This window comes from Lunatimonas sp. (assembly GCF_020832325.1).
Lineage (GTDB): Bacteria > Bacteroidota > Bacteroidia > Cytophagales > Cyclobacteriaceae > Lunatimonas.
In genome coordinates this window covers 115,343-173,013 of record NZ_JAFIEU010000047.1, presented here as the reverse complement: position 1 = coordinate 173,013, position 57,671 = coordinate 115,343, and the positions used below count along the sequence as shown (strand labels likewise).

General features: G+C 44.8%; 46 protein-coding genes and 1 tRNA gene (1 of these 47 cut by a window edge). 10 read left to right on the top strand and 37 right to left on the bottom strand.

The window, feature by feature from the left end:
• Positions 1 to 83 precede the first annotated feature (83 nt).
• Complete coding sequence (locus JJU34_RS18590) at positions 84 to 887, top strand: PhzF family phenazine biosynthesis isomerase (protein WP_228693921.1); 804 nt, start codon at positions 84 to 86, stop codon at positions 885 to 887.
• Between the two features lie 58 nt (positions 888 to 945).
• On the top strand, positions 946 to 2,301 hold the full coding sequence (locus JJU34_RS18585) for a Gfo/Idh/MocA family oxidoreductase (protein WP_228693920.1): 1,356 nt from the start codon (positions 946 to 948) through the stop codon (positions 2,299 to 2,301).
• Positions 2,302 to 2,408: 107 nt separating this feature from the next.
• Here JJU34_RS18585 and creD read toward each other — a convergent pair whose 3' ends face one another.
• On the bottom strand, positions 2,409 to 3,737 hold the full coding sequence (creD, locus tag JJU34_RS18580) for a cell envelope integrity protein CreD (protein WP_228693919.1): 1,329 nt from the start codon (positions 3,735 to 3,737) through the stop codon (positions 2,409 to 2,411).
• A gap of 52 nt (positions 3,738 to 3,789) precedes the next feature.
• Positions 3,790 to 3,966: a transcriptional regulator gene (locus JJU34_RS18575; protein WP_228693918.1), complete on the bottom strand. Its 177-nt coding sequence runs from the start codon at positions 3,964 to 3,966 to the stop codon at positions 3,790 to 3,792.
• A gap of 525 nt (positions 3,967 to 4,491) precedes the next feature.
• Between JJU34_RS18575 and JJU34_RS18570 the strand changes: the two genes are divergently transcribed.
• The 5 genes from JJU34_RS18570 (at position 4,492) to JJU34_RS18550 (ending at position 8,618) form a co-directional block, all read left to right on the top strand.
• Complete coding sequence (locus tag JJU34_RS18570) at positions 4,492 to 5,100, top strand: Uma2 family endonuclease (RefSeq protein ID WP_228693917.1); 609 nt, start codon at positions 4,492 to 4,494, stop codon at positions 5,098 to 5,100.
• Between the two features lie 225 nt (positions 5,101 to 5,325).
• Positions 5,326 to 5,937 carry a Uma2 family endonuclease gene (locus JJU34_RS18565; protein WP_228693916.1) on the top strand — a complete coding sequence of 204 codons (612 nt, stop codon included), beginning with the start codon at positions 5,326 to 5,328 and terminating at the stop codon, positions 5,935 to 5,937.
• Positions 5,938 to 5,961: 24 nt separating this feature from the next.
• The gene (locus JJU34_RS18560) at positions 5,962 to 6,993 is read left to right on the top strand and encodes a ThuA domain-containing protein (protein WP_228693915.1); all 1,032 of its coding nucleotides are present in this window, start codon (positions 5,962 to 5,964) and stop codon (positions 6,991 to 6,993) included.
• A 310-nt stretch (positions 6,994 to 7,303) separates the two neighbouring features.
• Positions 7,304 to 8,131 carry a LytTR family DNA-binding domain-containing protein gene (locus JJU34_RS18555; RefSeq protein ID WP_228693914.1) on the top strand — a complete coding sequence of 276 codons (828 nt, stop codon included), beginning with the start codon at positions 7,304 to 7,306 and terminating at the stop codon, positions 8,129 to 8,131.
• A gap of 106 nt (positions 8,132 to 8,237) precedes the next feature.
• Entirely contained in the window at positions 8,238 to 8,618 is a 381-nt protein-coding gene (locus JJU34_RS18550) for a hypothetical protein (protein ID WP_228693913.1), read from the top strand.
• Positions 8,619 to 8,757: 139 nt separating this feature from the next.
• On the opposite strand, the gene JJU34_RS18545 is transcribed toward JJU34_RS18550, so the two are convergent.
• From JJU34_RS18545 to JJU34_RS18530, 4 genes are all read right to left on the bottom strand, one after another.
• Complete coding sequence (locus JJU34_RS18545) at positions 8,758 to 9,369, bottom strand: Uma2 family endonuclease (RefSeq protein WP_228693912.1); 612 nt, start codon at positions 9,367 to 9,369, stop codon at positions 8,758 to 8,760.
• 118 nt (positions 9,370 to 9,487) lie between these two features.
• Positions 9,488 to 10,885 (bottom strand): aldehyde dehydrogenase family protein, encoded by a 1,398-nt coding sequence (locus JJU34_RS18540; RefSeq protein WP_228693911.1) that lies wholly within the window; start codon positions 10,883 to 10,885, stop codon positions 9,488 to 9,490.
• Positions 10,882 to 12,522 (bottom strand): acetolactate synthase large subunit, encoded by a 1,641-nt coding sequence (locus tag JJU34_RS18535; protein WP_228693910.1) that lies wholly within the window; start codon positions 12,520 to 12,522, stop codon positions 10,882 to 10,884. The genes JJU34_RS18540 and JJU34_RS18535 overlap by 4 nt, the downstream gene beginning before the upstream one ends.
• Positions 12,523 to 12,875: 353 nt before the next feature.
• Positions 12,876 to 13,595: an acyl-ACP thioesterase domain-containing protein gene (locus JJU34_RS18530; RefSeq protein ID WP_228693909.1), complete on the bottom strand. Its 720-nt coding sequence runs from the start codon at positions 13,593 to 13,595 to the stop codon at positions 12,876 to 12,878.
• 118 nt (positions 13,596 to 13,713) lie between these two features.
• Here JJU34_RS18530 and JJU34_RS18525 point away from each other — a divergent pair, with 118 nt between their 5' ends.
• On the top strand, positions 13,714 to 14,322 hold the full coding sequence (locus JJU34_RS18525) for an alpha-ketoglutarate-dependent dioxygenase AlkB (RefSeq protein ID WP_228693908.1): 609 nt from the start codon (positions 13,714 to 13,716) through the stop codon (positions 14,320 to 14,322).
• Here JJU34_RS18525 and JJU34_RS18520 read toward each other — a convergent pair.
• From JJU34_RS18520 to JJU34_RS18510, 3 genes are all read right to left on the bottom strand, one after another.
• Entirely contained in the window at positions 14,304 to 15,260 is a 957-nt protein-coding gene (locus JJU34_RS18520; protein ID WP_228693907.1) for a DUF6807 family protein, read from the bottom strand. The genes JJU34_RS18525 and JJU34_RS18520 overlap by 19 nt on opposite strands.
• A 269-nt stretch (positions 15,261 to 15,529) precedes the next feature.
• A complete protein-coding gene (locus JJU34_RS18515) occupies positions 15,530 to 15,673 on the bottom strand; it encodes a hypothetical protein (RefSeq protein WP_228693906.1) in 144 nt (47 codons plus the stop codon).
• Positions 15,674 to 15,735: 62 nt separating this feature from the next.
• Positions 15,736 to 16,161: a hypothetical protein gene (locus JJU34_RS18510; protein WP_228693905.1), complete on the bottom strand. Its 426-nt coding sequence runs from the start codon at positions 16,159 to 16,161 to the stop codon at positions 15,736 to 15,738.
• A 99-nt stretch (positions 16,162 to 16,260) separates the two neighbouring features.
• Here JJU34_RS18510 and JJU34_RS18505 point away from each other — a divergent pair, with 99 nt between their 5' ends.
• Positions 16,261 to 16,533, top strand: coding sequence for a helix-turn-helix transcriptional regulator (locus JJU34_RS18505; protein ID WP_228693904.1), 273 nt, complete (start codon positions 16,261 to 16,263; stop codon positions 16,531 to 16,533).
• A 54-nt stretch (positions 16,534 to 16,587) separates the two neighbouring features.
• Here JJU34_RS18505 and JJU34_RS18500 read toward each other — a convergent pair whose 3' ends face one another.
• From JJU34_RS18500 to JJU34_RS18365, 28 genes are all read right to left on the bottom strand, one after another.
• Positions 16,588 to 16,875: an Imm27 family immunity protein gene (locus JJU34_RS18500; protein WP_228693903.1), complete on the bottom strand. Its 288-nt coding sequence runs from the start codon at positions 16,873 to 16,875 to the stop codon at positions 16,588 to 16,590.
• The gene (locus JJU34_RS21880) at positions 16,872 to 18,680 is read right to left on the bottom strand and encodes a polymorphic toxin type 10 domain-containing protein (protein ID WP_228693902.1); all 1,809 of its coding nucleotides are present in this window, start codon (positions 18,678 to 18,680) and stop codon (positions 16,872 to 16,874) included. Before JJU34_RS21880 ends, JJU34_RS18500 begins: the two co-directional genes overlap by 4 nt.
• Positions 18,681 to 18,760: 80 nt before the next feature.
• Positions 18,761 to 19,522: a hypothetical protein gene (locus tag JJU34_RS18490; RefSeq protein ID WP_228693901.1), complete on the bottom strand. Its 762-nt coding sequence runs from the start codon at positions 19,520 to 19,522 to the stop codon at positions 18,761 to 18,763.
• An 809-nt stretch (positions 19,523 to 20,331) separates the two neighbouring features.
• The gene (locus tag JJU34_RS18485) at positions 20,332 to 20,778 is read right to left on the bottom strand and encodes a hypothetical protein (protein WP_228693900.1); all 447 of its coding nucleotides are present in this window, start codon (positions 20,776 to 20,778) and stop codon (positions 20,332 to 20,334) included.
• Between the two features lies 1 nt (position 20,779).
• Positions 20,780 to 22,165, bottom strand: a complete 1,386-nt coding sequence (locus JJU34_RS18480) for an RHS repeat-associated core domain-containing protein (protein ID WP_228693899.1) — start codon at positions 22,163 to 22,165, stop codon at positions 20,780 to 20,782.
• Positions 22,166 to 22,403: 238 nt separating this feature from the next.
• Positions 22,404 to 22,892 carry a hypothetical protein gene (locus JJU34_RS18475; RefSeq protein WP_228693898.1) on the bottom strand — a complete coding sequence of 163 codons (489 nt, stop codon included), beginning with the start codon at positions 22,890 to 22,892 and terminating at the stop codon, positions 22,404 to 22,406.
• Positions 22,893 to 22,894: 2 nt separating this feature from the next.
• On the bottom strand, positions 22,895 to 27,343 hold the full coding sequence (locus JJU34_RS18470) for a DUF6443 domain-containing protein (RefSeq protein ID WP_228693897.1): 4,449 nt from the start codon (positions 27,341 to 27,343) through the stop codon (positions 22,895 to 22,897).
• 11 nt (positions 27,344 to 27,354) lie between these two features.
• Positions 27,355 to 30,681, bottom strand: a complete 3,327-nt coding sequence (locus JJU34_RS18465) for a hypothetical protein (protein ID WP_228693896.1) — start codon at positions 30,679 to 30,681, stop codon at positions 27,355 to 27,357.
• A gap of 9 nt (positions 30,682 to 30,690) precedes the next feature.
• Positions 30,691 to 31,644, bottom strand: coding sequence for a hypothetical protein (locus JJU34_RS18460; RefSeq protein WP_228693895.1), 954 nt, complete (start codon positions 31,642 to 31,644; stop codon positions 30,691 to 30,693).
• 341 nt (positions 31,645 to 31,985) lie between these two features.
• Positions 31,986 to 32,822, bottom strand: coding sequence for a hypothetical protein (locus JJU34_RS18455; RefSeq protein ID WP_228693894.1), 837 nt, complete (start codon positions 32,820 to 32,822; stop codon positions 31,986 to 31,988).
• A 52-nt stretch (positions 32,823 to 32,874) separates the two neighbouring features.
• On the bottom strand, positions 32,875 to 33,831 hold the full coding sequence (locus tag JJU34_RS18450) for a hypothetical protein (RefSeq protein WP_228693893.1): 957 nt from the start codon (positions 33,829 to 33,831) through the stop codon (positions 32,875 to 32,877).
• An 845-nt stretch (positions 33,832 to 34,676) separates the two neighbouring features.
• Positions 34,677 to 34,865: a hypothetical protein gene (locus tag JJU34_RS18445; RefSeq protein WP_228693892.1), complete on the bottom strand. Its 189-nt coding sequence runs from the start codon at positions 34,863 to 34,865 to the stop codon at positions 34,677 to 34,679.
• 16 nt (positions 34,866 to 34,881) lie between these two features.
• A complete protein-coding gene (locus JJU34_RS18440) occupies positions 34,882 to 35,502 on the bottom strand; it encodes an Imm26 family immunity protein (protein ID WP_228693891.1) in 621 nt (206 codons plus the stop codon).
• A gap of 1 nt (position 35,503) precedes the next feature.
• The gene (locus tag JJU34_RS18435) at positions 35,504 to 36,322 is read right to left on the bottom strand and encodes a hypothetical protein (protein WP_228693890.1); all 819 of its coding nucleotides are present in this window, start codon (positions 36,320 to 36,322) and stop codon (positions 35,504 to 35,506) included.
• A gap of 567 nt (positions 36,323 to 36,889) precedes the next feature.
• Positions 36,890 to 37,858: a hypothetical protein gene (locus JJU34_RS18430; RefSeq protein ID WP_228693889.1), complete on the bottom strand. Its 969-nt coding sequence runs from the start codon at positions 37,856 to 37,858 to the stop codon at positions 36,890 to 36,892.
• A gap of 222 nt (positions 37,859 to 38,080) precedes the next feature.
• The gene (locus JJU34_RS18425) at positions 38,081 to 38,581 is read right to left on the bottom strand and encodes a hypothetical protein (protein WP_228693888.1); all 501 of its coding nucleotides are present in this window, start codon (positions 38,579 to 38,581) and stop codon (positions 38,081 to 38,083) included.
• Entirely contained in the window at positions 38,578 to 43,215 is a 4,638-nt protein-coding gene (locus JJU34_RS18420; protein ID WP_228693887.1) for a DUF6443 domain-containing protein, read from the bottom strand. Before JJU34_RS18420 ends, JJU34_RS18425 begins: the two co-directional genes overlap by 4 nt.
• Positions 43,216 to 43,342: 127 nt before the next feature.
• Positions 43,343 to 46,606, bottom strand: a complete 3,264-nt coding sequence (locus JJU34_RS18415) for a hypothetical protein (RefSeq protein WP_228693886.1) — start codon at positions 46,604 to 46,606, stop codon at positions 43,343 to 43,345.
• Between the two features lie 38 nt (positions 46,607 to 46,644).
• Complete coding sequence (locus JJU34_RS18410) at positions 46,645 to 47,877, bottom strand: hypothetical protein (RefSeq protein WP_228693885.1); 1,233 nt, start codon at positions 47,875 to 47,877, stop codon at positions 46,645 to 46,647.
• Positions 47,878 to 48,155: 278 nt separating this feature from the next.
• Positions 48,156 to 49,037 (bottom strand): hypothetical protein, encoded by an 882-nt coding sequence (locus JJU34_RS18405; protein ID WP_228693884.1) that lies wholly within the window; start codon positions 49,035 to 49,037, stop codon positions 48,156 to 48,158.
• A 1-nt stretch (position 49,038) separates the two neighbouring features.
• Positions 49,039 to 49,998: a hypothetical protein gene (locus tag JJU34_RS18400; protein ID WP_228693883.1), complete on the bottom strand. Its 960-nt coding sequence runs from the start codon at positions 49,996 to 49,998 to the stop codon at positions 49,039 to 49,041.
• Positions 49,999 to 51,232: 1,234 nt separating this feature from the next.
• Entirely contained in the window at positions 51,233 to 52,162 is a 930-nt protein-coding gene (locus tag JJU34_RS18395) for a LuxR C-terminal-related transcriptional regulator (protein ID WP_228693882.1), read from the bottom strand.
• A 5-nt stretch (positions 52,163 to 52,167) separates the two neighbouring features.
• Positions 52,168 to 52,731, bottom strand: a complete 564-nt coding sequence (locus JJU34_RS18390) for a GNAT family N-acetyltransferase (RefSeq protein ID WP_228693881.1) — start codon at positions 52,729 to 52,731, stop codon at positions 52,168 to 52,170.
• Positions 52,732 to 53,313: 582 nt separating this feature from the next.
• Entirely contained in the window at positions 53,314 to 54,189 is an 876-nt protein-coding gene (locus tag JJU34_RS18385; RefSeq protein ID WP_228693880.1) for a toprim domain-containing protein, read from the bottom strand.
• A gap of 194 nt (positions 54,190 to 54,383) precedes the next feature.
• Positions 54,384 to 55,604 carry a virulence-associated E family protein gene (locus JJU34_RS18380; protein ID WP_228693879.1) on the bottom strand — a complete coding sequence of 407 codons (1,221 nt, stop codon included), beginning with the start codon at positions 55,602 to 55,604 and terminating at the stop codon, positions 54,384 to 54,386.
• Positions 55,605 to 55,717: 113 nt separating this feature from the next.
• The gene (locus tag JJU34_RS18375; protein WP_228693878.1) at positions 55,718 to 55,999 is read right to left on the bottom strand and encodes a helix-turn-helix domain-containing protein; all 282 of its coding nucleotides are present in this window, start codon (positions 55,997 to 55,999) and stop codon (positions 55,718 to 55,720) included.
• A gap of 433 nt (positions 56,000 to 56,432) precedes the next feature.
• A complete protein-coding gene (locus JJU34_RS18370; RefSeq protein ID WP_228693877.1) occupies positions 56,433 to 56,663 on the bottom strand; it encodes a hypothetical protein in 231 nt (76 codons plus the stop codon).
• A gap of 417 nt (positions 56,664 to 57,080) precedes the next feature.
• A tRNA-Asp gene (locus JJU34_RS18365) sits at positions 57,081 to 57,154 on the bottom strand.
• A gap of 342 nt (positions 57,155 to 57,496) precedes the next feature.
• Here JJU34_RS18365 and JJU34_RS18360 point away from each other — a divergent pair.
• A protein-coding gene (locus JJU34_RS18360; RefSeq protein ID WP_228693876.1) for an acetyl-CoA carboxylase carboxyltransferase subunit alpha crosses the window boundary here: on the top strand, positions 57,497 to 57,671 show its 5' end (the start). Its footprint extends 773 nt past the window's final position; only the first 175 of its 948 coding nucleotides appear in the window; its start codon is at positions 57,497 to 57,499; its stop codon lies off the right edge, out of view.

Below are 57,671 nucleotides of genomic sequence, written 5' to 3'. Positions count from 1 at the left end.
TCTGGCATAGGATTTTTGAAGAAAATTGACCAACTTAGGCTGATCAGCAGCGAAATCTTGCCCCCATTAACCTGTTTTGCCTCATGGAACTTCCGCTTGTTACCGTAGACGCATTCACCGATCAGCCATTTAGTGGTAATCCCGCCGGCATCTGTTTGCTGCCGGGTTCTCTTTCGCCGGAATGGATGCAGCGTATTGCTTCCGAAGTAAATCTGAGCGAAACGGCTTTTTTGGAGACCATCGACGAACAAAATTACCGTATCCGCTGGTTCACGCCTGAGAAGGAGGTGGATTTATGCGGGCACGCTACCTTGGCCTCAGCATTTCTGTTATATACCGCAGAGTTGGTCGATAAAGACAAGGAAATCGTATTTTCTTCTAAGAGTGGGCCCTTAAAGGCCTCTTGGCAGCAGGGAGATTTTGCCATCGTGCTGGACTTTCCCCTGATAGGTACCGAAGACGCCCTGCACCCTTACTTTTCGGAAATGTTTTTTGGACAGCAGGTTGTTGGAGCAGCCAGATTAAAGCGAAATTGGATTTTGGAGCTCGAAAGCCCTAGGGCAGTGGAGTATGTCACACCGGTTTGGTCTGAGCTTACCCATCATAGCGAGGAGGGGATTATCGTGACAGCCGCATCGTATGGAGACTACGACGTGGTTTCCAGGTATTTTGCCCCCAATCTGGGTATACCCGAAGACCCGGTGACCGGGTTTGCCCACTGTGCGCTGGTAGACTACTGGCACCGGAAAACTGGCAAGGAGCATTTTACGGCCTTCCAAGCCAGTAGCCGGGGCGGGGTACTTGGGCTTTCCCGAATCGACAATCGGGTACTTCTAAAAGGAAATGCGGTGAAAATGTTTGAAGGGTTTTTCACCTTGGAGATGTAGAAAAAAACGCTGCGGGAAGTTGCACCCCTTTTTGCCAGGTTGGTAGACGGGGTGCCGAATGAACACGGAAAAGCAGCCTAATCAATGGCATAAAATGGGATTTACGAGAAGATCTTTTTTAAAGGCTTCCAGTCTGGGTTACCTGGCCCTGGAAGCAGGCGGTAGCTTAGCCTGGGCTAAGACCGGCAAGTCATCCAATGAACTGGTTCGGGTTGGCGTAATCGGCTGCCGAAACAAGGGCTACAACGTGCTGCGGGAAATCCTGCGAACGGGTAGGGCGCTTTGTGTAGCCATGTGCGATGTGGACGATGAAGTGCTGCAACGTCGTGCCGCCGAGTTGAAGAAGGAAACGGGCCAATCACCCAAACTGTACGTTGATTTCCGGAAAATGCTGGAAAACCCAGAAATCGATGCGGTGATAGTAGGCAGTCCCGACCACTGGCATTGCCTGCATGCGGTGTATGCGATGGAAGCCGGTAAAGATGTCTATGTGGAAAAGCCCCTTGCCAATTCGATCCATGAGTGCAATCTCATAGCGGCCGCTGCACAGCGGTATGGACGGGTAGTTCAAGTAGGTCAACAACAGCGAAGCGGTGACGTTTGGAACGGCTTGATGGATTACTTAAAATCGGGGGCACTGGGTGGCCTTCGCAGGGTCAATTGCTGGGCGAATTTTGCCTATGGGGCAGGAGCACCGAAGGTTCCCGATACAGCCGTTCCGGAGGGGGTGGACTTTAGGCTTTGGCTAGGTCCCGCACCGGAGCGAACGTTCAATGCTTCCCGTTTTCATGGCAACTGGAGGCATTTTTGGGATTACGGAGGGGGACTGATGACCGACTGGGGCGTGCACCTCTTGGACATGGCGTTGTGGGCCAAGGATATTACGGAGGAGCCGACCAAGGTGAGCGGATTTGGCATGAACCTTAGCGGACTGGACCGCGCCAGGGAGACCTACGATACCCAGTCAGTTTTGTACCAAATGGATGACTTCCTTATCCAATGGCAGCAGAATGGAGGGATTGAGCGGGGTCCCTATGAGAAGTCCTATGGCGTAGAATATGTATGTGATGGAGGCACCATAGTCGCGGACCGGGAAGATTGGACCCTGTACCCGGAGGGAAAAGAAACGGATACTGAGCAAGCCGAGGCGTTTAAGTTGCGAAGTGGGCGCAGTGACATGGACCTACATGCGAACAATTTCTTGGACTGTGTACTCAGTAGAAAACTGCCAAACTGTTCGGTTGAGATCGGTAGGAATGTAGCTTTATACGCCCATTTCGGAAATGTACTCGCGCGAACAGGGGCCGGTTCCTTGGACTGGGATGCCACTCAGCAGCAATTTGTGGGCCATGCCCCTGCAAACGGGCTGATCGTACCTGACTACCATCACGGATGGAAACTTCCGGCGGTGTAGCTTTTTGTAAAAAAAACAGTACCAGGCAACAATGAAAAGGCTCAATCCTTAACGTCTTAGATAGGGGAGCAGTGCGGGAACTGGGTTTCAACTACTCCCCACAGTTTTTACGTTTTATCGGCTACGGAGTACCAGTTTACATTTTTGGTAAGTATCATGGTAACGATCAGGGCAATGAGAAGCCCCAAGCTTCCTATGAGCAGGGCATAGTCTTGGGATTGTAGCGTAAGGAATACAAATCCGTAACTCAGTGCCAGTATAGATCCCAGAACAGCTGTCAGGAGGCGACTTTGAAATAGGGGGATGGAGTATGCGGTGACGGTCAGTATAACCGAAAGTGCTGCAATAAAGTAGGCAATATTGAAAGCGGTATGTTCCGAAATCGACACCAATAGCAGGTAAAACAGGCAAATGGCAAAGCCTACCATGCCGTATTGGATGGGGTGGATGGGTTTGTTGCCTACTGTTTCCACCAGAAAGAGCATGAGAAAGGTCAGCCCAATGGTGAGGATGGCGTACTTGGCCGATCGGATGGCCTTTCGGTAGTGGTCCATGGGACTGAGAAAGTCCACGCCAAACTCGGCGTCGAATGGGGCTACCTGGAGATCCCCGCTGATCCAGGACTTGGGCAGATTTCGGTTCAGTTCAGCTATTTGCCAAATTGCTTCAAATCCTCCTTCCCCGATTTCACGCTCGATCGGTAAGAAATTTCCGCTGAATTTTGGATCTTTCCAAGTGGACTCCAAAGTGACAGCGGTGGATGCGCCCATTGGCAACACCCCCACACGTTCACTGCCGCGAAGACGAAAAGAGATGGTAAAGGGGATCTCCTTTGTCTGGGAAATATCTAACTGATTTAGCTGTACGTGAAAGCCACTTTCGTGTAGTTCGGGCACCAGGGAGCCCGGATGCACCTCGTAAATTTTGCCAGCCACCTGAACCATTACCGGGTCCTCAATACCTCTTAGGTCACTGATTCCGAAGGAGAGGAATGGGTGTAGACCCTCTAAAAAGGCGCGGCCGCTGCCAGCCAGATCCGGCTGTGGAATTATGCCTGTTAGCTCCCATTGAGAGGTGTATACGGCGGCTTCGTAGATGCCTCGTTTGAGGGTTTGGGGTTCTATGGAGCCTTTGATGAGTAGATTTTTTGGTGTGAGGTGTAAGTACTTTTTTGAGCCCTCTTTTTGGGTGGTAAGTTCGGTGTCAGTAGCTGACACTGGTATAGACCAAATCGGACCGGAAAGGGTTTGTCGGTTGGCCCACTGACGGTGGATTTCTTGCATTACCTCTTCGCTATAGCGCTGCCGTTCGTGGATGATTTCCTGGATAAAGGCAGTGGGAATAAGCAGTGCCAGGCCGAGAAAGCCGATTACCATGAGCTTAATCATCACCGAAAACCGGGAGATGAAGGATGTTTTTACCTGAATGGTTTCCATGATTAGTTTTGTTTAAAGTACTTTGAAATGCAAAGTCAATGGTTAAATTTTTTTACTTCAGTAGAGACTCAAGGGCAGCGAGATGTCGTTGAAATGCTTGTCGGCCGGCATCGGTTGCCCGGTATTGTGTCAGTGGTTTTCGGTCTTGAAAGGTTTTGGTATAAGAAACATAGTCGTTTTTTTCCAGTTGTTTGAGGTGGCTGGCGAGGTTGCCATCCGTTGCATGCAAGGACCTTTATGGACTTATCCCTTTTAGTCTGGCAGGCTAACGCTGCTGATGAAGCACTCATTTTTCATTAGGATCGGATAAGGTCGGCTTCGCTTGTACTGATTTTCCAAAGCGGCGGGGTGTTCGGTTGATGCCTCAGGCTATTGATTCCGCGCCTTTGGCGCTCCGATGGTGAACTTCCATTCTTCCTTGGGCGTTGCCCAAGGCTACTGATTTTGCACCTTTGGTGATGTTAATTAACTGAGTACCAAAGGAGCGACAATTAATGCCACCAATACCGCTCGGCATTTTCAACCTTATGCTTTTTTTGGCTCCAAATTTTAACAGGTTGGAAATCTGAATTCTTACAGATCCCTCCAATGTATTGAATCAATTTCTCATCAGTAACTTCATCAATGAACGGATACCCGTCCTCTGTACTAAAGGTATTATCAATGATTAGGGCGTTTGGTTTTTGGCTGAATCCGAGTAGCATAGCGCGTTTTTTGATTTTTTTAAAGGGAGCAAAATCAGTATATTTACCCTATGGATGATCATAAGCCCGAAGTCGTCAAAGAGCCAGATATGGCGTACGGCCTCTATTCCTATGCCGACTACCTCTCTTGGAATATGGACGAGGTGGTCGAGCTGATCAAGGGTAGAATTTTTAAAAAGGCCGCAGCAGCACCCAGAAGGATTCACCAAAAGGTTTCTATCGAATTGTCGCTTAGAATAGCTGGATTTCTAAAGGGTATGACCTGTGAGGTGTATAATGCCCCTTTCGATGTCCGATTCCCGAAAACATCCAGGGAAGATAAGCAAATTTTCGACGTGGTGCAGCCGGATATCTGCGTAATATGCGATCCCGCAAAACTGGATGATCGTGGCTGCTTAGGTGCACCGGACCTGATCGTAGAGATCCTTTCGCCCGGCAACAGTAAAACAGAACTGAAGCACAAGTACGAGCTTTACGAGTCGCATGGGGTTCGGGAATATTGGATTATTCACGCAGAAACCCACGACCTGCTAATCTACACGCTGGAAAATGGCCGCTACGTGCCTTCTAGGCTATTTACTTCCGGGGATGTGGTAGAATCACATGTGCTTCCTGGGTTTAAACTGGATTTGGAAGAGTTTTTTTCGTATATTAAGTAATTGACGCACTTAGGAAATAAACCATTTGAGTCCAAAAAACGTCCCTTATCCATTCTTAAACGATGGTTTATTTATACGAGATACTCTAGAGAGCAACATTGCTATCAGGGAGCTAATAAAATCGATAATTGGCTATGTAGTTGGTGTTTAATTTTTGGCTGAATCCGAGTAGCATAGCGCGTTTTTTGATTTTTTTAAAGGGAGCAAAATCAGTATATTTACCCTATGGATGATCATAAGCCCGAAGTCGTCAAAGAACCAGATATGGCGTACGGCCGGTATTCTTATGCCGACTACCTCACTTGGAATATGGACGAGGTGGTCGAGCTGATCAAGGGTAGAATTTTTAAAAAGGCTGCAGCAGCACCCAGAAGGATTCACCAAAAGGTATCGGGAGAGCTTTTTTTACGGTTGGGTGTTTTTCTGAAAGGAAAAGAGAAGTGCCAAGTATATTCCGCTCCGTTTGATGTTCGATTTCCAAAGGCATCCAAAGATGATAAGCAAATTTTCGACGTAGTGCAGCCGGATATCTGCGTGATATGCGATCCTGCAAAACTGGATGATCGTGGCTGCCTGGGGGCACCGGACCTTATCGTGGAAATCCTTTCGCCCGGCAACAGTAAAACAGAACTGAAGCACAAGTACGAGCTTTACGAGTCGCATGGGGTTCGGGAATATTGGATTATCCATGCAGAAACGCAGGATTTGCTCATTTACACGCTGGAAAATAGTCGCTATGTCCCTTCCCGGCTGCTAACTTCCGGGGACGTGGTGGAGTCATGTGTGCTTCTTGGGTTTAAACTGGATTTGGAAGAGTTTTTTAGTGATATTAAATAATACAGGCATCTTTGAAATAAAAAAATGAAAACGCTCTCCTTTATTGTACTGGTATTGGTGTCCCTGGGATTGGCTGGATGCCAGGGCACTCAAACCGACCGTCAAGATAACCTAAGTGCATCTGACCCAAACGACGGTTCTCTATCTGCGCGTAGGTCGCCACTAAGGGCGTTGATTGTGGATGGGCAAAACAACCACGAGGTATGGCCCAAATCTACCATCATGATGAAGCAGTACCTGGAGGAGACCGGGTTTTTTGAAGTAGACATCCAGAGAACCCAGTATACCTGGAATGCAAAGAGGGAATCCGACTACCTGCCCTTGGCGGGAGTAGGCGAAACAACCGACTTGGAGAACCCCCAAGCGGATCCGGATTTTTCCCCTGCCTTCGAGAATTACGATGTGGTGATTTCAAATTTTGGATGGAAGGCTGCAAACTGGCCCGAAAGCACCCAGCGAGCATTTGAAGCATACATTGCTGCGGGTGGAGGCTTTGTTTCCGTACATGCCGCAGACAATTCATTTCCCGACTGGCCAGCATACAACAAGATGATTGGTCTGGGTGGTTGGGGCGATCGTTCCGAAAAGGATGGGCCCTATGTCTATTATACCAACGAAGGGGAACTCGTACGGGACCACTCTCCGGGAAATAGTGGTGCCCATGGGCCCAGCCATATTTTTCCCATTACCGTGCGTGTCCAGGATCATCCCATCACGAGCGGAATGCCTGAGGTGTGGTTGACCACCAAGGATGAATGCTATGCCAAATTGCGGGGGCCGGCCGATAATATGACCATTTTGGCCACTGGAAAGGACATTTCGAGCAATCCGCCCACCGATCGGCACGAACCTATGTTGATGGTGGTAGACTACGGAGAAGGTCGAATTTTTCATACAACGCTTGCGCACGATGATTACTCCATCGAAAGTGTGGGATTTATCGTTTCTTTTGTAAGGGGTGCTGAATGGGCCGCGACCGGGAAGGTTACCATTCCCATACCTGCTGATTTTCCTAGCGCCGAAAAATCTACCAGTAGGGATTTTAAGCTGGAGTAGACTGGATTTGGGACGGATAGTTTGAGGTACCCCTGTTTCTGTGTACGAATGAATAGGATGTTTTAAACCATTGGTTTTAAGAAGAATGCGTACCTTCAATAGCCAAGCATGAGTCTTCATGCCTTTTTGATTTTGGGGCCTTCAAGGCTTTCCGTTTAAAAAATGGTTGAATTATTAGCGGCAAGCCAACAGCGGCAGAGATTTGGAGTTCATTGATTAATTTAGCAAAAAAATACAGTCTGGAGACTACAGACAGAGTTAGGCAGTGTGTATGCCAGCTTCTAATTCGTATTTTCTTAATTTTAGGTTTATGTATCAAATCAGTAAATTCCTGTCCTTGCCTTTTGATTTGCTTCAGAATACCCGGGAAAAGGTGCTTTTAATTGGTGCGTGTGCGGCTTTTACCATACTTTTTATTAACCTGTATACCCCATTTAACATCGACCAGTGGGAGCCAGATCAGGGGTTTAGCCAGTTTTTGCGTCTGTCTGGTTTTGGGGTAATCGGAGGTGTTTTTCTAGCATTTTCACAGTTACTTATTCAACCGTTGCTGGTAAAAGGCAATACTAGAATTATCCATTTTGTGTATTGGGTGCTTTGCGAGGTGACCTTGTTGGCGCTCCTTTTCCATGTACTATATGGTAGCGGTGATTCTGGTTTTTTGCGGGAGTATATTATAAGTTTTAAATATACTTTTCTGGGATTGCTGATTCCTTACACGTTGGCCTTATGTTTTATTTGGATTTTCAGAAAGCAAGAAGAGGAACAAAACGAACCAAAATCTCCGGTTTTCTCAAGTAGTCTAATACATTTTAAGGATGAGTATGGAAACAACAGGTTGGCATTGAAGCTTTCCAGTATTTTGTTTATCGAAGCGGCGGACAATTATTCCACGATACATTATGCAGACAACGGTACCGTCAAAAAGGAAATATTGCGCAATTCCTTAAAAGGACTCTCAGAGCAATTGAGGGATTTGCCGATAAAACGGTGCCACAGATCTTACTTGGTTAACATGCAAAATGTAAAGATGGTGAAAAAAACGTCAGGTAAAGTAAGCCTAATTCTGGAGTGTACTACCGCCGTTGTCCCTGTATCACGCAAGTTTATCCCTGAGTTTGGCCAACTATTCTCCTAGCTGGGGTTATTCGGCCCTAATTAAGGGAATTCACCCCTTTTTTTACCATATTTGGTTTTTAGGCTATACTTTCGAAATATCATGTTTAACCTAAAAACGTAATGTTATGAAAAAATTGAGCTTGGTTTTCTTTCTTTTATTCACTGTCCCACTATATATCATCCCCGCAATTGCGGTTGATTTTGCTTCGGAATTTGATGGAAGTTGGACGTATGAATGCTATGATGCTCCCTATCCATACCATGAGGGAGCGGTACTTATCGTTAGCAAGGAAAAGGAGACGCTAGTAACAATAACACTTAAAAATGGGCAGTCGGTTTCGGGAAAAAATGTAGCCATTAAGGATGGGAAGTTATCGTTTGATATCTATGTGGAGGGAAGTGTGGTCAAGACTGTCTTGGAGCAAAAAGGGTCCCAGTTGACCGGAAAGGTTAATACCCCCGAGGGTATTATGAACTTGGTAATTAAGAAAAAAGATAACGCGTAACGCCAAGCAATTATCAATTCCTTATAAACTAAACAAGCCCTAAGTTTACGCTTTGGGCTTGTTCAGTTTATACCGGTGCCTGAGGCATGCCTTATTGCTGTGATAGTTGCAACGAGTCGCCATTTAGGTTGCTGCGTATTTATTTGATATCAGCAAAAAATGTTGTTAAGTCCAGTTCGAAGCCTACTACTGCGGTAGACTTAGCCATATCTCCAGAAGTCATTAATCGGGAACTTTGATACCGCCCTTCAACCAGCGTGTAAATCAAAAGGGTCTGTCCCAGGGCATCCATCAGCCAATACTCTTTCACGCCGGATTCCTCATACACTTCGTATTTGTGTTGTAGTTCCAGCTGCTTATTCCCGGGGGAGAGTACCTCTATTACCAGATCAGGTGCACCGAGGCAACCCCTGTCGTCGAGCTTTTCGAGGTCGCACACGACACAGATGTCGGGTTGCACGACCGTATGGATTTTTTCGTTTTTGGTGGACTTGACCGGTAGCCGCACATCAAAAGGAGCTATATAAGCTTGGCATCGTTTTCCTTTTAGGAACAGATTTAGTTCGGTGTGTAGGTTGCCTGCCAGTCTTTGATGGATGCGACTCGGAGCGGCTGCGGCACGTTTGAATATTTTACCTTTTATCAACTCCACCACCTCTTCCATTTCCCAAGCGAGGTAATCGGCGTAGGAATAATGCCCGTAACTCAGATCGGGTTCATTTACAATGGCTTTGGTTTTTTCGTTTTCCACAGTTAAATTTAATCAATCCCTCGTAAAATATTCCGGACTTAATAGGATTTTTTTCCGTTTAAACACGACTAAAAAAAATTCCCGGCCATTACCTTTGGCCGGGAAGTAGTAGCTTGGTCTAAGGCAGCAGTTTACTTTTGATCACCATGAGTTTGTCCCTCGTCATCTCATGCATGGAATAGGGTATGCCTCCGAGGCCTTCTCCGGACGCATCCCGGCCTCCAAAGGGCATCCAATCTACGCGGAATGCGGTGTGGTCGTTCACCATAACAGCGGTTGCGTTTAGTTTCCGAACGGTATCCATGGCAATATCGATATCTTTCGTAAATACCGCTGCTTGAAAATGGTAGTCCAGGCTATTAGCCAGTCGAATGGCTTCTTCCCGATCGGTGTAGGAATAGATACACACCACGGGTCCAAATATTTCCTCGGTAGACACTTTGGCATCGTGGGGTGGGTTGAACAAAACAGTAGGTTCGTAGCAGGTATCGCCGATTTTTTTGCCTCCGCAGAGCAATTTGGCACCTTTGCCTACTGCCTCCTGTACCCATTCCTGTACCCGGTCGACTTCGGAAGCCTTGATCAGAGGGCCCACTTCCGTATCCTTGTCCAGAGGATCGCCTACCTTCAGCTTTTGGGCTTGTTCCGCCATTTTTTCGGCGAGGCTCTTGGCCAGTGATTCCCGAACAAATACTTTCTGTACAGACACGCAGACCTGACCCGCGTGATAGAACCCTCCTTTTACCAGCGGAGGCACGATGGCTTCTACGTCCACATCGTCTTCAACAATAACCGGGGCGGCACCGCCGTGTTCGAGTGCGCAGCGTGTTCCGGGTGCCAATTTCGATTTCAGGTACCAGCCAACCTTTGCGGATCCGATAAAGGAAAGGTAGTTGATCCGTTTGTCGGTGGCGAGTTTTTCGGCGAGCTCATTATCGCAGATCACGGATTGAACCCAGCCTTTGGGAATGCCGGCTTCTTCCAGGATTTCCATCATGGCCAGACAGGAGAGGGGAGTGGTTCCGGCGGGTTTAACAATCACCGGACAGCCGGCTGCAAATGCCGTAATGGTTTGATGTATAATTAGGTTGAGGGGGTGGTTGAATGCGGAGATCGAAGCCACTACACCAATAGGTTCCCGCATGGTAAATGCTATTCGGTTAGCCGATGCTTCCGTTAGGCCCATGGGAATTTGTTTACCGGCCAGTTGGCCAATCTCTTCGGTGGCGATCTTTACCCCGTTAATTGCCCGCATGACTTCCACTTTGGAATCCTGATAGGGTTTGCCACCTTCTTCAGCGGCTAGTTTGGTCAGTTCCTCCACGCGTGATTCCATGAGTTCACGTACTTTTTCGAGCAGGGCAATTCGCCGGTGCGCCGGAATCCAAGAGGAGGGATCCGCAAATAAAGAATATGCGGTGTGAATTTTGGCTTCCAGCTCTTTGGCATCGATCATTGGGAGTTCCCGAATGAGGTGATGGTCATAGGGTGAAGTTACTTTCAACACATTACTCATAGTTCCGAGGTTTTTTGTTTCAGTTTTACATTTAAAATAGGATGGTTTAGGGAGTAATCCACCGGCAGGTCAATTACATGCACGCCGTCTGTTTGAAGGGTGTGTGTGAGAATTTCCCTAAAGTCCGCATCGCTTTCCGGCCTGTATCCATGTGCACCGTAGCTTTCGGCATATTTCACAAAGTTGGGGTTTTGGTAATCCAGGCCAAAATCGCGGAAGCCCATATCTTCCTGTTTCCATTTGATCATGCCGTAGGCCGAGTCGTTGAGGATGATGACAGTCAGGTTAAGTTTTAGGCGTACAGCCGTCTCCAGTTCCTGGGAGTTCATCATGAAGCCCCCATCTCCACAGACAGCTACCACTTTTCTGTCGGGATAGAGCAGGTTTACAGCCATCGCTGAGGGCAGTCCGGCACCCATGGAGGCCAATGCATTGTCCAGCAAGAGGGTATTGGGTTGATAGCAAGTGTAGTTGCGGGCAAACCAGATTTTATAGATGCCATTATCCAGTGTGATTACATCTTTGTCGCCCAGATTTTCCCGTAGAATATGTACCAATCGCTGCGGAAGCATGGGGAAGCGCTCATCCTTAAAGTAGGTGCTTAGATGGCCACGTACTTCTTCGCGCACTTTGGCATAAAAGGAAAAATCCCAATGAGACTGGGGTTTAAGCTCATCGGCCAGAAGGTTGACCGAACTGGTAATATCTCCCACTACATTTAGCTGAGGGAAATATACCGGATCCACCTCGGCAGGAGCAAAGTTTACGTGGATAACCTTTTTCCCTCCTTTTTTCATGAAAAAGGGAGGCTTTTCGATCACATCGTGGCCCACGTTGATGATCAGATCGGCCTCGTCTATAGCGGCATGCACAAAGTCATTGCTGGAAAGCGCGGCAGTGCCTAGGTACCTTTCGTGGCGTTCGTCGATGACACCCTTGCCCATTTGGGTGGTGAAAAAATAGATGCCGGTCTCGTCCACGAAGCGGGCAAGCGCCTGGCAGGTAATTTTGCGATTGGCACCTGCCCCGATCAGTAGGAGGGGGTTTTTGGCTTCCTCGATTAGTTTCACTGCTGCATCGATGGCTTTGCTGTCTGCTTTGGGCATGATATAATCTACCACATCAAAGAGCTCTTCAGCGCAATCTTCTTGAGCTATGTCCTCGGGAAATTCCAAATGTACCGCCCCCGGACGTTCTTCCGTGGCCAAGCGAAAAGCTTCCCGGATCTGGGATGCGATTACGTTGCTGTTTACGATCTGCTTGGTATATTTGGTCAGCGGACGCATCATGTCGACTACATCGATGATCTGAAAGCGGGCCTGTTTGCTCTTTTTGATGGGCTTCTGTCCGGTTATCATCATCATGGGCATCGCGCCCAGTTGGGCATACGCTGCGGGTGTGACCAGATTGGTGGCTCCGGGCCCCAGCGTGGAGAGGCATACGCCAGGTTTGCCCGTAAGGCGTCCGTAGGTGGCCGCCATAAATCCTGCTCCTTGTTCGTGGCGGGTGACGATTAACGTAATGGTAGATTCACTCAACGATTCCAGGAAGTCAAGGTTTTCTTCTCCCGGTACACCAAAAATGTATTCCACGCCCTCGTTTTCCAGGGCTTTGATAAATAGGTCGGATGCTTTCATCTGTTTATAATTTGTTCTTTAGCGGTCAGATGGAATCTCGCACGTATTACAATCGTCCCTCCGTGTGTCGCTTGCGTCGTGCTCGATTTCATGTGTCTATAATTGATTTATTAAGGTTCACCTGCCAGACGGTTCCAAACCGTCTGGCAGGTTTTACATCGCTAGGGCGATGCATTGTTGTTCAAAAAAGGCGGTGGTATTTCTACCTTTCCCTTACAAGTAACAAAATGTATACTAAACTTTCCCTCCCCAATCATAAATATTAGCCGATTCCTCGGTAAATCCGGCTTACTTGGGGTTTATCGGGACCATTTGCAGGTCTCGGGCCGCCGATTTGGATGGTCAACCGTGGATTATACACTTAACCGGGCGACAAAAATGGGAACGTTGTTTACCGCACCCACTAACATTCGTCCTTCTCCGAAGCTTTGGGCAGCAACTTGCACATTCTGGTGCAGAATAGCCTCAGCTAAAAAATTGATCTCCAGCGTTTCAAAAGGTAAATTATTCGACAGGCAGTAGTCTTCGATCCAACGAATGTAGGTGACATTGTTCACGTGGTTGTTCATATCCAGATCGGAGGGTTGTACTGTAAAAATCTTGGCGATTTCAGTTTCCTCCGGTAATGGCAGCTTGGCAGGAAGTACGGTTCCTTTGGCGACTTCCGGAAATAGGTCTTCCGGTAGAAACTGATTGGGTCGCTTTGGCCGTTTGCTTTGGCTATCCAACAAGAGCCAGGAGGATATCCCGATTGCCAACACCTCGCCGGATGAGTTTACCATTTCGAATTCGCGTAATGCAAAAAGCCCGTCTATGCCCCTTGAAGCTGTTTTTAGTTGAATGATGTCGCCCCAGTGCGGAAGCTGTTGAACCTCAATCTGGAGTCGGGACAATACCCAGTGGTAGCCCATTTCAAACAATTTTTGGCCGAAGTCACCACTATCCGCATGTTGCCAAGCTACTTCCTGAAAGAGATCACCGAGCGCACTCCAGCGGAGCTTTCCATGGGGGTCGACCTGGAATGACAGGATCTCAAACGTTTTCACAAAATGGAAGTCTCGGGAGGAACGCATGCTGCTTTTTGACAAAAATAAGGATAGAATGGCAAAGCAACGCCTCGGTAGCGATAGAAATCATCATTTTTTAAACCCGACTCGCTTCGGTCGTGTTATTTCAGCAAAACGATGGATCGTGCAAAACAACCTAATGAACAAAAACCTGCTTCCCTATCAGGGAGAGGCATACTATTTCCCCTCATTTTTAACGGATGAGGAAAGTCAGTATCTTTTTTTAGCATTGGAATCTGAGATCAATTGGAATCAGGAAGAAATCTGGATGTTTGGCAAGCGGGTTATGCAGCCCCGTTTAACGGCTCTTTGCGGGGATCCGGAGATCCCTTATGGGTATTCCGGCATATCTATGCAAGCTTCGCCCTTCACCTCCAGTCTACGTAGACTCAAGCAGCGGCTAGATGACCTTGCACAAACCACCTTTACCCACGTGTTGCTAAACTATTATCGGAACGGTGCGGACAGCATGGGCTGGCACCGGGACAACGAGAAGGTGCTGGGCAGTGCCCCTGTTATTGCCTCGGTAAGCTTGGGGGCCGAGCGAACATTTCAATTTCGCCATTACGAGCACAAATCCACCAAGATGGATTTGATGCTTGGCTCAGGAAGCCTTTTGCTGATGAAGGGGGAAAGCCAGCGTTTTTGGGAACATCAGCTTCCAAAAGCGAAGGGTGTTTTGCTCCCTCGCATCAATCTTACCTTTCGGGTGATTCAGTCGACCAAGGCTTGACCGGAGGGATTTCTTTCCCTTACAAAATCTTGGTGGAACAGATCTATTTCTGCTGTTTGGAGTCCTAGGTGAACCAACAGCTGGTTTCTGAAGTGTAGATAAGGTTCCTTTTCGGGTAAGGTCAAGGGTTCCCTCCCTGGAAAGGCCATGTTCTGCATACTGTTCTTCTTACGCAATATCCAGCCCTGGTAGGAGGGCAATTTTTCCGGTTCTCCCAGAATGACCACACCGGGATCTTCCGGTCCTTGCCGGGTAATGTTCATCCATGGGCCCGCTGCTACAGGCAATTCATTTGGAACTACCGCTCCATGTTGGTCGTAAAACCCAGTGGTCTCGCTAAGTTTAATTCGCGGTGAAAATCCGCCATACCCTTTTGGGTCCTCTGACCCACCGATTTGTACATTTTTAGCCAAGGGCTTTAGTTGGATGTCGATGGTAAGTTTGTATAGTTCCGGATCTACCCGCTCATAGTGCATGTGGAGCAATTCCTCTACGACTTCCTGACCGTTTACTTGCCAAGTGATGACAGCTTCCAATAGAGCCTGTTCTTCGTCAATGACCTGAGGCGTCACCTGCTGCACGTTCCAGGAAATTCCTTCACTTACCCATGGGTCGGCGACCCGTTTGCCGTCCACGTATAATTGGTGCCAAGTCCAAAAAATTCCGCGGTGGTGCAAATGGTCATCTGGAAAGTCTTCGGTGATCACCTCTCCATTTAGATCATATAACGGGTGGATGTAGTTAGCGCGTGGGTATTTGCCGTCTTTGTCTTTGGTGGCGGTTTGATAGAAAAGGCGTGTTTTACCTGCTTCGATTAATTCGAAGCCTTGGTCATTGGACTTCCAGCTTAGTTGTTGGGCAGAGGAAACGGTAGCGGCAATTAGAAATAGCGACAAGGTCAGTTGCCAAGTACCATAACGGTGGGGAAATTCAAACATGGGTATCTGTTACAGGTTTGATGATGGGAGTGCGCAGCCAATTTATAGACCGAATGGCCAAAGGATAGTTTAATGGCTTTGTTGATAATCACTACTAATAAACAGAAAATTTCTTAAAAAATTGTTTTTCTTAAACAACTTGTTTGAAAATTCACTTGTGTTCCACCAAAGTACACCTTGTTGCCAGAGAATAAGGTGTCTTTTTTACCTAAATAACAGTATTTTTTGCTGGTATTTTTGAAGCTATCTGATAAAAAAAAGAGCCTTGGTTAGCTAGGGCTATTCCTTTTGTAAATTCCCACACGGCCGGAGAACTCATCCAGAAACTTTACCTCCCCGTTATTGAGCCGGAAAGTGATTTTGTGGGTTCTGTTTTCTTGTAGTTCCTGTGTCATCTGGATATCTGCTGGCATGCGCCTACATTGGTATGACCCAAAGAGAAGGAAAAAAAGTGGGATAGAATACGCAAAAAGGTCTATTTTAGCTGAATACGTAGGTATACCAATATGGGGGTAGGGTTGGTTTGCAGAAGAAATGGAGGGAACGTTTTTGCAATCTGTTGTCCCAGATCATTGTAGGTATAGGATACCAACGTCACGGGGAGCTGCGCACCAATTTTGTGGGAGATGGACGCCAGCTGTCCGGCTACGTTGTAACTGTAGATACGCAGTATATCCGGAACTGCCGGAGATGTTCTGGAAGTGAGTGAACGTTCGGGCTGGTCCTCAAAGTTGTAGACCGTCGAGATCCTCTCCGTACCGCCAAGCTGGTGCTGGGAAAGCGTTTGTATTACCCGGGCTTTTTCGTCGTAGAAGATGGCGGTGGTTTGGAAATTTAAGCCAGATTGTGTTTCAAATTTTTTTACTTGTTTACTAAGATGGTGTTTATTAAGCCATTGCAAATGGCAATAAAAGGGATTACGAATATAAATGAGATTAGGAATAGGAGGTGTAGCCGAATCTACACCCAGGGGAAACAGAAAAAAATGACTTAGGGAGCATTGGGCAAGGCGAAGGGAACCTCCGGTGACATCATCGGAAAGTATGAGCGGGACGAGATCAAGCCATCAATTGATACGGCAGCTAAGATTGCTGAAGCGCTAACCGTTACGCTGGATTACCTGGTGAAGGATGCAGAATACCAGAACATCGACAACGATGCCCTCAAAAGGCTACAGCAGCTCGAAAAGCTTGCCCCAAAGGAAAAAGACCACCTCTATGCCCTTATGGACGCCTTCTTCGCAAAACATAAAATGGACAGCCTATTGCTGTAAATGAAAAAGTCCGGCCAGTGCCGGACTCCAAAATAAATTGATTACTTACTACTTCTAGGAGCTTATTTTGTAGCGCTCTTTCACCTTAGCTTCAGGAATATACTTTAACGAAGGAGGGCCACCACCATGGGAATCGCTATCTTCGTATAACAGCTCCCAATATCTTTCATCATCCGGATCCTGATAAAGGTTTAACCAACCGCTGGCATCCTTGGACACCCATTTAAGATGGTGTTGAATAAGCCATTCTATTCTTAAAGAATCTCCGTCTTTTTTCATCTCTCCGCCTTCAAACACCCATTTCCCTTTTATCAATATCTCTTCTTTACTTATCTTTTTCATTGCACAACTCGTCTAACAGCATCTTTAGGGATTGCCTGATTAGGAATTACAAATTCTCTTGCGCCCCCTGCGGTTCTCCCTCCTCCAACAAACCCGGGATTAGTCCTGTTTATTGGGCTAGCGATACCAGTCGGAGTGTTAAATTCAAATATCTGAAATCCGCTTGGGCTATTTGGTATTGTTAGTTTCTTTGCTATCTCTTTTGCGCCTAAACCCTGAATATCTTGAGCCGCTGTAACAAAAACATCGCTTGCAGAAGGAGCTCCTAATGTTTTAATACCTGAAACATCGCCAGGAACAACACGAGCCACCCTACTTGGTACTGCATTTGAAATTTTCCCCGCCTTGGTCAATAACCCCGCTCCCTTACTTCCCGCCAAAGCTTCCACGCCTGCCCAGGCCGCTCCTCCTGCCACTTCCCCGATAGCACCCGGATCCCCGCTTGCCACCTTGTCAACTGCGTTATCAATAGCGGCCGAAACCCCGCCGACCGCATCCACGGTATTTGTGCCCAACGCCGCATCAACTGCATACAGATTGCTCGTATTGCCCGTAGGTCCCAAAGCAGCAGCACCCAAAAGCAGGTTGCCGGTTGCTTTCCATGTATCGGCCTTCCAGGCATCATTGGTCACAAAGTTCCAAGTTCCTTGTGCGCCGGATCCCACACCACGTCCAAATCCTTTTAAAAATTCCCAACAATCAGGACACTCCCCATTAGGATCATTGTACCTGATCGGGTTGTTCCAACTGAACTGGTACGGGGACATCCCGATTTGCCTTGGGTGGTCGGCCAGCACGTCGATGCTTATAAACCGTCCTATTGCAGGATCGTAAAACCTTGATTTAAAATCGTATAGATTCAGGTTCAGGTCACTCAGTATCTCGTTCCCGTTATAAAGATACTTATTCGCCTTTATCCCCCCATACTGAAACCCAATCCCCGTCAGTTCTAACCCCCACGGGTCATAATGCGTCTCCTGCATAATGGGAGAGGTGGTGCTCATGACCATAAAGTCATCGAACCATACGTCCTCCGGGGTTTCGTTGACGACAAAGGTTTCCAGGTATCCGTCTTCCGAAATGTACAGGTTTTCTTGCAAAACTTCGTGTTGGTTGGCTGCGTTTTTGGTTAAAACCTGCTTGCCTACCTCGTATCTATTACTGTCTTGATCGTACAATGCATAAATCAGATAGGCTTCGGGAGCTTCCTTGTTCTGTAAGTCACTGGCTAGGATATTGGCTAGGTTTAGGATGGCGATGGGGTTGCCGGAACCGGAGCGTTGGAGGCTTCCGGCCAGTTCGCTTAGGCCATCCACCATCCGGTCTTTTGCGGATTGGGTGAGGTAGCTGCCTGTATTTAGCTTGGCGACTGTCGGCTCGGCGTACTTTCCGTGTACACGCAGCGTTACGCTGTCACCTGCATAGACGGGCTGCGTCCTGCCGGGGCCCACCACGCGGCCCCGGTCGGCGTTTAGCCAAGCCACCTGGTTACCACCTTCCGTTACATTATGCTCGGGCCCGAGCTGCCGGGATTCGGAAAGCTGGGTGAAGGCAGCCTCTTCCTCATCCGCAAGGCCGGTCTCCATCGTTGCCATAAAGCCCTGTGAGGAAGGATCCCGGAGTACCTGCCGGACATTGCCAAGGTGGTCTTTGATGTTGTACTCGTACTGGTAAGCTGTTCCCTCGTAGACCACTCGGCCACACCCCGCAGCCCGGCCCAAACCTAAAACAGTCCCCCGGACTGTTTCTTTACGGTTTGTCCTGCATAAGGTAGTCCAGCGCCCCATTTTCATATACTGCCTCACCGATATAGGTTTGGGTTTTGGTAAGCGTTGTGTTGGTGTATATTTTCTGGGTTAGTCCAGCGCTGCAACCCGGCCCGTCGCTAGATTAGTCCAAAGGGACTAATCCTTAACGCTCCGTCCTCCTCTGCATCGTATCCGAACACTATCTTACCCAAGGTACCAGTAAAGGTAACGGTATCTGGGAGATTCAGATGGTTATAGCTGATGGAGGTGATCTGTTTGTCCAGGTTACCGGATAGATTACCGTTTACATCGTAGGAATAGGCTGTGGCACTCCGTTCTTTGAAGTCTTTGGATGTATATGAAAGTGCGTCATTCGAATCTTCAACTTGTGCCAGACGGTTGCTGTTCGTCTGATAGGTGTAGGTCAGGTTATCCACTTCGCCGTAAGTGGACGCAGTCATTTGATTGCGCCTAACCAACTTGGTGATGTTTCCATTGGCATCGTACAGCATTCCGTTTACGGTGAACCAGTTGGTTTCCGATGAAGCTGTATAGTTGGCCGTAGTTAACCTGTGCGCATTGTCATAGGTATAGTTGTAGGTACGAGTTTTTCCTGCACCGGTCATCCCGCTCCAGTCGATTCGGGAGATGTTTCCGTTCCAGCGGTTGGTTGTGGCGCCGCTTTCATAGTAGAGGGTCTGCTTGAAAACCTCGGTATGGGCACTGCCAAGGGTTTTCAGCCAGCCCCGGATATTGTAGGCATAGGTTTGGTTTGCAGAAGCAATGGTAGGGAAGGTTTTGGCAATCTGCTGTCCCAGATCATTGTAGGTATAGGATACCAACGTCACGGGGAGCTGCGCACCAATTTTGTGGGAGATGGAAGCCAGCTGTCCGGCCACGTTGTAACTGTAGATACGCAGTATATCCGGAACTGCCGGAGATGTCCTGGAAGTGAGTGAACGTTCGGGCTGGTCCTCAAAGTTGTAGACCGTCGAGATCCTCTCCGTACCGCCAAGCTGGTGCTGGGAAAGCGTTTGTATTACCCGGGCTTTTTCGTCGTAGAAGATGGCGGTTGTGTAGGACTCTATGTTAGGTACCGCCTAGAAAAACAAGGTGTTAGATTTCTAAGACGTTCTTTAGCAAGCCATTGTAAATGGCATTGAACGGATTGAGACTGCAAAGGAGCTTAGGAATATCAGGGTGTAGAGGATTCTACACCCAGTTGGGGAGTCGAATTATCAGACTATTTTTTCTAAGAGGGTCTTTAATAAGCCATTGCGAATGGCATAATAGGGATAACGAATTCAATGGAGCTTATTAAAAAGGAGGGGGTAAAGGATTCTACAACCATGTCGGGGAAATGTTATAACAGGGTCGCACCCCGCAACACTCGCAAAAATTAATACTATTAATAGTAGTGCTTTCATCTTCCAAACCATCTGAAATAATAGGCTAAATTTTCATAGTAGTTAGGTTCTAATACTGCATTGGTAAAATTACATGGTTTGCCCAGCATTAGTCCTAACAAACCTTGACCCGCATAATGTGCTAAGTAAGCATCACCCAAAACCCTAGATTGCCACACATGATGTAGTTCATGCACTATTAGGTCGTTATCATACTGATCCGTCCTATAAAGGATCGAGTGAGATCACCATGTTCCTCCGAAATATTTGTCTATAAAGGTATTTATTGACTAAATAAAATTTCAGAAATCTAATAATATATCATTTGAAATCAAGGGAATATTGTTACATTTTATATATCCTCTTGCATTAATAACAAGTACACCTGAATTTTCAAAAATTGGTTTGTCAAATAATACATACGTTCTAATCAATTGGTTATCCGTGATTTTTTTAAATTTTTCAGTTATTAAACCATTCTGATCATAAAATCTTAAAGTGTCGATTTTTATGGCATCCTCAGTAATTAATTGCACAGATAATGAATCAAAGTAATAGTTAAATTCGCCAGAATTAATATTCTGATAAATTACTATCCAATTTGAAAACTTTGATCCCTTTAAGGAAATCTCACCACACATCATATTGAATTTATACTCCTTTTTCCCATTAAATTCAAGAGGAAAAGATTTATCACAGCCTAATAAGGCTTGAAATATTAAAATATAAATAATTATTAATTTTTTCATATCACCACCAAGGAAAAAAGTCGGGAATTGTCTCAAAGAAATTTCGGGTCGGAGAAATGAAGGCAGGATATCTATTCCCTCCGTAACTTGTAAAATACTTAAATTTATTAAGTATTAAACCAAAAACTCCATTGGTTGCATAATTTGGTAAAAATGCATCTCCCATAGATCTAGATTGCCAAAGGTGATGAAGTTCATGGGGATAGATTTCTCCATTAACATTGCTATTTCCTATAACTGAAAACGCACCAAATCCGGAATCATATTCAGTGGGATCTGCAAATCTATCTATGATGCCCCCACTATAAACAAAAGTTAAATTATTAAAATCTGGTTTGATGTTACCCCCAAAAGCCAAATTGCCAAGTCCAAATGCGTTTGTAGCGATATTTCCGATGTTGTTTTGCCACTGAAGAAGTCTCTGCCCTTTGCCAAAGGTCAGGTTGACAGGCCCGGCACCAACTGTGACCCTTGAAAAAGGATCTCGACCCATCGCCCAGTTATTACCGATCGATCTTCCTGCAGTTCCGATACCCTGGTAGAGCTGGCGACCAGCAAATTGCATACCTTTACTTTTAGAGCCCCAAGCACTCACCATGCCAAAACCACCGCTGGCCGTAAAAGCTCCTGATGCTGCTCCAACTAACCCACTTTTATAGACATTGTCCAAGTTCCCGCCACCGAGGGCGGTAATGGCCATATTTACATTGGCACTTTGTATTGCGGTTGAGGTTATTCCCCAAGCTTTGGTTAAGGGTGCAGTAGAAGAGACGCTATTACCAACAGTAATTCCGGTGATACCTCCTTTAGCTCCGACGGCTGCGGAAACTCCAGTTCCGACAGCCGCTCCAATTAATCCACCAACAATTGCCCCTTTCCACCAATCTTGACCATTATTATGCGCAATAACACCCCCTGCTGTCCCTCCAACCACAGCCCCAATAATAATTGGAACAAACCAAGCCAACTCCCCATCAGGATCCACCATCATCACCGGATTGTTCCCCATCGCCAGATAAGGCGAGGCAAACTGATCCTGCGGATCCACCCCAAACCACCTTCCCAATGCCGCATCGTATTGACGTGCATGAAAGTCATACCATCCCGTCAGCTCCTCATAGGCCTTGCCTTGGAACAGTTCCTTGGTCTCTTTCTCCCCGGCCCGTACAAAGTTTCTCGCTATTAATCCATACGGATAAAAATCCGTCTGTTGTACTATGTAGCTTTCTAAGGTGAGAATGGTAAAGTCATCGAAGTAGGCTTCTCCTCCTTCGGTTCCATCATTGGAGAGATAAATATAGAAATATCCCGGCTCATCCGCTACTACTTCGCTGTATAATCTCTCATGTTCCCGGTTGGTGCCGTCCTCGTAGGCTGCCTCGGTCATCTCGAACGAGTTCGGGACAAGTTATGTACATAACCGCCGTATTTGTAGTTCATCTCCTTGTCGAAGAAGAGGTAGTTCAGGTAGGGCGTCGTTGTTTTGCTTTTTTCCTGTCAGCAAGCCCGCAAGGCCTGTGTTTTCTGTCGTAATCCGTTGAGTCTGGGGGAGTAATTTTCCCTCTACCCCCCTATGAAAGCTAAATTTGGTTAACTAACCAATGGATGGGGTTCTAGTTAAATTATTAGCGTAACTCAAAATCAATCATCCCAAAATCTAATATTTCACCGCCAACTATGATCGGAGGTAATTTTAACCCAATTTTCTTATTTGCTCCGCTCTCACTGATGTTTTTTTGATTGATCCTTGCAGAAATTCGGAATTTGCTTTTTTTATTAATCGGCATTGGCTCCTCATTAAGTTCGTTGCCGATTATTGCTAATTTGTAATACGCGGAGGAATCATGTTCATAAATGTATACCGAAACATCGCCAGATTTGAACCGAATATTTGGATCTTTCGATACAATATAAACATTGAAAATTACTTTACTTGGCCTATAACCAATTTTTGAATCCAATAATTCACCGATAATTCTTAAATATGATTTACGGTCGCCCAAATCAATTTGGGTTCTTCGATCCATACCTCTGTTGACTAGAGTTACAGACTTAATTACCGAACAAAAAGAAACCGTTGTCATTAGTAAAATAAATATTATTCCCTTTAACATACTTATTTTATTTTAAATGGTAGAAAATGTTTAAATAATAGTTCAAGTTGCATTGCTTGATTCTCTAAGTGACCTGGTGTAAAATAGCTGAAATACCATTTGCCCGACCCTTTTCCTGATTGATAATACTCACTTAGAATTCTACTGTAGAAATTGCCGGATCCGTATGTTCTTTGCTGTATAAAATGTACATATTCATGGAATCGGAGTCCAGCATCATCAATAAAATCCCCTGATTCCTTTACTACGAGATTCCGGCCAATAGTAATTCCATCGCCTTTTGCTAAATGTAAAGTAAAAAGTCCTCCGCTTCTAAATACTGGCGTGTTTCTTCCCATTGGACCAGAATATAAACTAGGCCCCATAGCTGCGATGTTTAGAGCACCCATAGTTGCCCCTCCAACAGCACCCGCAAGTGCCCCCTGCTTTATTCCATCTCCAATATTTTGTTTGTCAATTGCGGATCCAATCCCTCCAGTAACTGCACCTGTTGCAGCGCCTTTTACAGCCCCATATCCGATTTCAGCTCCAATGTTTGCTAAAGCACCTCCTTTGACTCCTGAAAATTGGGGAAGTCCTGCTCCGGCAAATCCGCCTGCAATCCCACCAATCACTGTACCGAGGGAAATTTCGTTACCTAAAATAAGATTCCCTGCTACGGTGCTTGAGGTGCTATTTAGCAAATTATATCCAAGTGTTTGCGAAAATGCGCTATTCGCGAAAGCACCGCCTATACCGCCTCCAATTGCGCCCGTTACGGCACCCATAGCTACCGCATTTCCAAAGCCATTCCAAAACTGTCCGCTACCACTCATTCCTGATGCAAGGTACGTTGCAGAATACACCGCAGCCGAAGTTGCTGTCCCGATCAACGCCCCTTTCAACATGGCTAAACCAAGTACAGCTAATGTAATCGGTTCATTCCCATCTGGATCCAAAAACATTACCGGGTTGTTGGCCATTGCGTTGAAAGGCGAAACACCCGGCATCCTATGGGTATAAGCATCGACCCCAAACCATCTCCCCAGCGCAGCGTCATACTGTCTGGCATGAAAATCATACCACCCCGTTAGCTCATCGTAGGTCTTGCCCTGAAATAGCTCCCTAGTCTCCTTCTCATTTTCACGTACAAAGTTTCTTGCTATCAGCCCATACGGGTAATAATCCGTCTGCTGTACGATATAGCTTTCTAAGGTGAGAATGGAGAAATCATCGAAGTAGGCTTCTCCTCCTTCGGTTCCGTCATTGGATAAGTAAATGTAGAAATATCCCGGCTCATCCGCTACTACCTCCTGATATAATCGTTCATGCTCCCTGTTAGTCCCATCCTCATACGCCGCCTCGGTCATCTGGGTATAGCCTCCGTATTTGTAGTTCATCTCCTTATCGAAGAAGAGGTAGTTCAGGTAGGCGGGTGGGGCGTCGCTTCGGCTTTCCTTACCTACAAGTAGCCCGGCCAGCCCCTGATCTGTAACTGCTATGCGGCTTGAGGGGGTGGATAAGTTCCCGTCTATACCTAGGCTGCCTGGATTGGCGGCTTCTATCGCCAGTGAAAGCATCATCAGGGCAGGATCTAATTTTTTGTTATTGAGATCCAGGTATTTTGCAAATACTTCCATTCTCACTGTATCTCCCGGAAGTACCGCCACGGATCTCGATGGCCCGGTCTCCCCATTGGTAAGCCGCAGGGCATAGCCAGTTTCCGACGTCCCGGTATGGTCAAAAAGCGAGGAGGCGATATGGGGTGCCTCCCCATAGTCCATAAACTGCATGGATTCCGTCTCCAGGTTGTCCGGCTCAAAGGTCGCCAGCACGGTGAAGTTTGCAGGATCTTCCTGAAGTACCACCCGGGTGTTGCCTAGATGGTCGGTAAGGTAATATTGGTAGCGGTAGCCCGCATCCGCCAGCACCCGGCCGTATTCGTGGCGGATTTCCTTCAGAACGGTGCCCTCAAAGACCAGCTCGCCCACGTAGTGTTGCGTCCTGTCTGCGAAGGCTCCCGTGCCTGAATATTCAACCGTCATCAGACCGCCTCCTGCACTGTAGGTGTACTTGATGCGGTTGGTGGAGCCAAAGTTGATCTGGGCAGGCAGGTTCTGCCGGGTATAGGTTATTCCCGTGACGCCTTTGTTCGCATCGGTCAATAGGAATCCGTTCTGATTGTAGGTATAATCGGTGCCGGTATTCCCGTCGTTGAATCCGCCCGCTTTGTGTGCCGCCGGGGCTGCATCGGCCACGGCCGTCAGCTGGTTGCCGGTGTAGGTATAGGTCAGCTGGTCCATCTGTACGACCGTACCGCCATTGTCGCGGTTTCTTCTCAGTGCGGTAATATTCCCGTTGGCACTGTAGCTTATATGGCTCTCGTTAAAGTTGCCGTCGGTATTCCAGGTGGATCCGATCTTTTGCCTGTAGATGGATCCGGTCAGCCGCTTTGGGGTGTCGAAGGTGTAGTTGTACGCCCTTTCCGGTTCGGTGCCGTAGTGTTTCCATTGGTTGGAGGTAATGATCCCGTCCAGCCTGGGGCTGTTTGCTGTACCGCTGGCTTTGTGGTAATCCAGTTTTTGGCGGAACACTGGGTCGCCGTTTGAATAGGTGTAGAGGATCTCGTCGGTCCACCCTTGGATCGTGGACTTCAGGCCGGTCCTGTACAGCCATGTATTGCCGTTGTTGCGGCTGTGGTGGATGATCTCGGTGGCCTCGCCCAGCTCATTGTACTGGAAGTGGCCGAGCATCACCTCGGCGTTGCCGTTGATCTTGTGGTAAACCTTTAGCGGCCGTCCGGCATGGTCGTAGGTAAACCTTCTTTCCACCCGTGTGGTGCCTCCCGAGTACGAATAGGTATTCACCGTCTTCTCCACTTCTCCGGAGAAGGCGTATAGGGTGGATGTCTTTACGGTGCCCGTCAGCTGATGGGTGGAGATGGTCTGTATGGGCTGGTAATAGGTATCATAATAGGTCACGCTGTTGATCCACTCGGTACTGTTGCCCTGCCTCCGTGATTTGGATCCCGTGGCCAGGCCTTTCACGGCCATATTCTGCTGCTGAAGGGTAAAATACCCCGACTCGGCGGCAAAGGCATACAGGCCGTTGGAGTTTCCCGTACCGGAGGCCCAGCTGTTGTGGTTCATGAAGGTGTAATCGTCATAGTAGGTGATCGACAGGATGCCCGCATCCACCGCGGTGGTAGGGTAGGAGGAGCCAATGGTATACCCCAATGCCGAGTTATTCCTTGTTTCAAACCTGGATGCCGTAGAAGCGGCCACCTGCGTCCTGAGCGTGGCCAATGCCGTCCCGTTGGCTATGGTTCCTATGACTACAGGCCTGTTGTGGATATCGTATTTGACATAGGACCATTCCGGTGTAGCTTTTGCGCGTTGTTCCCCGTCCTGGGTCAGGACCGGTCGGTCCCATTTGTCGTAGATGGTGTATACCCATCCCGCCCCCGGCGCCTTGGTACCTGTTTGCCTGCTAAACTCATCGTAGGCATATTGGAAATGCCATAGATCAACATGAGCCTGGGAAGGTGCAAGTGTAGTGGAGGATTGGGGAGGTATGACAAAGATCAGCTCACTGTAGTCGTTGTATACATAATAGGTGTCGAGCCAAGTGGACGCACCTGCCTGGGTACGTACAAGTACGGTTCGGCCGGCAAAATCCGAAAAGGTACGGGTGATGTGCAGTTCCGCATCAACTGTTTCCGCCACTGAAAGACTGTTTATCGGGTAGGTGGAAGAGGAGTTTGGCCTGCCGTTTACGATCGCCCATCGGCGGACCGCATCGGTGGATATGTTGACTTTAACTTTAGATGAGGTATAGGCCGTTTGAAGGTCGTTCCCCAGCTGGCTGACTCCCACGACCCGGTCCAAGGGAGAGTCCTCATAGGTGGCATTGCTATAGGGTTTTGTGTCACCGGTAACGCCGGGAGGAGGGCTGTCGTAAAAACCTAACTGCTCCGAAAGAGCACTAGGTCGGAACGCCCCGGTAGAAGCAGCGGCCCGGTAGGGGAGATAGGATATTGATGCCCGCTGTTTTGCATCGTAAGCTACAGGCTGGACCAGATCTTGTTTTCCAGGGCTGCCCTGCACCTGGAGCGATTGGATTGGCCTGCCCATTCCGTCAAAATAGGAATAGGCCACACGTTTGCTACCTATGGGCAGTGAAATAACCCCCTCATCATTTGTAATTCCTTCCACCCTCACATGCTCCGACCTTACAAAGGCTTTGCCCTCGGAAGGGGCCTTGGTAGGGCTTGTGTTGTGGGTACGGGCAAAAAACGTGCCCTGGGTGGCAGAATTGAACTGAAATCCGGGTTTGAGAACCAGCGATTCCACTACCAGGTAGGAGGTGTTCTCATATTGGGATCTCTCGCCATTTTGTACAATGGTGGCCTGCTGCGCAGCTAGTGGGGCAATACCAAGGGCTGCTACCAGCACTAGGCTTAAAAATTTCATGGGGCAGTTGGTCAATAGCATAGCTGGTTGCTTTTATAAAAACTGACATAGGTATTTCGGACCACGGTGCTGTTGCAGCCGTCGGTGTAGGTACATCGTATATCATAATACCCGGGTACAAAGGCCTGATGGGGCAGTACAGCGGTAGTACCCAGGCTGTTGATGACGTTCCAGTTGGATTCCCCCGGCCTTCTGTACTCCCATAGAAAGGTGTTGACATTGGGACATCCCTCAGAACTGAAATTTACTTTGAGAAGGATGGGGCTTGTGGGCTGATTGTTCTGCTGTGTACAGGAACCGAATATCACCGGATCCTGGTAGCAGAGATCAATAAACTGTGGGCCATCAATACAGAGGGAGAAACTCAGCGGCTGCCACACAAATACTTCCTTGGAGGCCGTATAGGGCTCAAACTCGTTGGTGAACATAACCGCCTTTACGTTATATGAACCGGGGGTGGCATAGCTTACGGAGGTTGTCAGGCGGCTGTCGTCGTATACCGTTCCGTTAGCCATGTCCCAGGCAAATTCAGGCGAACCGCCGCCCGGTGACACGATATCGTCCAAACTAAACTGGATCTGTTGGTTTGTAAGCGCATCGATTCGATCCGATTTGATCCGCATGCCCGCACGTTCGTTAGGGTAATGGTACCGCGTCCTCACCAAAATCGTGTTGTCTTTGTCCTTCGTCAGTCTCACCCTCCCGAACTCATCGTATTCGGTAATTCCAACGTTTCCGTTTGTATCGGTTTCTTTTACGACTCCGACAAGCGGCCGGTACTCAAATGACTTCGTAAACTGGGCCGCACCCGGATTCATTGTTTGGGCTTCCAAAAGCATCCCGTTATAGGTCCATGCCATTTGGGATACCGTGCCGTCCCTACCCGTGGACTTGGTCAGCTTTGCTGTGCTCAGATCGTATTCATCGAATGTGTCCGCCTGCACAAAAGATGCGGGAAGGACAAAATTTGTACCGGATATATGGGACCCGGTATAGGTTCCCGTGACTTTCCTGCTGGACCATGTACTTGCGGGCACAATCTTACCAGATGAGGGGGCTGTACGCTTAAAGGCCGTTAATCCAGCTCCAAGAAATACCAGGCTTCCCCCCTTGTCCAGCCAGCTCTGTTCCTCCACCACTACATTGTGTGCATGCATCTTTCGCAGGGCCTGTATGGCTACCACACGCTCGTCGCTTGAGGCCATATTCATGCAGGCATTGAAATTCTCCTGGCAGGTGTTCCAACAGGTATAATTGTTTACCCCACAGGATTGTCCACACTGGTAGAACGTGTTTTCACAAGTCTGCGCCTGACTGCTGGCCAGGTTGTAATCGGCATGTGTGACATACCGGTATCTGCTGATATATTTTTCAGTTGGGATGGCGCTATTATACGTTTTTTTCTCTGTAAGTTGGATGGTAACCGGGTCGTAGGAATATTCCTCGATATTGGTCATTTTTCTCGTAGGCACTTCCTGGTCATGGATCTCTGTAGTTTTTTTGATCAGCGTAAACGGCTTGGAGATTATCCGATATTGGGTGGTCAGAGAGGGTGTGAAACAACTGAATACAAAGGGAACGGATCTGTTGGCAGTGACCATTGCTTTGTCAGGAATGGTATAGTTGTATTCGTATGTCTCCCTGTAAAGGATATCGACATTGTTCAGCTTCTTGGCAGTGACCGTCTTGAGGTTTCCGCGCTCCCAAAACCTAGATGTGGTGGAAACAACGGGATCCTCGTTGTTTACCGGATTGCCGTTGAAATCCTGGTCGGGAAATTCATCATAATTGCTGAATGTATACACCATGAATCCCTTGCCTACCGTTTCTTCCTCCACCCTCGAGTATCCAACATGGGTTCCGTTTACGTCGAACATCTCCAGGTAGGTATGGGAGAAACGTTTTACCCGGTTAATCCCCGGCGCAACATTATAGTACCTGAATACAGGTTTTCTAAAAACTACCCCACTTGATTCCGAGGGTGCGTTCTCCTTAACGTATTTATAATTTTTGGTCTGTAAAAGATTACCATCCCCATAGGAGGCAATGCTTTTGATCCGGTTGCCGCTTAAGACCGCATTGGCTGTAGTTCCATAAAACCCGCTATGTGGCTCGTAGGTAAATTGCGTATGACTGCCTCCGCGGTTATCTATCCTGGTCAGCAGGTTTGCCTTCATGCGGTTTGCGTCGGGATTGCGGCTGGCACCGCTATAACTTGACGGATCGGTGATGGCTGGAATCCAACTGTCGACGGCATTGGTGTTGTAAAGCCCCAAGTAGTCGATATTCTTGGACATCCTCGAAGGTAGATTAACTGTTTCGTTGTATGTAAACTCATAGAGGGGGGCGGTAGATAGGTCATAAATTCGTTCAAGCTTCAAGCGCTTGCACAGATTATCGGCCTCTTGGCACCCCTGAAAGTAACCGTATTCGAAATAATATTTACTGATGGGATTACCAGTGTTGTCAATAAATGACATGGTAGCAAGGGAACGGGCCCCCTGCAGGTCCTTACGGTGATTGTTCCAGGAAAGCTGTACCTTACCCCCAGATGTGGATATCTCGGTCAGTTTTGCGCTTTTGACCGTAACTGTCGCGCTTTCATTTTTTTCCGGGGAAGGAAAGGTACCGTCGTCTTTTTCATAATAATAATTTACGTAGGAATACGGGGATCCCGCTGAATAAGAGAGCGTAACCTCATCTGTCCCATTTGCGGAAATGATTTTGGTAAGGTACCAAGTAGAGGTATATTCCGGTTGTTGCAGCGTACCCTTTATGGTTGAGGTTCTTTCCCGGGATCCAACCGTTGTTCCAAAATGGTATTTTGTTCCATTTTCGTCAATTATCTCCCAGGTATCCCCGATACCGCACATCCCCGGAATCACCTTTAGATCCTGAAAAGGAAAGAGTACCACCTGTTTGGTTTGGTTGACAACGAATTTCCCGGTTCGTCCCATAAATGAAAACATAAACAGGTCAGGCTCTTTATCCGTCGAGGCATTCATGCAAAACCCTCCGGTAAGGTCGTCGGGTGTACCTCTGACCACACGGGATATCATACCTCCAGCCTGAAGATTCCAACCGAGACCCTCAGAAGATGCGACATCCTGAACCCGGTGCCCGAAACTATTGTAGGATAGTGAAATGGGAAGCCCAAGTTCGCGTCCGCTGATTTCGCCCAACGGTATCCCGATGTTTGCACTACCGGTATAGTGGCTGACCCCTACGCTTGCTTGCCGTAAGAGTCCCATGGCATCAGGAGAGGGGCCAATATAGCCCTGTCCAAAAGAGGGGTAGACAAAAAACAAACCCCAAAGCAAAAATAAAATCCTTTGCATGTATATGTGTTATTTAAAATGTACAATTCCGAAAAAAACGGCCCAAGGGGACTGAAATTCGTCTTTATTGGCCTTGGTCAACTGTGTGAAACCGTAGGTTACTTGGGACCTCAGAGATATCGTCCTAAACAGGGTCGTATCGGTGCCAACGCCCGCCCAAATTTTTGATCCCTTGATACTTTTATTTTCCGCAGGGTTTCTTTTCGTTTCCGAAATATCATAACCGACCGTTGCATACATACTTTTACGTACCTTATGCATGGCGTAAAACGAAATTCCAGTGTACTTCGCATGGCTGTCACTCCCCGGCATCAGCTGCACCCATGCTCCCGCTCCAGCGACAAAAAGCTTGTTGATCCTATATCCGACAAATGGATTCAGTTCAAGCTGAAAAGGCTTTGCGGAAGGGTTGCGAAGCATCCCCCCATATTCCAACCTTTCGAACAAAGAGAGATGTGCAATACTGGTTTTCTTCACAAGCGAATCTAGCCCTCTCGAATCCGGCACATGGCTATATTTATGCTTCAACGCATCCAGTTTTTGCCTCTGCTGATCGACTAGTGCCCTGTTTTCAAAATGGTTGGCCTGTTTGGATTTTTCAAGAATTCGGTTGGCATGGTAGTCTTCAATGGAATTTTGGGATTCAGTGAGACTAGTCACGTCTGGTATTCCAGCGTTTTCCGAAGGAAACTCTCCAATTTCGGCAAGTAATACCCCGGTAGCTCTTTCTTCCGCTTCCTCCAAAAATGAGCTCAAAAGCGAATCCCCATTGTAGTTGGAGAAACTGTCAGCCGTGTTACGGATTTGTATTAAATCTTGTGAATAATTTTCAGTGGCCGAAAGTTTTTCCAGTTCCGGCCTATTGCCCTTCAATTTCAGCACAGACGCTTTCAGATCGGGTAACTCAGGCTGGAGTTGAGGATAAATTCCTTTTTGGATTCCAGTAATCCTATCTTTACCCAACTTAGTGTCAAGAGTTGGAATGGGTAAACTATTTTTATCAGGTAGTACCTGCTTGTACCTCTGGCTTGAAGTCAAAATAGGATCAATAGCCTTTCGTGGCTTAATAATTACTTTCGAAGTCAAAGAATCAGGACGGTAGATCGAAACGGAGTCCCACGGGTTATTTTTAAGCATATTAGTCCGTAGCGAGTCCAAGGAATATCTTTTAATCCTGTTAATCTGTAGAGAGTCTAGCGTAGGGTCAAGGACCGAGATGGAATCAGGTAAGTATACGTCCACTTGGGCAAATACCATATTGCCTCCAAGAATGAAAAAGAGCAGCCATATGTAGGACTTTAGGATCATTCTCTTATGGAATAGTTTCCCGTTTGGTGTAGCAGCAGCTCGATATTTTTGGATTGTTCCATGATTATCAGCTTCTGTGATTCCAGTTCGTTCCTTTGCTCAATCAGATATAGTGTGAGTTCCTCCACCTTTTCAAGAAGTTTGGCATTGATCTCCCCGAGATTAACCCCGTTGGCCATCACCTCTGCTTCGTTGGGGATATTGGGAAGGTGGCCATTTTGATGGATGAATCCTTCTACTTCACTTAGGGGCATTAGGTTATAGTCCGATTTGAATACGTAGTCCGGCCAGCCAGAAGCTGTTACGTTTACTTCCTTGCTTTTTATTGTGCCGTTGACTTCAAGCATCTCGGCCGGAGATAACGTGCCAATCCCAACTTTCCCATTTACAGCCAAATGAGTTCCTGCCGGTAGCACACCCGAAGCGGGATATCCAATGCTTACTCCCCTATAGGATGCCGAGGAACCTACACTTGGCTGAAGGTGTAAAGTACTCAATTCAGTTCCGAATCCCGCGACGTCATTATGTCGGGCCAGTATCCAAGCTCTTCGGTTATTGGTTCCACGGGCGTTACCGATCTCAATGGCATTGTTTCCTGCTGTAAAAAGCTGATGTATATCACCTCGACTGTTTCCGCTGGGATATGTCGGCGTAGTTGCCCCGCGCAACATGTGCAACTGTGCCGACGGATTTGTTAATCCCAGCCCGACATTTCCCGTAGCAGGAAAATGATTTGACTGCCCTAGGACGATCCCAACTGTTAGCTGTCCCATCAAAAGAAAAACCATCAACTTGGGGAAAACCGATTTTTTCAATTGTATTTCAAAGTTCATTTTATATGGTTTGATTTATCCCAAAAAACAAGTAAACAAATGATTCGCTTTATCATTTTTCTACTTTCTCCAATCGGTTTTCAAGCAACTTTACCGTTTGGATCAGGCTTTCTACACGTTCCTCTTGGGAGATTGCATATAGGGTAAGTTCTTCGATTTTCTTTAACAAAACGGTATTTAAATAGCCAACCTGAACGCCATGTTTGACCACCTCGGCCTCACTTGGAACACCTGGTAGATGGCCGTGCCTACCAATGAATCCCCTAAGCTCGTCAAGCGGCATTAGCCGATATTCTTCTCGAAACACATAGTCCGGCCAGTTGTTGGCTTCCAGCCTCACCTCCTTGGCCCTGACAGTCCCATTGACCTCCAACCTGTGCGAGGGATTGGGGACGCCAATTCCCACATTCCCATTTGCGTTTTGCTGTAGGAGGAGTCCATCATAGGCATGTACAGCCTCCGGATGGATAAAGAACAACTCGCTCAGCTGCATTCTGCCATTAGTCCCCGTAGCCTGATAAAAAGTAAATCTTATTTTTCCAATATTTGCTGGTGTGACTGGTACCATAAAGTGCCTTACTGTATATCCGGACACGTCAGCTAATTCGATCCACTGATTTGCACCGTTATGTATATTGAATATTTCAATTTTGAACTTTGAAGGGTTCCAGCCCCGACTACTCCATCCTATCCATGCACCTGCCTGAGTGTGGGCATTCGGTAAATCTTCAATTAGAATTATTGTAGGATTGGACTCGCTCACGCCAACAGTAGTCCCATTAGGAAGAAACCTTCCGTCAAACATCATGGGGAGTGATACGGTAGCTGCACCCTGTTGCGAAACGGAATACCTGGTTTGTGCATAAAACAACAGGTTCTTCTCTAGGCTCCCGGTTGAGATATTTGACGGAATGATAACGGAGGATGTCTGAGAAAATGAGGGAAACCCGATGATTATCAATAAAATACTAAAAATCAGAGATCTCTTTGCTTGGATGCGATTGCTCATATACATTTTTTGTAATTGGTTATGGTGTCATATTGAACCATCTCATATAGTGTACCCTACCAACTAAAATTGGGTAGCAAGAATCCTAAAGAAGATTGCGTTGACGGAGAATGTTGAACTGTTAATATATAGATACCGGATACCGGTCAAGCGTAAACAACACCTCTGATTAAACTTCTACGAGTTTTTAAATTCTTGGAACAGAACCCTAAGGAGATTGTGTTTAACTACTTGCTATTCACTCGATGCAAAAAAGGCTGCATATTTTTTTACAACACTTCGAATCTTGCTACTAAACTCCCGGAGGCCAGTAGGTCTCTCCGGAAATATCATTTATATATGGTCTAAGTGAAAAGGATCCTGACTCAATGTTCAGGAGCGAAATAGATTCAAATTCTCTTAATAGAGTTAGGACACTACCTAACAAATACAAACAAGGAACCATACCCTTGAAAATTAAAAGTGAGTAAAAATTTCTTACTAAATTATTGAAGCAGATACGATTTAAAAGGTCACTATCAAAAATAAAATGATGATGCTTCTATACCTTGGCAGCTCCATGATTATTTGTACGAAATATAAATGGAAAATATTTTAAAACAAATAGTGATAACTTATTTTTTTTCAATTGATACCTTGGAAGTAAGCTGTAGGTTTTAGTAAACAGTGGTAAGGTTAAATTTTATTTTAACGAAAACCAATAAAAGTCAATTTAAATTCATTTTATTATTATATCAACTATAAATGTATTGTAAACAGTTTAACAAAATTAGTTTGAGTTTGGTACTGATTTCCTTGGGGATCCGACTGAAGGAAATGGGCTAGACGCTCAACGTAAGGCTTTTCTAAAAGCAGAACCTTGTGGAATCCAGCTCCACATTAATTTCAATATAATTTTCTCCCATTCCTTCATCCCAAACATCCCCAATCCCTCTTGCTTCAATTGTATCCGCCAAAGTGTAACGCAAATTCAGATCATTCTCATTAACTTTATGACCAACGTCAATTAATATTCTAAGATTTTTATAGTCCATACCAGGATTATCAAAGTTATTGCGAATTCAAGGCCTTATCTCTTATTTCTTTCGGTAAGAGATAATAAGGTGGGGTAGCTTTTACTGCCTCAAAGGTGGCTTTCTCATAATATTCATCCAAATCAAAGTAGTCCTCAATTCTTTTTCCATCTTGGATTAAAAAGGTCAATGCTATCTTTAATTCAATTATTCCAGTGCCATCAGCTGCCAATCTCGAAAGGTGCTTTACGTCGTCATAAGTGGATCTGACTTTTTTTTGTGAATTGGCATCAACGCAAAAATACCAATTATCATTTATATCATCTGAAATCCAATTCTCATGCCGGCTGAAATGTGGGATCCGATTGTCTTCTGAAAAAGCTTTTTCATCTAGAATATGCCAAATACCTTTTTTTATTGTCGGCGGTAGACCACTTACCAGTAGCGGCTGCATAAGATATCCGCTACTTTCCATCTCTTTAAGATTATATTCATTGGTAGGGGTTTTATAATTAAATATCTTAATCAAATCAGATAATCGAGGTGGTTCTGGCGGAGGAAATAACTCCTCAAGATCAAGGTATCTTCCGTAGGCAAAACCAAGGTTCTTCGGTAAAGGAATTTGGAGAATATCTCCGTGTTTTAGTCTTCTTGCCATACTATTGTAATTCTTTTAGATACTTTATTGCTTCCCGGTAATATTCAGCCAATTTGGGTTTTCTCGTACTTATACTGTTTATGATATTATCTAAATTTTTCAACCCATGCTGGTCAATCTTAAGCTGCTCTAATCCCCTTGCAGCTCCTTTCGACAAATTTGTATATACTTCATCCAATCCCATAGCAAATCGTTCTCCATGTTGTTTACCCCTTCTCACAATATCCTTAGTAATACCCCAATATGTTTTTCCGTCCTTGGCTATTGCTCTGTACAACGTGTAGCCTCCTTTGACATTTCCTGGGCCGGGTATAAACGGTATATCTCCCCCGACAAATTGAGGCCCATCAATAACATAATTATGATTTAGGCTTGGTAGATTAACAGCAGTTTGATCCCTCCCGCTATTTGATTCAACATTAACCCATTGAGATGGTTTTGCTGATAGGGTGAGTGATCCGCCTAAGTAATTACCAGATACAGTGGTGGTAGTGTAATCCACCCAATAGCCTAGCCTTCCATTTCTCTCTTCATATGGATCCCCCCGGTTTCCATCTCCATCGATATTGTAAAATTTACCTCCATATTCAATGGCTCCACTTGCCAACCCATCTTTGTACATTTGGCTACCTCCCCACATGGACCAATCTGAATTCCCAATCCTATCAGACCAGTGATGTCCCGAACCCGGGCCGGTAAATCCGCCAGCCTTTGGCATAAGGTCAAAGGGATTCTGGGAGTAGTTTGATGCATAGGTATTCCCCGTACCCCACATTCCTGCATCATCCCCCATCAATCCCATCGGGTCACTGTACCGCACCGGGTTGTTGAACCCAAAATGGTAGGGGCTTAAGCCCGGAACCATGGCGGCAAATGTGTTGGTCTATATGATTGAACCTGAGCAGATATGGACCGAAGGTTCTGAATGCGATTTCATACAGCTGTTGTGTTTAGCCTCACAGTTGAACAGATAAGTGATTTTATTACCAACCATTAATAGTTTTACTTAATGCAATTCCTGAAGCGATAACTAATGCGAAGCTTAATATGATTATCAGAATACCAAATAGACCAGCCTTTCGCTTTGAACAGCTCTGACTATAAAAATTATTAATTTTTATATATCGATCTTCTCTAAGCAAAATCCAATAGTTGATACCTATGATAATTAGCATTATCATTGCAAACAAGATTCGAAAGTCATATGACTTTAAATATTTAAATTCATCATTATTTAGCAGAACAAATGTCCATATAGCAATAATTACAATCCAGAAAAACTGACTAATAGAAAAGAGAACGGCAGCCCTTTGGTGACTTGTGTCACCTGCTCTTTTCCTGACCATGCTATAAAAACACCAGTATAAATATGTATAAATGTTCTTATTCATCGATATCCAAAATATTGATCAATTAAAGCATCGCCGTTTGATCCAGCTGTCAAGCGATAGACTCCATAAATTATCCCAAATGTAGCAACGACCGGTGCCCCTGTTATTCCCGCCGCTAAACCTCCAATAAATAATCCTCCTGTAATAGTAAGGTCAACACAAGTGGATGTGTTATCTTTTCCGTCTCTCGTTGATTGTATTGCTGATCCTAAGGCAAAGCCTACGCCTATTCCACCCAAGGCATTGCCCGCAGCTTTGGCAGCTGAACCAGCTGCCCTAAAGGCATTTTGGGTACCCGAAAGCCAATTGTTGCTCCCATAAAACTTTGTTGAATATATTCTTCCATTATTCCCAAGCCATTCGCCTTCCTTCAGAAGCATGTCATGCCCCCATCCGCGTAACGACATAGTTCCAGCTGGTACTGATAATACACCGCCAAATGAGTTTAACGTGGTGTTGATGGCGTTATTACTCCCCCCAGATGGCCGGCTATCTGTGAGATGCTGATACAAAATATAGACTTCCGTTCCGGGGATAATATTCCCATTTCCGTCCCCCATACCATTGACTCCATAAAAAAAACTCGCCCCCTGAGATGATCCTATACCCGTAAAACTCCCAGTCAATTCCATAGCTCTTTCAAAATTGGTTCTACCAAAACCATTGTCAAGGCCATAGAAATCCCTGAATCCATCGGTATCCATCGACATCCAATTATGATAGGGATCCCTATACTGATCAGACCAGTGATTCCCCGACCCCGGGCCGGTAAATCCGCCAGCCTTTGGCATAAGGTCAAACGGGTTCTGGGAGTAGTTTGACGCATAGGTATTCCCCGTACCCCACATTCCCGCATCATCCCCCATCAAACCCATCGGGTCACTGTACCGTACCGGGTTGTTAAACCCAAAGTGGTAGGGGCTTAGGCCAGGAACCATGGCGGCCAAGGGGATAAATATACACATATCCCGGTTCTGATATCGTCATCGGGCCGACATTTAGGTATATCGGACGCTGCCTTACTGATCTACTTAAAGCTGGAATTTATCAGGTTATATTTTTAGCTAAATATTCTAATATTTTCCCGTATAACTGCAAATAGAATTGAAGTGATTACGAAAGCAAAACAGGTTAGGAATAGTAGGGTGTAGCCGATTCTACACCCAGATGTGGCGCGATTCAGATAACTAATCAAATAATATTGAACTAATTGTTTTTTCTTTCAATTCCGTGATACCTTCTAATTTATACTCAAAACCGGGGTACAGCAAACTTGTTATTACCACCTTTTTTCCATCATATAAAATAAATTTATAAAAGTGATAATTATCTGTTGTAAGAAAACCACCCTTTTTCTTAAAAAAACGGCTTTGGTGTATTTCAATACTCTTTACTGATTCAGGCGATATTACAATCTCTACTATTTTTCTACGATACCGTATTTCTCCTTTCTCTCTATCATATTGCAACTTAACCCCTCTGTTGGCAAAGTAATATTCAAGATGTAAATAGATATTAATAATACTAACGGTACCAAAAACAAAATAAATTATATATATAGCCTTGTTGTTGCTCTCAATTTTATTTGCCCAATCATAAAACATGATAAGCACCATAATAAATGAAAACAATATATAAGTCCATATATGTTTGAGGTGTTTCTTAGGTGTTATTTTTTGTTCTATCATTTATTTTTCTTCATTTTTTCTAATTCATCGAGTCGAATTAAAACACTATTAAGTAATTGCTCATTTTCTTTGATGTTTTGTTGATAGTTAATCAACAAAACATTTTGTGAATCAATTCTTATCTGTTGCTCTTTAATAGCTTCAACCATAACAGGGATTAATTTATAATAGTAGATTTTTTTATATCCTGAACTATCAGATACAACCAATTCTGGATAAATCCTCTCAATCTCTTGCGCTAATAGTCCAATGTCATGCCCTTCTTCTGGTGCGATACCGTCTTTCCATTCAAAGTTATATCCATTAATTTGCAACAACTTATTTAAAGAATTGTCAATACGTACAATATTGCCTTTCAAATTTTGGTCACTATACATTGAATTATAACCACCACTTTTAAACCAAGAATTATATTCGACAATCCTACCAGAAACATACCATATAGCTGGTTGTATTGCATGGTCATAAACTTGTTCTCCGACATAACCGACTACTCCTATAGCAACTCCTAATCCACCAACACCTGTACTAAATGCACCTATCATCGCACCTGTTCCCAACACCAAAGGAACACCATTCGATACTGTACGATAAGCTTTCCTACCATCGCTTAAGTTGGGATTAGACATATCGCTTGTATAGACGTAAGCACTAGCAGCATTTGCAGCAATATTAAGTCCTGGGATTACTTTTGTTAAGCCAATATACCTTAACGCATCATCTCCAACTTGTAAGAAAACACTTGTCGCAGGATGGCTTAAAACTCCAGCCGTTGCGTCTAAGACATTTTTTCCGCTTGGTAATGCCATTGGTGGATGCCAACCATTGCCTCCCGAACTGGCATCAGCTTTAGTAAATGTTGTTTCATAAGTATATGAATTCTCATTGGCTACCCCATCATACTCTGTCCATCGAGTAGTGTTCGAAACGATATACAAATTTCCAGCGATAAATACCGTATTAACTTGGTGTGCACCGTATTTCTTTTCAAACTCACTCCCGCTCAGTAAATAATAATCCCTTTTTGCCGGATCGTTCGGGTTGCCGGGAATATCATCTGACCAGTGGTTTCCCGAACCTGGGCCGGTAAATCCGCCAGCCTTTGGCATAAGGTCAAAGGGATTCTGGGAGTAGTTTGATGCATAGGTATTCCCCGTACCCCACATTCCTGCATCATCCCCCATCAATCCCATCGGGTCACTGTAGCGTACCGGGTTGTTAAACCCAAAGTGGTAGGGGCTTAGGCCCGGCACCATGGCGGTCAAGGGGTCTATATGATTGAACCTCCCCAGATACGGATCGTAGGTCCTGAAGGCCGTTTCATAAAGCTGCGTGGTCTTGTTCCGCCTTACCCCGTTGTAAAGGTATTCCTGCTGTGGGGTACTCAGGTCGGTATAGGCATTAAAGCTTCCCCCAAAAGGATAGTAATCATCCTTCTGCACGATATCCGTACCCGTAAGGTTTACACTGAAATCATCGAAGAATACTTCCACAGGATCTCCATTTTCATTGGAGACGTAAATATACACATATCCCGGTTCTGATATCGTCATCGGGCCGACATTTAGGTATTGGTGGCTGATATCCGATCCATCTTCGGCGGCTTCCTTCCCGATTTGTTTGAAGCTGGAATTTATAAGCTTATACTCCCGGTCAAAAACCAGCATATTCAAATAGGCTTTTGGGGCCTCTGAGGTCTCCGAACCCCGATCGATCAACCCGGCAAGGGGCATAGCCGTAGCGGTTGCCGTTTTTGCACCGTCCACGATTACAGAAGACACATTGTCTGACAGATCCTGGACAAGTTGGGCAAAGGCAGTACCGGGTTTACCCTTGGTAGACGGGTCCAGATACTTGGCCCACACCTCAGCATCCACCACGTCTCCGGGATTTACGGCCAGTGATTTCCCAAGCCCATATACTTCATTCGGGGTACCGTTTAACCGCATTGAATACGACTTGCTGTTTCCCGCATCCGTATGGTCAAAAATATCCGCATTTATCCGGGTTACTTCTTCATACCTGCTAAAGTAAACGCTTTCATATTCCTTAGTCTCAGCGTCATCTTCTAGAGTAGCTGTGTATCTGCCGGCGGATGCCTCCTCGGTCTTAAAGGTCACACGTACATTTCCCAGATGATCTTTTAAATGGTATTGATACTGAAAGCCGTCAAAGGTTCCAGTTTCGGTCCGTTTGGCCACCACCCGTCCTTCATTATGCTGCATGAACTGCAGCTTATTGTTTTCATAGACGAAACCTGCCACAAAATCGGAGGTGGTCGTCGTTCCGCTTTCTACAACCTTCTGGGATCGCTTGGCACCAGAGGCATCGTAGGTGTATTCAATATATTTGGAAGCGTTATAAGTTACTTTTTTCGGCAGGTTCAATACGTTGTACTCGATAGAGGTAATTCCCTTGTTCCGGTCTTCCTTCATATTACCGTTATCATCATAGGTATATTCCACCGTTTGGTTGGTCCCGTCGTTGAATCCTGCTGTCTTTCCCGAACTGTCAGAGACTTTGCTGAGTTGGTTTCCCAAGGCATACGTATAGCTTAGGTTGTCGATGGTTACGTTAACGTTGTCGTTCTCATCCGTTCCTTTTCGCTGCAGCGTTAGTATATTGCCGTTCAGATCATAACCGATCAAGGGAACGTCAAACGACATCGTACTTGCTCCGCCATTGCTGTAATCGGCGGCCTTTAGCCTATCCATTTCATCGTATTCATAGTCATAGCGGTTGACCATAGCTTCATAGGGGTTCTTCCAGGCGGTAGCCCCAATATTGCCGTTATGTACTTTGTGGCCTGTGGGGGCGTTATTGTACTCCAAATCCATCTCGAATAGCTTATCGGTGGCATCTGAGAGATTGTTGATCTTGCTCAGCCAGCCACGGATATTATAAGCGTAGTTGATATCTTCGTAGCTATCGGCCAAATCCTTGTTTATCAACTCACCCAATTCATTGTAGGTATTGCTTACCAGGGTGACCGAAGGATCTCCATTGATACTATGGTTAATGGTCAGCAGCCTACCTACATGGTCGTACGTGTATTCCTGGGTTACATTGGTTGAGGCGATATCCGCTGCTGGATTATTATGGGCCAAATGGGTCTTCCTTACTCTACCGGCAAAATCATACTGGATGGAGATGATATCTTCCCCGTCCTTATAATTGACCACTTTAGACTGGATCAACCGATAGCGGTTATCATAGAAATTTACCGTTTCGATGTAATCAGCCGTGGTTCCCAGGACCTTCACTTTAGTGCCCGTCGCTTTTCCTCTGACAGTAGCGAATACAGCGGGAATTATCTTTCCGTCCGCACTGCTGTTTAACTGCGCAGAAAGACTAAAGGATTTTGTTGTAAATTTATAGTTGTCAAAATAGGTTACGGAAAGGATCTCCGCCTCGGTAATGCCGGTAGGATAGGCAAGGTCGGAATATTTGCTCACTCCGCTTCCGGTGTAGGATTCGAAAAGTACCGTTGAATTTTCCACGGCACTTCTAACGGTGGCTAATGATCCGGAAATTACCTTTTCACCTACAATAACCGGGCGGTTCAATTGATCATACTTGACAAACGTCCATTTGTTAGACAGTCGTTGATTCCCATCCTGGGTCAACACGACACGGTCCAGTTTATCATACACTAAATACATTGGCTTAGCTCCGGGAACTATCTTTTCGGTTAAACGCTGTCGGTCATCATACTTGTATTGAAAGGCCCATTGGTCCAAGAAGCTTTGAACTGGCATAATCCCGTGAGGCTTTATATGAACACCGTTTCCCAGGGTGGTGCTTGGGGAAATTGTTACCGATCCGGTCGGAAGATAGGCAATCTTGCCCCCCGAGATGCCGGAAATGGACGAATAGTTTTGATCGTCTTTCACTAAATGATACCCTACAGGCATTATCAGATCTGCGTTATCATATTCATCTGACGCCTCCGGAGGAAGTACATAAATCAGGTTGCCATATTTGTCATATACCTGATACGTGTTTGCCCAGTTACTATTGGGTGCCTGCACTCTTTTTAAAAGTACTCTGCCTTGTTTATCCTTGAATTCGATTACCTGATGGTTCTCTTCATCCGTTGAGATGAATTTATACAATTCATTCGCAGCATAAAACTGTTTGGATATCAATTGATCATCGAGAATCTCCCAGTGGATTACTTTATCGATGTCTGCATTAAGCTGGTAGTCCATAGTTACCGGCTTTCCACCGCCACCACTAGTTTTGGACCAGGGACTGCCGGGTGCATAGCTGGTGGTTACCTGATTTAATGGAGACCCATCGTATTCGTTTTCGCCAAACGCAAAGTTTCCTGCATTCCCTCCGAAAAGGTTATTGTAAAAAGTAACCTGCTCGGAACCTGCGGTAGCCCGGAATGCAGCTGTTCCCGTTGTTCCAGTCCCGTAAGGGAGATAACTGTATTTCACCCTACCATGCTCATCATATTGTATATGCTGGACGAAATCCTTCTTGCTTTGGGTTGATTGATATCCGACTTGCTGGACAGGCCTACCAAGACCATCAAAGTAAGTCAATTGGGTATTAACGTTGCTTACTGATTGTCCGGTCAATTGCGACTTTGTTTTCAAATCCTTAACCAAAACCGTTTTTTCCATTATATAATTTTTGGTTGTGGTAGGCGTCTGTCCGTTCGCAGAAAAATTAGCCACAATCAATCCAATAACCAAACAAATGCTGATGCAGTAGTTGTGCATTGTCTTCATCTTTTTTTGATCAAAAAGCTTACTGATAGCTATACTCGTAGGCCTTTAAAATATTCCCATCAGAATCCTTGACCAAGGAAATCCTTCCAATTTCATCGTATTCATAATACATCACCATTCCATTCGGATCTGTTTCTGAAGTAATACCTGTCAACGGCTTATAGGTATAGGAGGTCATTTGGGCATCGGCAGGATGAAGACGGAGTTCGTCTATGTAAATCCCGCTTCCGGAGATGCTTACGGAGTTACCGGTAATGATAGCTTCTACCAATTGCCATTCTGTGGTGAGGCTGACCGTTTTGCCTAATACAGTCCAGTTACCTGATCCTGATGCCCTTCGGGCCCAGAGGGAAACAACAAATGGATTGCTACTACTTCCTCCAAAACCGCTTTTACTTACAGCACCGCCGCTAAGGTTATAATACTTGGTTCCTGTTTTTGATATGGCTGAGGTGACGGGGACACCCGAGTAGGTCCATCCTCCTTTTTCGCCTGTTTCAAAGCTGGTGAAGGAAACCTCTGAAGTAATTGCATTGGATATTCTGGCAATTGGCAAACTGTTCTTGTATCCCCAAATATTCGTAATAATTGTTCCATTTTCTTGGGACATTGATGTGGGATTTCCAATGCCATCATAGGTGTGGTACCTAAGTTTATTAACCAACACTCCATTTGATTTGGCCAATTTGATTATTTCCGGCAAATACAATCCATTACTCCAAAGTTTGTAGGTTGTTCGATTGATTGACAGGAGCTCTCCCTCTTTCCAAATCTCCACTTGAATGGGCTCGGAAATTCGATGTTGGTCGTTGCGTTTAAGCTTACCTACCGCATTATATTCAGCCGTCGTTAATACCCCACCCTGCAATATGGATGCACTTGTTACATCATCTGGATAAAAAACTTTTACTTCATTTTGAATTCCGTCACTACCTGTCGAAATGGTTTTTGTGACAAATAAATGGGTTGGATTATCGTATTCAAAATCGGTTTCGATCACCATTTCATGACTGGTACCGGCTAAATAGGACGTCACCGTCTCGGTTTTACGGGTCATTTTATACGCTCTACTAATAAATTTGAACTGACTTTGGCCAATAAACCAGGGGTCCCCTAAATAACAGCTTCCGTATTGAAGTGGAACTTTCTGACGTTCAAAAAGTACAATACCATCAAAACTGGAATTATGCTTAATCTCGTATTCCAAGTCAATCTTTCTGATGGGATCATAATTACTACCATTTTTTTTGTATATCGTTTCCGACGTTAACTGAAAATCACTCCAAACGGGGTTTAACGTTCCGTAGTTGCTTGTATTTACAAAAGCATTACCCACCAGTGAGAGAGCCAGCATTCTGAACTCATATTTTGACCGATGGGACTCGCCAGCATTAGTACCCGTATATTTATTCACTTCGGTATATACCAAAGGCATTCCGTTATAACTAACGGTAGAGTAGGCATCCACTCCATAGTATGCTCGCTGCCAGCAGGAAATCCATTGAAAGCAATTAGATGGATTTCCTGCTTCTATGGTATAATCATCAAAGTTCTGAAAAAACTGATTCTCATTGAAAATCCTTACACCGACACCATTTTCACCAACGCCATATTTATATTCTTCGAGACCTGCCAGTTGTCCGGTATCTGAGTAATTTGCAATCTTCTTTATCCTTAAACCAGCGCCAAATGCGGTACTGGGGGTTCCACTTAAATTTGACGTATAGGCATGGGATTCATATTGAAAAGTTGTAAACCCTTTTGTGGGATATGTGATCTTTTTCAAAATGCAAGTTTGAACTTTGGTCGTATCTACAGATCGGTTTGTACTTACTAGACCAACTGACCATGACTGGGAAGGGATTTCGTTGGAGGGCGTAACAGCTGTTCCTATCAGATGGATGGAAGGGCTTGAAATCTGTCCCGCCATAACAGTTTGGCGCGGAATTAGGCTATTATTATTAGATCCGTTAAAAAATCCCCAATAGTCCATCGAAAAGCTACCTTTTCTAGGGATCGGAATATTGCTATTGTAGTCAAACGTATAGGCTTTCTCTAGGCTCGAGGATCCGACTGCTACTTCCTTAAAGCCAGTAAGTTTGAGTCGCTTAGTATCGGTATCCGGATATCCAATTGGTGGAAAATTTGCTGAAAAATAATCATAGGTGAACACAAATTTCTTTACGGAAATTCCGTTGGAATCTTTGATTACAATATCAATTAGCTTCTTGGCTCCTGCTCGGTCAACCCGGCTGGTATTATAGGTAAAAACAACCTCCCCATTTCTGTAGGTAATTTTCTTGATATGTTTCTCCTGTTGACTAACTATCGACGTCGTAGAAGCTTCTTGTGGGCTGATGATGACCGAGCCCGCATTTCCGCTGGAAAAATCAGGAGCCCTGCCAATAACTTGCGAAAATTCTTTTTGACTCTTAACAGTGGTAGCATTCTCATACTCAAAATAAACTGTGTCCTGCTTTGTATTAGAAATAATTTTAGTCAAATACCAATCTTTTACGTAATTGTGGGTTATGTAAGATGACTGATTATCAATCAGTATATTGTTGACATCTTGAAAAAGGTATAGGGTTCCGCTTTCATTTACGATTTCAAAGCCCGAACCATTCCTAGTGATTTTTATCGGTTCATATGGAAAGGTCTTGAATGTTCTGTCTGGAGCAAAAGCAAATTGACCTGACTTGCCGGCGATGCTATAATTAAACATGTCCGCTCTTATGTCTGAAAGTCCGGCTCCATTTGCCATAGCCTGCAACTTTCCCCAATCGGTTTGGCGTTGGGATCCAGTAGCGGAATACAATGCCATCAGGTTACTGATACTCAAAGGAAGCGTATTAAAATTCCCGTTGACAGACTCATCAGGAATTCCCATAACAGTTCGATGGATAAACATAACTCCGTTAATAGCCCACCCAAGCCCTACTTCGGTTGATTCCTGACTGACTTTAATCCCTCCTGCATGATAAGACAAGCTAAATGGGATCGAAATTTCTGCGGCATTAACCTCAAATAATGGAAAGCCTATATCCGGAATCCCAGTACTTTTAGAAACAGGAAATGACCCGTATCTCCCGAGTTCAGCGATACTTGGTGAAGGCGCAATAGACTGAGGCAATTGTGTTTGGGCATAGGTTTCAAAAAGCAGCATCGCTGCTATTGTCATTAATATGCCAGATCTTCGAATATTGATTTGAAAAGTTAGTCTTAAAAGATACATTTTATTACGATTAGTTGTTTCTAGCTTTATTAAATCACAATTGATCATTCAGATCTTTGTTTTAAATTGATTAGTATCGATAGGTTTTACTTATTGGTTTCTGAAAAACTAAAACCAACCCGAAAAACCCAAGGACTATTGTAAAGTGGATTATTTTGGCTATTGAAATTATACAAAACCTGAGCTTGTCCTTGCAATCTTCCAGTCATGACAAATCTTCTTTCTAAACCAGCCAAGAGACTGTTATACCAGAGGCTTTCTCTAACTTCTCCGGTTTTATTCATCGTACTTTTCAGACTTTCAAATTCACCATGTACATATAAATTGTTGGTTAACTTTCTCTCAATATATCCCCGAAAGCCCATAACCATGGGTTTATTGATCGTCAAGGAAGGATCGTCTCTATTTCCGAAAAACCTATAAGTGCCCCCAAGACCTACCTCCGACGTGCTATTTAATCTATATCCCAGTTCAGGGTTAAAATCAATTTTCGTTTGCCCGACGACATGTAACTGAAAATTGCTACCATAAACTATACGCCTCTTAATTGGCTTCCCCTTAAGACTGTTACTTTTTTTGGCCGACGAGAGGTCTTGGGAATCTGCTACCTCACTGAACTTTTTTTTCAATTCCGCCATTTCATCGGCTGCAATTTTTAAAAGCTCCTGTTTTTCTTTAAAATGGTCTATTGTCTGCACCCGAGATAGATTGGACATTCCGTCTTTAACGGCTCCTTTTTTCAGATATCGGTTCGCTTGCTGAAAATCTAACAACTCCTTACTCTGAAAACCACGGGTTAGGGGGGGGATTTCGTCATTTACAAAATCCCTAGTGATTTCTTCCCAACTGTTTTCGTACTCTACTGTAAGTTCTTTTTTCCTACGAGAGACCAAGAACCGGATTTCATTCCTCCCTAGCGTATCTAAAGACCTCAAGCTATCTCTGTAAATCCTAAGGGTACTTCTATAAGAACTTAATTCGCGTTTAAGACCTAGATAACTTAAGAAATATTCACGTGAATTGCAGTCATTTTTTACATGGGAAACAGTACGTTTTTTTGTCTCAATTTGGGTGAGATTCCAACCGGCAATTTCCCTAAGGCTGTAAAGCGAATCAGTATACACAAAATATTCCTGCTGTGATCGAACCAATTGCCTCAGCGAGTCTTTGGAAAACCCACGCTCTAAATCCCCTAAGGATTCTGAATTAACACTGTCCTTTTTTTGCCTAAATTCTTTTTTTCTATCTTTGATGTACTGCCTATATTCCTTTTGGATATGATTGTATTTGCGAATTGATTCACTAACCTTATTTTTCATACTAACCAGTCTTTTGTCAAAAAGCTTGGTGTCATAGTGCTGCGCTTGACAATAAAAAAAAGTGCAAAGAAACAACATTAAAGAAACATTTAGTTTCATTGTGGTTTTACTTACCATCAGCGTATATAATTATTACTCTCAGAACATGACTCTTCATACTAATTAAATTTCCTATTTTAAGAAATATTGGAATATTTATATATTGTATAATTTTAGTTGGATCAGTAGTAGATGCCTCCCTAATTACCGTAGAAATGTTAGCTTCACGGGATACGATACTATCGGTTGTTTTCAACATGTTCCAATCTCTCAATCAGCATGTCCATTTTTTGGTTCTGAGATATAATATATAGTGTAAGCTCTTCGATCTTCTTGAGCAGCAATACATTTATCTCCCCGAGATTGACCCCGTTGGCCATCACCTCTGCTTCGTTGGGGATATTGGGAAGGTGGCCATTTTGACGGATGAACCCTTCTACTTCACTTAGGGGCATTAGGTTATAGTCCGATTTGAACACATAGTCCGGCCATCCTGCGGTGGTTATGTTTACTTCTTTGGCCTTAACGGTTCCGTTGACGTTAATACCACCATTGTTGAACATAGCCTGGACACCGCCAGTCGCATACCCTCGGATAATCCAGCTCTCTGTTGTGCCGTTATTCGCAAATTGTCTAAGGTATTGGCCGCTGGTATTGGAATGGATCTCAGTATAGCTTGAGGAATTGCCGGTCCACTTACCGGAACCTGAAACTTGAAGACGATGGGTGGGGTTAGTTGTGCCGATTCCGACATTCCCCGAACCCATAACTATCATTCTGGACTGGGGTGCTCCATTTGATTTGCCTGCCTGAAATATGATGCTTCTATCTAAGTTATTTGGTCCCGTTGGAGAAGCTATTATATATAGGTTTTTCTGATTAGACGCAGGGTCATCGCTCGTTATATAGGATCCGCCCGCATCAGAATGAAACTGGATGAAATTTCCACCGCCAGTGTCTCCTCGGCGGAAAATAACGTCTCCTCGAACGAACAAAGTTGAGGTAGGTGAAGTCGTTCCTATTCCGACGTTTCCGCTGGAGGGAAACACGTTTGTCTGAGCTCCTACTATAGTCCATATCAAACCCCACAAAAGTGCGGTTGCCAGTAATTTTTTCTTCATTTTATTTGTTTTCTAAACGTTCCAACCTCTTAACCAACACGTCGATGGTTTTTTCCTGTTGTTCCAACCGTTTCTCTTGGGAGATTGTATACAAGGTGAGCTCTTCGATTTTCTTTAACAAAACGGTATTTAAATAGCCAACCTGAACGCCATGTTCGACCACCTCGGCCTCACTTGGAACACCGGGAAGATGGCCGTACCGGCTTATGAAACCTCTAAGCTCATCAAGCGGCATCAGGCGATATTCGTCCCGAAATACATAATCCGGCCAGTTGTTGGCTTCCAGCCTCACCTCCTTGGCCCTGACAGTCCCATTGACCTCCAACCTGTGTGAGGGATTGGGAACGCCAATTCCCACATTCCCATTTGCGTTTTGCTGTAGGAGGAGTCCATCATAGGCATGTACAGCCTCCGGGTGGATAAAAAACAACTCGCTCAGCTGCATTCTGCCATTAGTTCCCGTAGCCAGATAAAAGGTATACCTTATTTTTGAAATATTTCTTGCTGACACTGAAACCATATAATGCTTTGCTGTATGGCCGAATACATTTGCTACCTCGAACCATTGATTCGCGCCGTTGTGTGTATCAAATACTTCGATTTTGAATTTTGATGGGTTCCACGCGCGACTACTCCAGCCCAGCCAGGCAGCCTGTTGGGTGTGGGTATTTGGCAGATCTTCTATTAAAATTATGGTTGGATTGGACTCATTTACACCTACGGTGGTGCCTGACGCTAAAAATCTCCCGTCAAACATCATGGGGAGCGATACGGTGGCTGCACCCTGTTGAGAAACGGTATATCGGGTTTGCGCATAAAACAACAGGTTCTTCTCGAGGCTCCCCGTTGAGCTATTTGAGGGAATGATAACCGAGGATGTCTGAGAAAACGAGGAAAACCCAATGGCCATAAAAATAATACTAAAAATAAGTGATCTCTTAGCGTGGTTGCGATTGCTCATATACGTTTTTTGTAAATGGTTATGGTGTCATTTTCAACCATCTCATATAGTGTACCCTACCAATTAAAATTGGGTAGCAAGGATGCTAAAGAAGATTGCGTTGACAGAAAATGTTGAATTGTTAATATATAGATACAGGATACCGGTCAAGCGTAAAAAACACCTCTGGTTGACCTTCTACGAGTTTTTAAATTCCCTAGCCAGAACCCAAAGGAGATTGTGTTTAACTCACTTGCTATTCACTAGATGCAAAAAAAGCTGCACTTTTTTTAGAACACTTCGAATCTTGCTACTAATCTCCCGGAGGCCAATAGGTTTCTCCAGAAGTATGATATATACATGCTCTACGTGAAAAGGATCCCGATTCCATGTTTAGGAGCGAAATCGATCCAAAATCTTTTAGTTGGGTTAGGACACTGCCTAACAAATACAAACAATGAACCATACCCTTGAAAATTAAAAGTGAGTAAAAATTTCTTACATAACTATTGAAGCAGATACGATTTAAAAGGTCACTATCAAAAATAAAATGATGATGCTTCTATACCTTGGCAGCTCCATGATTATTTGTACGAAATATAAATGGAAAATATTTTAAAACAAATAGTGATAACTTATTTTTTTTACGCTAGGATCTCTAAAATACGAAAACAAAGACTTCATATTTTTATCAATAACGGTAATTTTAAATTTACATTTAAAAAAAAATTAATAAAAGTCAATAAATAATTTATATAATATTATATAAATATGAAATGGAAAAACCGTGGTTACGAAAAAGCAAAAAACTGAAGCTGGAGCAGAACGTTTCCGTCGGGGGTAGGACCGATTGAAAAGTTACGGTTAAGATTTCTAAGCTTTGGATTGGCGTTTTTGAGGATGTTCCGTCTTACAAAAATTAATTTCCGGGAAACATATTACCCCAGTGCCGCCGGCCGGCATTTCTAAACTCACTTACATATCGGGTCACCTAAATTGGCTTTTTTGTGCCAGCTAATGCCCTTATGCTTGGCTGTTGATCCGCATGCCCCAGCGAAAGCGCCATTAGCATCGAGACAAATCTTTGCTTAGACTAATCTACAATAGGGACAAGAAGGGGTTCTAGGTTCCATCCCGGTCACTCAATTAATAAATTTAGCGAAAGTGCCTTTAATATAAATAATCTCCGAGCAAAATTTCGACCTTCTTCCCTGATATTTGAATGATGTCAGACAGTTAAAGGGATTTTGTGGTGTTAACCTATCTCCGTTGTTCCTTCACCCTTGCTGATTTTGTTAAGCAGGTCAACCTTGTTTTTGCTTTTTGCTTTCTTGAAGATATTCTGCATGTGTTTGTTGACAGTTCTTTCTGAAATGAATAGGGATTCGCCGATTTCTTTGTAGATGCGGCCATCTCTTACCAATTTGCATATTTCAATTTCCCTTTTCGTGAGGCCCATTTGTTCACACCTTATGGTGAAAATTTCTTCCACATCCTTTGTCTTAATCATATTCAACGTTTCCAGGTCTTTTCTGCTCTCTTCGATCGTGTTTCGGAAGAAGAGGAAGGTGATGATCAGAAAACCACCGTTTGTTAACAGTACTTCTGTAAGCTGGGTAACCTGCAGATAGGCGAGCAGCGGCATGAACGCCCATGGTGCTACGGCGATATAGGATAGAATGGCGTCAAAGGAGGTTTTTCGGTGCTTGTACCGTTGCCGGATGCCCCATAAAATATTGTAAACCAAGTAAAAAGCATAAAAGAACGGAATAATCATACCTACATAGATGACCGTCATTAGGTCTAAACCAAAGGGAAATAGTATGCAGAAGAAAATAACAAATGGAAGTATCAGGAAGATCAACACTCCGTATCTGGCATGAAATTCCAGATGGGTGATGTTGTAGGCCCTGTAAAAGTAGTAGGGAAAATAAGCCCCCATACAGAAACCTGTACCGTATGCTAAGATGTATTGAAGGTGGACAGAGATGGCCAGGTTTTCGTCAGGGAACAGACCCCCTGCTAAATTGTAGGTGATTAGGAGGAAAAGTAGGATCAGATAATATTTGCGTTTCTTTTCGTTAGGTTTTTGCAGGTAGAAAACCAGTTGATGGGAAAACATAAATATCTCCAGAACCACAAAAACCAAGGTTACGATATGGATTTCGGTATCGAAGACTGTCATAGCGTTCAGGCATTTTTCAGAAAGTAAAATGGAAAGCCAAAGCGCTCGGACACGTCATAAATTTCGAAGCCGTGTTTTTGGTACCAAGGGAGGTTGCTCTCCGTGGATGTTTCCAAGTACACCGGTCGATCAAGGGTGCTGGAATATTCTATTATCTGTTTAAGAATTCCCGTGCCAAAACCATTCCGTTGTTTGTCCGGATTGACCCCTACAAACCAGAGGTAGGTGAACGGCTCTTTGGGGTAGTGTTTCTTGATAAACGATTCCCTCGATAAAGCCTTGAAAACATTACCGATCCCAATTGTCTTTAGGATTAGCTGTATATCCAGATAGGTATTCCTTAAAGAAAGCTTTTTCTGTTCCTGAAACTGAATCAGGGCGCAGGCGTTGCCGTCGTCGGAAATAAAGACCTCACCGGAATCCATACAAGTGTCAAAGGAATACTCCATCAGGTATCGGATCTTGTTCTCTTTTCTGCCGGCGATGTAGTTGACACTTTTGTTTTTTTTGAAAGCTTCCAGGAGGGTGGTGACTACTTTCTCCCGGTCATTTTGGGTTGCTTTTCTCATAGGTTAGGTGTTTAAAAATCCGAGTTGCGAGGATTTTGCTCTCCCCACCCCGATCCAAAAACGATTATAGCGTTTGGGAAATGGGTGGGGCAAGTTAGTCTTTGGCAGAGAAAGACCGATAGGTTTTTGTCAGACAAAGACACAACTTGCAAGGAGCGCGCACAGCGAATCTTAGGGTTAACCAAAGGCCATCTTTTGGCTTTTGGGGATTTGTTATTGGTATGGGTTTACACAAGTATTTTAGAATAATAATGCTATTTATGTTAACTAATATAGGTTTATATCTAAGTAAACGCAAATATAGGTAATAAATTATTTGTGTACTTGAATGTTCAAATAGGTAGATTTCCGGTTATTTAGATATCGGTGTATGCAGCTATCTGGGCGTAAATTTGCCCGTTTAGCCTCCTGGAATTTGGCCGTTCACCGCTGCATGGTATCTGGATATATGGTTAAATAGGTTTATGAATAAATGGATATGGGTATATGTGGTTAGATGGACATTGGACGGTGGGTTTAGAACCCTTGTTTTTATTGTGGCTGGCAAGCGTAGCCTATCTAACTTAATGGCAGACTGTCCCGCTATCGTCGCACCCACATTTTTTCCCTGCCTATCCAAAACTCATTCAGATCCTTATAGGGACTGAAGCACTCGGTTTGATCGCGACAGGTTGGGAGGGTTTCCGTTAGTGTTTTCGTCGCTGCTATTCCCGCTTTATCCCGATCAAGAAACAAGTTGACAATGCGGTATTTTTGGATTTCAGGTAGGGCACTTTTCAGGTTTGCCAGAGAGTTGAGCACCATATAATCTTCACGACACTGCTTGTTCCGGTTTATCTCCGCGTAACTCATCAGGTCGAATATTCCCTCAAAGAGGCATAGATCGGCTGCATGGTTGATATAATGGGAAACCCCCTGCGCCGTACATCCCTTCCAGTACTTGTTCCAGATTGCCCAGCCGTTTTCATTGGGGTTGCCCAGTCCAAAATAGCGTTTGTCACCGATGCTGTAATAGATCTCCCTACAAAAATTGTCCGCAGTCTCCAGGGAAATGCCCCTGCTGTTAATGTAGTCCGTAATGGCCTGATTGTTTCCCAATGGTTTGGTTTTGATGATGGTGATTCCACTGGGTTCTTTTCGGGTAGTATTTACATCGGAGATAGTCGGCTGTTGAAGAGAAAAGGAGGACCCGCTTACCGAGGATATTTCCCGGATGGCTTCAGCTATTCCATAGCTCGGATTCAGTTTGAGTACCAAGTCTATAAGAGTTCCACCTGTATTTCCGTCACCAAAATCCACCCACAGGTTTTTGATGGTATCCACTTTAAAGGAAGGTGTCTTTTCATCCCGGTAGGGGGAGAGGTAAAAGCAATATCCTGCTTTTACTTTGCTGGGTCTGATCCCTATTTGATCCAGATAGGTTATGATCGATATGCTGTTGGCTTCTTTGGCGTTCATGGCATGCATGTTTTATTTTTCTCAAATAGTGCCTACTACACTTACTACCTTACTACATATGGTCTTTTGTCAATTGAAATTCAATTAGTTATGTGTTCGGACTTTGTATGGCCATCTTACTACAAATTCTCTTTGTGTAGTAGGCTGTAGTAGCTTTCGTTATTGTATCTTACTACATTTTAATGGGCTGATATTCATTTATTTAACCCCTGACTGTAGTAAGTAGTAGGTTGATTTCGTTTGATATAGTATCCCTTTTCGGGGAAGGTTTGATGTTCAGACCTCCGTTTTTGGCATTGCGTATGGCCCAGAAGTTTGAGAGCTTTCCCGATTTCTACCGGACTGATTTTAAGGTTTCCGGAAAGGTTGAGAACCAGGTGGTGGCAGATTTCCGTGGCGGTCAGAAACTGGTCGTGATTTTCCTTGGTGCCGGGGGAGAAAAACTTCTGGACCAGCTCCACTTCCGGCGAAATGGTTTTGTACTGGTTGTTTATCAATTCATTTTCCTCGATTTCCTTTGCGGTCATCTCGTAGGCGAAGCCCGACAGGAAAAGGTGGTATGCCTGCGCCCAAACCCTGTCGATCCGGATGTCCGTTTTATAGTTCCAGTCGATCTCCTTGACCGTGAAGCAAAGCCAGCGGACGCTGCCGGTCACATCTGTCAGAAATTCTGCTTTGTTGGTTGATCCCCATATGGATGCCCTTCTGGGTTCCATTTTGGGTTTCTTATCATAGGGGTGACGGACTTTGATATAGGATTTGCTCATCAGGGTCTTTTGCGCATTGATCTCGGTTTTGGACAGGGTAGAAAGCTCATCTTGGATAATCCCGAAGTTTTGGCTTAGAGCAATGAGACTGTCTTTGTCCACCGAGATGTTTTCGGCATGGTAGGCCCTCAGTCTATCGGGAACCAGAAAGCGTGTCAGGGTAGTCTTGCCGCTGTTCTGCAGTTCCTGCACGAAGATCAGTGCCTGCTTGTTGAAGAAGTCTTCCCTTATGCAGCAGGCCACACAGCGGACCAGCCATTTTTTGAACTGTACTTCAAAGCGCTCCTGTCCATGTACGTGGATATAGCGCGTGAATTCCTGGATGTGGTCCCCGTGGACAGCTTCACTCCATGTATCTCTGACGTGGTTGAAGTATTCGACGAAGGGATTTGTTTTGGGGATAAAGTCGGAGCAAAGGAAGGTATTGATCTCCGCCACGGAGGTTCGATAGCCTGCCTGTCGGCACTCGATATAGAGCGTGTTTGGATTTACCGGACTGTACCGATTTTCTTCTTTTTCACTTGCAAATACCTCATTGAGCACCAGGTTGTTTCTAAAGTCATATTTGGTCATTAGGTACCTGATCATCCGTATGGTGGGGCTGGAAGATTTCTCATCGATTATTTTGGTTTGGCTTTCCTCATCCATTTTTCTGTATGCTTTGGTTGGTTAATAGATACAGAAATGGTATATTTGTCTCATTCAAAAGGGGATACCATTTCCTAAAAGAAAATTGAAAGCGGGTCGGGCATGATCCGCTTTTATTTTTGTCTGCCGTTTTTTTGGTACCCGGCGTTAAGGATGTCCGACTTTTTGAAATACACCCTGGTGTTGATCACTTGCTCCTTTAAGAAGCCTTCCTTCCGCCAGTTATTGATGGTGGTGCGGGACCGCCCGAGTAGTTTCATAGCTTCGGGAATCTGTATGAGTTCGTCTTCCGGAATCGGGGGTTGAAGTTCAGGGATTATTCTGGCTGCTACCTCTTCGGCAATTTCTAGAATCAGCTGCCTCTTGTCGATGGGTGAAAAGATCATGTCGTTCATATTCGGTTTGTGTTTGATTGATGGCCGAATATGGTCAGAAGTGTTCAGGGGTAGTTAGCTGGGGTAATACCCCAACTTTTCAAAAACCTGCAATACTGGCTGGGATGGGGTTTTTGGAGTGGGAATTTTTAAATGAATTCTACGTTTCAAGTCAAGCAAAATAGTAAGCAGCTAACTGCTCCATGCGAGATGTCTCTTGGTTTGATCGAATGGAAAAGGGAAAAAGGTATTTGAACCTATTCAATAAAACCTAGGATCCACATATAATCAGGGGGTCTGATGCGAATTGGTATGTATATCAAAGAGTTGGAAACAGCAAGTTTAAAACTAAACTGATGAGTCTGGGAGTATTCTAAAACAAAAGTCGTTTTCTGGAGTGGGGCTGTTATGGAGGGAAAGATACCGGAAATAAGGAAACGGAGAGGCAACACGGTCAGTGACCCTTTTGCTCCAATCTTCTCAGAAGTTCCTCAATCCTTCGCTCTTGCTCTCTGATTCGTCTTTCAGTTCTTGATTCTCTTGGCCTAGACACAGAATAGATAAACCATACCCAAACAACCAAGGCGACGATTAAACCCGGCGATTGGTTTTCACTAGCCAATGCGCCAAACATAGCGATGACACAAATAAAGGAAATGATGAAAAGTTTGATAAGGAATCTCATAGCCAAACGGTTTTAAGGATACTTTAATTTACTAATATTTGGGATGAAATGAAAGAAACCTAGCAAAAAATAATGGTATAAATAACTCAATATTAGATACCTGTGTTAGAAAATCCGGATTTTTTTACAGTTTTGATATGAAATTTGAGGAGGTGCCAAAGAAAATCTTGGGCGCATTATTTAGATGAAGGAAGGAGATGTAGGCTTTTACGTGGAATCAGGATGAGTTGATTCGATGGTTGTAAGCAGGAATTTATTTGTTTGTCAAAGCAGGGAAATAAACTTGTAGATTAAAGGAATAGTCAAATTACTAATTCCCACTATCAAAAAGTCAACCAAATAGCCCCACAGATAGCCCCATATAAAAAAAGAAGAACCCTAACCGCTTATATATTAAGCAATTAGGGTTTCTTCTTGCGGAATGGACGGGACTCGAACCCGCGACCTCCTGCGTGACAGGCAGGCATTCTAACCAGCTGAACTACCACTCCAATATTTTAATCTGACTCGACCTTGCGACCTTCCCGACTTGTCGGGACAAGCATTCTAACCAGCTGAACTACCAATCCAATATTTTTGTTTTCCGATTCGTTTATCGTTTAACGTGATGCAAATGTAGGCGCTTTATTTTTATATGCAAAATATGAAATAAAAAAAATATCTAGTGGCCATTATCGTTCTCAGATTCAGGAGATTTATTTTCAGCCCTCACAGAGCCATCGGGATATTGTTTTGGATTTTGGAAATTATGGGCTCCACACCGAAGCAATGGTTAATCAAACCCCATAATCACAAATAAATCTTTATCTTTGTACTGTTCAAAAACTGAAATTATGGTATTAGAATTTGAAAAACCAATTGCTGATCTGGAGAACAAGCTTCGGGAAATGAAAGATCTGGCAAAAGGAAAAAACATCGACTTATCCACTGATATCCAGTCTTTGGAGGAAAAAATTCAAGCCTTGAAGAAAGAGACCTTCCAAAACCTGACCCGCTGGCAGCGGGTAC

Bases quoted from the DNA above. Each gene is read 5' to 3' on its own strand.
- JJU34_RS18385 (WP_228693880.1), bottom strand. From the start codon at position 54,189: ATGAACGCCAAAGAAGCCAACAGCATATCGATCATAACCTATCTGGAT.
- JJU34_RS18400 (WP_228693883.1), bottom strand. From the start codon at position 49,998: ATGAGCAATCGCAACCACGCTAAGAGATCACTTATTTTTAGTATTATT.
- JJU34_RS18425 (WP_228693888.1), bottom strand. From the start codon at position 38,581: ATGATAGAACAAAAAATAACACCTAAGAAACACCTCAAACATATATGG.
- JJU34_RS18485 (WP_228693900.1), bottom strand. From the start codon at position 20,778: ATGAAAAAATTAATAATTATTTATATTTTAATATTTCAAGCCTTATTA.
- JJU34_RS18570 (WP_228693917.1), top strand. From the start codon at position 4,492: ATGGATGATCATAAGCCCGAAGTCGTCAAAGAGCCAGATATGGCGTAC.
- JJU34_RS18420 (WP_228693887.1), bottom strand. From the start codon at position 43,215: ATGGAAAAAACGGTTTTGGTTAAGGATTTGAAAACAAAGTCGCAATTG.
- JJU34_RS18560 (WP_228693915.1), top strand. From the start codon at position 5,962: ATGAAAACGCTCTCCTTTATTGTACTGGTATTGGTGTCCCTGGGATTG.
- JJU34_RS18375 (WP_228693878.1), bottom strand. From the start codon at position 55,999: ATGAACGACATGATCTTTTCACCCATCGACAAGAGGCAGCTGATTCTA.
- JJU34_RS18450 (WP_228693893.1), bottom strand. From the start codon at position 33,831: ATGAGCAATCGCATCCAAGCAAAGAGATCTCTGATTTTTAGTATTTTA.
- JJU34_RS18480 (WP_228693899.1), bottom strand. From the start codon at position 22,165: ATGACCGAGGCAGCCTACGAGGACGGCACCAACCGGGAACATGAGAGA.
- JJU34_RS18590 (WP_228693921.1), top strand. From the start codon at position 84: ATGGAACTTCCGCTTGTTACCGTAGACGCATTCACCGATCAGCCATTT.
- JJU34_RS18445 (WP_228693892.1), bottom strand. From the start codon at position 34,865: ATGGACTATAAAAATCTTAGAATATTAATTGACGTTGGTCATAAAGTT.
- JJU34_RS18465 (WP_228693896.1), bottom strand. From the start codon at position 30,681: ATGCAAAGGATTTTATTTTTGCTTTGGGGTTTGTTTTTTGTCTACCCC.
- JJU34_RS18500 (WP_228693903.1), bottom strand. From the start codon at position 16,875: ATGAAAAAGATAAGTAAAGAAGAGATATTGATAAAAGGGAAATGGGTG.
- JJU34_RS18410 (WP_228693885.1), bottom strand. From the start codon at position 47,877: ATGAAAAATAAGGTTAGTGAATCAATTCGCAAATACAATCATATCCAA.
- JJU34_RS18520 (WP_228693907.1), bottom strand. From the start codon at position 15,260: ATGTTTGAATTTCCCCACCGTTATGGTACTTGGCAACTGACCTTGTCG.
- JJU34_RS18430 (WP_228693889.1), bottom strand. From the start codon at position 37,858: ATGTGTATATTTATCCCCTTGGCCGCCATGGTTCCTGGCCTAAGCCCC.
- creD (WP_228693919.1), bottom strand. From the start codon at position 3,737: ATGGAAACCATTCAGGTAAAAACATCCTTCATCTCCCGGTTTTCGGTG.
- JJU34_RS18540 (WP_228693911.1), bottom strand. From the start codon at position 10,885: ATGAGTAATGTGTTGAAAGTAACTTCACCCTATGACCATCACCTCATT.
- JJU34_RS18395 (WP_228693882.1), bottom strand. From the start codon at position 52,162: ATGACAGTCTTCGATACCGAAATCCATATCGTAACCTTGGTTTTTGTG.
- JJU34_RS18440 (WP_228693891.1), bottom strand. From the start codon at position 35,502: ATGGCAAGAAGACTAAAACACGGAGATATTCTCCAAATTCCTTTACCG.
- JJU34_RS18535 (WP_228693910.1), bottom strand. From the start codon at position 12,522: ATGAAAGCATCCGACCTATTTATCAAAGCCCTGGAAAACGAGGGCGTG.
- JJU34_RS18470 (WP_228693897.1), bottom strand. From the start codon at position 27,343: ATGAAATTTTTAAGCCTAGTGCTGGTAGCAGCCCTTGGTATTGCCCCA.
- JJU34_RS18515 (WP_228693906.1), bottom strand. From the start codon at position 15,673: ATGCCAGCAGATATCCAGATGACACAGGAACTACAAGAAAACAGAACC.
- JJU34_RS18565 (WP_228693916.1), top strand. From the start codon at position 5,326: ATGGATGATCATAAGCCCGAAGTCGTCAAAGAACCAGATATGGCGTAC.
- JJU34_RS18390 (WP_228693881.1), bottom strand. From the start codon at position 52,731: ATGAGAAAAGCAACCCAAAATGACCGGGAGAAAGTAGTCACCACCCTC.
- JJU34_RS18370 (WP_228693877.1), bottom strand. From the start codon at position 56,663: ATGAGATTCCTTATCAAACTTTTCATCATTTCCTTTATTTGTGTCATC.
- JJU34_RS18380 (WP_228693879.1), bottom strand. From the start codon at position 55,604: ATGGATGAGGAAAGCCAAACCAAAATAATCGATGAGAAATCTTCCAGC.
- JJU34_RS18550 (WP_228693913.1), top strand. From the start codon at position 8,238: ATGAAAAAATTGAGCTTGGTTTTCTTTCTTTTATTCACTGTCCCACTA.
- JJU34_RS18415 (WP_228693886.1), bottom strand. From the start codon at position 46,606: ATGATCAATTGTGATTTAATAAAGCTAGAAACAACTAATCGTAATAAA.
- JJU34_RS18475 (WP_228693898.1), bottom strand. From the start codon at position 22,892: ATGTTAAAGGGAATAATATTTATTTTACTAATGACAACGGTTTCTTTT.
- JJU34_RS18530 (WP_228693909.1), bottom strand. From the start codon at position 13,595: ATGCGTTCCTCCCGAGACTTCCATTTTGTGAAAACGTTTGAGATCCTG.
- JJU34_RS18455 (WP_228693894.1), bottom strand. From the start codon at position 32,822: ATGAACTTTGAAATACAATTGAAAAAATCGGTTTTCCCCAAGTTGATG.
- JJU34_RS18405 (WP_228693884.1), bottom strand. From the start codon at position 49,037: ATGAAGAAAAAATTACTGGCAACCGCACTTTTGTGGGGTTTGATATGG.
- JJU34_RS18585 (WP_228693920.1), top strand. From the start codon at position 946: ATGAACACGGAAAAGCAGCCTAATCAATGGCATAAAATGGGATTTACG.
- JJU34_RS18555 (WP_228693914.1), top strand. From the start codon at position 7,304: ATGTATCAAATCAGTAAATTCCTGTCCTTGCCTTTTGATTTGCTTCAG.